Below are 57,671 nucleotides of genomic sequence, written 5' to 3'. Positions count from 1 at the left end.
GAACAGCGCATTTCTCGGAAAGCCGTATCGGGGGCAGGCAGTGATCGCCCAACTTCATTCGCTGGTCGGTGCTGCCGAAATATCAGTTCAGATCTGATCTTCAGGGGCAGCCCTGAGCTATTTTGCTCAGACTTGTCGCGGAGAACGCGTTCTAACAAGCAAGTTGGAATAGGAATGGTATCACTTCCTGTCCACCGGCGCCCGACCGCCTCTGGGCTGCAACCGATTCACATAGACAATGATACCGCGCCATGTCGAAAGCGCAAACGGATCAAGATTTGCGGAGCAATCAACTGCTCGACGCTCTGGCGCCGGACAGCCGCAAACGAATCGACCCTTATTTGGAGCCGATGGAATTCAAGCTCGGCGCGATGGTTTGCGATGCGGGCGGTCTGCTCAAGCACGCCTATTTTCCCCGAGGGTCCGTTCTGTCTCTGCTGACCGTGCTGGAGAATGGTGCGGCCATCGAGACGGCCAATATCGGGCGCGAAGGCGCTTTCGGGCTCTTCGCCGCCATGTACAGCCGGGTTTCCTTCAATCGATGCATCGCGCAACTAGAGGGTCACACAGTCCGCTGTCCGATCGAACTGCTGCAGCATGAATTCCAGATCAGCGAGCATGTACGCAACCTCTTCGTGAGCTATTCGGAGACGCTGTTGTCACAGGTTCAGCAGACGGTCGCCTGCAATTCGATGCATACAACGGAAGAGCGGATGTGCCGCTGGCTCCTTATGATGCATGACCGCGCCGAGGGAGTAGCGCTTCCGTACACGCATGAGTTCCTGTCGCAGATATTGGGCGCCAACCGGAAATCCGTGACGCTGGCGGCTCAGTCGATGCAGGCGGCTGGCCTCATCAGCTACCATCGGGGCGCGATCCAGGTCCTTGATCGCAGGGGCCTCGAGAAGGCGTCATGTGAATGCTATGCCATCGTCAAGGAGCGATTTGATGCGTTCCTGACACCGCCCTCGACCGCAGTGCGAAGTCATAGCAAGGCGTGAAACGAGAACAGCACTGACTCAGACGGGTGATGTCGACTGGCATTTTCAGAAGGGCGCCGCGGAAGCGGATATACGCAATCGGCTTGGCGTGATGGGTGTCAGATACCGCCTGGTCGGCGGCCGGCGTCACTCAAGTCCACGATTTGATGACTGTCGACCGAAGTGACCAAACCGCACGGCGTTTTAACTTCGTGGCCGATGATCATCGATTTGCCGTCGGGCAGCCGTGAAAGCGTCTTTGACAGCGATTTCGGCGTGCTGGAGACGCTCATCGTCCGACGGGGAGTGGCTGACCACGATATTTTCATTCGGTGGCATTGTCAGCAGGATATGGATCTGAAAGCCTGCCCCGTGCCGATGGTGGTCGCCCGGTCCGATCACAGTCACCCTGCCGGAGGTGATGCGATGATCGTGCGCTTCGAGACGCTCGAATTCATGCTGAATGCTCGCGCGCACTGGATCCGATGGCTCGCATCCCTGGAACACCACTTGAAGAGGAGTTTGCATCTGAGCCTTTCAACAGTACCGACAAGCAGACATCGGGAATGACCAATCCACAAGTCCTGAGATAGTTGCAACTCTGATGTCGTCCGGGGCTCGAAAAATGCCCGGTGAGGGCGATATGACAGAGACGCCTGCTGTCGGACCAGCTTTCAGCGCATGACGGTAGCCTCCCCGGACGCAAGGCCAGACTGAGTAGTTTCCGACTCTGACTTGGCGCGTCCGGCACCTGCTATTGTGGTTATTGGATACAGCAGCAGCGGCATCGCGAGTGCACAGGCGACTCGATCTCCATCAATTGAGGAAGCGTCAGTTCGGCCTCAATTCGATCTGTTGCGCGCTGCAAATCAACCTGCTGCCGAAGTAGCAAAGCGCGAACCAGGCGCGACTGTTTCAGAGGCAGGAGACCAGATGAACGAAGAGGTAAAGTCGGCCGCGAAAGCGCCTGAGGGAGCCCAACCTCCGCCGACAGAGAAGCGTGAGCTCGTTCTGGTTCCGCAACAACACGTGATGAAGGTCGCGCCTTCGGCTGAGAAGGCGACGCCGGCTCGCAGGCGCTGGCTTCGGCTTGCGCTGGTTTTGGCTGTCGTGATCGGCGGTGCCGGCGGTGGGCTTTACTGGTGGCTGCATTTGCAGCCTCAATTGCCCCCGGGCATCGCTTTCGGTAACGGTCGAATCGAGGCTCAGGAGATCGACATCGACACTAAATTCCCCGGGCGCATCGCCGAAATCCTCGCTGATGCCGGTGATATGGTCAAGGCTGGTCAGGTCGTGGCGCGGATGGACACCAGGGATCTATCGGCCTCGCTCAAGAAATCCCAGGCGTCAGTTTCCCAAGCGCAGCAAGCCATCAAGGAGGCCAACGCGAACGTCGTTCAGCAGAAAAGCCTGCTGTTATTGGCCCAGCAAGAGTTTGATCGGGCGAGCGTCCTTTTGCAGAGGGGTGCCCAGACCAAGGAAGTTGTAGATCAGCGTCAGCAGGCGCTGGACGCAGCCAACGCAGCCTTGAAGGCTGCGCAGGACAGGGTGGCGGAATCCCAGCACGCAATGGAAGCCAGCACCCATGACGTCGAACTCAACGAGGTCAACATCGCCGACAATACGCTCGTCGCACCTACGGAAGGACGCATTCAGTATCGCATCGCCAATATCGGTGAGGTGCTTCCCTCAGGCGGCAAGGTATTCACTATGCTCGACATCAGCTATGTCTACATGGATGTCTATCTGCCGACGAACGCCGCTGGTAAGGTCAAGATCGGGTCTGACGCGCGCATCGTGCTTGATGCCATTCCGAAGCTCGCCATACCCGCAAAAGTGTCGTTCGTCGCGACCCAGGCGCAGTTCACGCCGAAGACGGTAGAGACGCAAAGCGAGCGCGATACCCTGATGTTCCGCATCAGGGCGAAAATCGATCCCGATCGTCTACGCGTTCACGCCGAGAAGGTGAGAAGCGGTCTTCCCGGCGTTACTTATTTGCTGCTTGATGCCACGACCGCCTGGCCAGCGCGATTGCAAGGAAGCGCCACTCCATGATCGCTCGCGAAAGCTCGGTCGCTCATGTCGAGGACATCACGCAGCGATATGGCAAGGTGGTCGCCCTCGATCATGTCACGATTGATCTGCCCGCGGGCTGCATGGTTGGGTTGATCGGGCCGGACGGCGTCGGCAAATCGTCTTTGCTGAGTATGATCGCAGGGGCGCGCCAAATCCAGTCAGGGCGCGTTATCGTCCTTGACAGCGACATGGCGGATCCCAGATCTCGGGCTGATATCTGCCCGCGTATTGCCTACATGCCGCAGGGATTGGGCAAGAATCTTTATGCGGACCTCAGCGTCCGCGAGAACATCGAGTTCTTCGGGCGCTTGTTTGGACAATCGCGCGCCAAACGTGACGCGATGATCTCCGAGCTTTTGTGGAGCACCGGCCTTGCGCCATTTTCCGAAAGGATGGCGAAGAAATTGTCCGGAGGCATGCGCCAGAAGCTTGGGCTTTGTTGCTGTCTGATCCATGATCCCGATCTGCTGATTCTTGACGAGCCAACCACCGGTGTCGATCCGCTCTCTCGCCGCAGGTTCTGGGAGCTGATCGACCAGATGCGCTCTCGCCGCGAGGGGATGAGCGTGCTGGTCGCGACGGCCTATATGGAAGAGGCGCGGTTCGACTGGCTGGTGGCCATGAATGCCGGCAAGGTGCTGGGAACCGGCACTTCCGCCGATCTGAAAGCCAAAACCAATACCCCCTCTCTGGAGGATGCGTTCATCGCGTTACTCCCGGAACAGGCGCGGCGTGGACACAAGGCATTGCAAATATCGCCGCGTCGCATCATCGATGCCGATCCCGTCATCGTTGCACGCGATCTCACCTGCCGTTTTGGCGATTTTACCGCGGTCGACAAAGTAAATTTTACGATCGAGCAAGGCGAGATCTTCGGTTTTGTCGGATCGAATGGCTGCGGCAAATCCACGACCATGAAAATGTTGACCGGGCTGCTGCCTCCCAGCGAAGGCGCGGCGTTGCTGTTCGGAAAGCCTCTCGATCCATCCGACATGAATTCACGCTACCGCGTCGGCTACATGTCACAATCGTTCTCCCTCTACACCGAACTTACCGTGCAACAAAATCTTGAGCTCCATGCGCACCTGTTCCACATACCGGCGGAGAAGGCGCGAGTCAGGATCGCGGGCTTGGTGGATAGTTTTGGCCTCAAGGATTATTTCGATCAGCGGACGCTTGATCTGCCGCTGGGGATTCGGCAGCGAGTGTCCCTGGCGGTCGCAATCGTTCACGAACCGGAGATCCTTATCCTCGACGAGCCGACATCGGGAGTTGATCCGCTGGCTCGCGACCGGTTTTGGGAAATTCTGATCGATCTGTCGCGCAATCAAGGCGTGACGATCTTCATCTCTACGCATTTCATGAATGAGGCGGAGCGCTGCGATCGAATTTCCTTGATGGATTCCGGGCATGTATTGGCCACGGATACACCGGCAGGATTGGTCAAGGCACGCGGCGCCGCGTCTCTCGAAGACGCTTTCATCGGCTATCTCGAGGAAGCGACCCGTGAGCGCTCCGCCGCTACCGCACCCGCGCCGCCGGTCAGGGCCGCTGAAGTGGCGCTGCCGGCGCCGATGCGCTCGTTGTTCAGCTTGCGGCGTCTGCTCGCCTATACGATCCGCGAATCCCTCGAGCTGTTGCGTGATCCGATCCGGCTCGGTTTCAGCCTGTTCGGAACCACGCTGCTGATGCTGGTGTTCGGCTTCGGCGTTTCCACGGACGTCAATAATCTTTCCTTCGCAGTGCTGGATCAGGATCAGTCTCCCGAGAGCCGCGCTTATCTCGAGGAGCTCAGAGGCTCCGCCTATTTCGTCGAGAAGCCGTCGATCGCCGACGACAAGGAATTGATCAGCCGTCTCAGGAGCGGAGACATCAAGGCGGCGGTTGAAATTCCGCCGAACTTCGGTCTCGATATCAAGCGCGGGCGTCCCGCATGGGTCAGCGCATTGGTCGATGGCGCCATGCCGTTTCGTGCGGAAACCATCCGTGGCTATCTGCAAGGCATGCATCAATTGTATCTTGTGGATCCAACCATCTATACGACGGCGCTTGTCGCGCCGCCTCCCTCCGGTATCGAGATCAGGTTCAAATACAATCAGGATTTCGACAGCATTTATGCGATGGTTCCATCAAACATCGCGCTGCTGCTCGGGTTGTTTCCGGCGATCCTGATGGCTCTTGCCATCGTCCGGGAAAAGGAACTCGGATCGATCACCAACCTTTATGTAACGCCGGTCAGCCGGATTGAATTCCTGTTGGGCAAGCAACTTCCCTACATTGCGGTCGCAATGGCAAATTTTACGCTGATGTTGCTGATGGCCATTTTTGTTTTTGATGTTCCGCTGAAAGGAAGCTTTCCAGTCCTTTTGTTCGGCGTCCTGATCTACGTTACCGCGATGACGGCATACGGCATGCTGATTTCCGTTTTCACAAGTACACAGATCGCGGCTCTCTTTGGAACAGCTATTTTGACGGTTCTGCCGGCCACCCAATTCGCAGGCATGATGACGCCGGTGTCCTCCCTCGCTACCGGAGCGCAAATCATGGGCCGGGCATTCCCGATGACTTACTTCGTGCCGATCAGCGTCGGTGCCTTCACCAAAGGACTCGGAATTGGAGATCTCTGGACGGACCTCGTGGCTTTGGCCGTGTTCGTGCCCGTGCTGGCGCTATTGAGCGTTCTGATGTTGCGGAAACAGGAGCGTTAGATCAGTGGGCAAGGCTGAAAATATATTATGGCTCGGGATAAAGGAGCTGCGGAGCTTTCTCCATGATTTCGTGTTGTTGGGATTCGTAATTTATGCGTTCTCCCTTGCTATCATCATGCAGGCACGGAGCAATTCCCAGGAATTGCACAACGCCTCGATTGCTTTCGTCGATGAGGACAATTCAGAACTCTCGCGCCGCATAGCCCATGCATTTCTTCCGCCTTACTTCCAGTCGCCGCAGCAGATCGTCGAGAAGGATATCGTGTCCTTGATGAACAAGGGAAAATACACCTTCGGTATCGATATCCCTCCCGACTTCGAACAATATGTCCTTGCCGGGAAGCGACCAGAGATCCAGATCGACGTCGATGCGACCGCGATGGTGCAGGCCGGCCTCGGATCCGGTTACGCCCAGCAGATCATCACCACCGAGGTGGCGGACTTTCTCTCCCATTCGGAGGGAGTCCCATTGTCACCGGTCAATCTCGACGTTCGGATCGCGTTCAATCCGAATATCACGACGGCGTGGTTCACGACCGTGATGGGGATCATCAACAACGTGACCATGCTGGCCATCATCCTCGCGGGAGCGGCGATCGTTCGGGAGCGCGAACACGGTACCATGGATCACCTCCTTGTTATGCCCTTGACGCCCTTCGAAATCGCGATGTCCAAGGTCTGGGCCAATGGATTGGTGATTACGGTCGCGGTGGGTCTATCCCTCTACGTCGTCATTCGCGGGATGCTCGCAATACCGATCGCGGGCTCAATTCCGCTGTTCATGATCGGGGTCGTGATCTATCTGTTTTTTGCCACCGCGATCGGCATCTTCCTAGGCACCGTGGCGCGGTCGATGCCGCAGCTTGGGCTGCTGTACATGTTGGTCTACCTGCCAATGAATATGCTGTCTGGAAGCAACACGCCGCTCGAGAGCATGCCGCCATGGCTTGCGACCGTGATGCAAGCGTCGCCCTCGACCCACTTCGTGCTGTTTGCACAGTCGATCCTTTACCGTGGCGCTGGCATCGACGTGGTCTGGCCGCAATTTCTGGCGGTAGCCGTGGTCGGAGGATTGTTTTTTAGCTTTGCCATTTTGCGTTTCCGCTCGGTTGCCGCGCAATCGGCCTGAACCTCACCGAGGATGATCGTGGTTCTCGTGCCCACGTAAATTACTTGTGTCCATCGACGGGCGTCTCGGAGGTGCCAACTTTATCCCAGAATCCGGTTTGGCTTCGCTCCGTCGGTGCGCGATGGAACAGGGGCTGCCGGCTGTCCGGTCGTCGACCGATCGGGCTGGCGATATCCTTGCAGGATCTTGACGTAGTTGGAGCGCTCGAATGCCTGGGGGTCCCGCATGCCTCGCTGACTCATGATTCCGCTGACATGCCTCAGGGAATCGAATTCTCTTGCGTCGAGCCACTTCTCCAGCCCGGAGAGCAAAGTGGCCATATGACCGGGGCCTTGTCGCAACAACGACGAGGTGGTCATCACGACGTCGGCTCCAACCAAAAGATATTTCACAACCTCGTCGGCGCTGGTCACGCCGGTACTGGCCGCGAGAGAAGCCTTCGTTCGTCCTGCGAGGACAGCAAGCCAGAGCAGAGGGAGCCGAATCTCGTTCGGCTCGCTGAGCTTGAGATCGGTCAGCACCTGCAGGCGCGTCAGATCGAGATCGGGCTGATAGAACCGATTGAACAGCACCAAGCCGTCGGCTCCAGCGTCCTCAAGCGCCATAGCCATGTTGCCGACGGCACTGAAATAGGGACTGAGCTTGATCGCGATCGGAATCGAGACCGCCGCCCGCACCGATTGCAGGATGTCGAGGTAACGCTGCTCGACATCGCGGCCGGTCGTCGCAAGATCGGCTGCAATGAAATAGATATTGAGTTCGAGCCCGTTCGCGCCGGCCTGCTCGAGCTGCCTGGCGTAGGAGGTCCAACCTTCGTCGCTGATACCGTTCAGGCTTGCGATCACCGGCACCCCGGCCGCCCGCCGGGCCCGGCGAACGAGTTCGAGATATTCGTGCGGCCCATGCTGCGCGTCGGCCAGTTTCGGAAAATTGCTGAGACCCTCCGGCCAACTGTCGTCGTGTACGCTGGTTAGATGCTCGTAGCGGGCGGTCTCCGCTTCGATCTCTTCCTGGAAAAGCGAAGGCAGGATCAGGGCGGCGGCGCCTGCATCCTCAAGCCGCTTCAGCGAGTCGAGCTCTCCCGTTAGCGGCGACGCGGATGCCACCAGCGGGTTTTTGAGCTGAAGTCCCATATAGCGTGTCGTCAAATCCATTGGGTTCTCCGGGGACGGGCCGTACTGCGCCGTGGTTTGGTTCAGCAACTTTCCTCGAAGCATTCGTAGCCAAGATGAAGGGAGTTTCTGAACCGCTGCGCCAGGGTCTGATTCAACTGGCTTGAATCAGACTCCGGCGTTATCGTTTTGTTTGAGCATGATCTTTTCAGAAAGCCGGTTTCCAGTTTTACGGATCATGCCCTAGGACGCCGGGCTGGCGGGCTCGTCGCTGCCTGGCTGGAAGCGGCTCCCGTCTTGTGCCGCGAGTGCTTCGTATTGCTGGTATTTGTCGATCACTGCGGCCTGCGCATTGGCGAGAAGCAGCGCCGCCTCGTCAGGAAGCGATCGCGCCAGAGAGGAATAGCGGACCTCATTGTAGGCATAATCCTTGAAGGGAATCGTCGGGCGCGGCGAATCCAGTTGGAAAGGGCTCTTGCCGACGCTTCGCATCGTCGGGTTGAAACGAAGCAACGGCCAGTAGCCGCAGGCGACCGCGAGGTCCTGTTGTTTCATGCCAAACCGCATGTCGATACCGTGCGCGATGCACTGACTGTAGGCGAGGATGAGCGAGGGGCCGTCATAGGCCTCCGCTTCCCTAAACGCATCCAGCGTCTGCTGCGAATTGGCTCCCATCGCGACCTGGGCCACATAGACGTTTCCATAGGCGATGGCCTGCAAGGCGAGGTCCTTGCGGGCGACCCGTTTCCCCGCCGCCGCAAACTTTGCCACCGCGCCAAGCGGGGTCGCCTTTGAGGCCTGGCCGCCGGTGTTGGAATAGACTTCGGTGTTGAGGACCAGGATATTGACGTTGCGACCAGTCGCCATGACATGATCGAGCCCGCCAAAGCCGATGTCAAAAGCCCAGCCGTCGCCGCCGACGATCCAGATGCTCCGCCGCACGAGATGGTCCACCACGGAGAGCAGGTTGCGTGCGGGCTCGCTTTCGATTTTGAGCAGCCGGGTCTTGAGTTCGGCGACGCGTATGCGCTGTGCCCGCAATTCGAATTCGTGGATTTGCGGTGCATTGAGGACGCCTGTCGCGAGCTCTTCGCCGACGAGTGGTGTTAGTTGCGTGAGCAGCGCGCGGGCAAGCGCCAGATGCTTGTCGGCCGCCAACCGGAAGCCGAGACCGAACTCGGCGTTGTCCTCAAACAGCGAGTTCGACCACGCCGGCCCGCGGCCCTCACGATCGACGGCCCAGGGCGTCACCGGCAAGCTGCCACCGTAGATCGATGAGCAGCCGGTCGCGTTGGCAATCTGCGCGCGATCGCCGAACAGTTGCGAAAGCAGCTTGAGGTAGGGGGTCTCGCCGCACCCGGCACATGCGCCGGAAAACTGGAACAACGGCTCGAGGAACTGAACGCCGCGCACCTTGTCAAAATCGACGCGAGCCCGGTCATTGACCGGCAACCCCTCGAAGAAGGCAATGTTGGCGCGTTCGGCGGCGACCAGCGGTTCCTTGTCCGCAAGGTTGATCGCTTTGACGTCCGGCTCGCGCGGGCTGATCGCGGGGCAGGCCTCTACGCAAAGACCGCAACCCGTGCAGTCCTCGATATAAAACTGCAGTGTGAAGCGCGCTTCCGGATAGCCGCGGGCGTTAACTGGTACCGATTTGAACGATGCCGGCGCTCCAACCAGCGCATCCTCATTGTAATAGCGGGCTCGAATGACGCTGTGCGGGCATACGAAGCTGCATTGACCGCACTGGATGCAGAGGTCTTCTTCCCAGACCGGAACGGCCTCCGCAATATTGCGCTTCTCAAAAGCAGAGGTTCCGGACGGAAACGTTCCATCTGCCGGGATGAGACTGACGGGAATGTCGTCTCCGCGTCCGACCAGCATCAGCGACGTCACCCGCTTGACGAAATCAGGCGCGCTGGCGACGACGATCGGAGGCAGATCCATCGGATTGGTAGCGGTTGCCGGTACCTTGATTTCGAACAGCCGGGCCAGTGTGGCATCGACCGCGGCGAAATTCTTCGTCACGACGGCTTCGCCCTTTCCGCTATAGGTTTTGCGGATCGATTCCTTGATATGCCGAATGGCATCCTCGCGCGGCAGGACACCGGATATGGCGAAGAAGCAGGTCTGAAGGACGGTGTTGGTGCGTACGCCGAGGCCGACGTCCCGGGCTACGGTGGAAGCGTCGATGACAAAAAAGCGCAGCTTCTTGTCGATGATCTCCTGCTGCACGGACTTTGGCAGTTCGTCCCAAGTCTGGTCCTTCCCATAAGGGCTGTTGAGAAGGAAGACGCCGCCTGGCGCGGCGATCCGCAGCAGGTCCTGCCGTTCAAGAAATCCGAACTGGTGACAGGCAACGAAACCAGCCGAGGCAATCAGATAGGGGGCCTTGATCGGGTCTGGCCCAAACCGCAGATGCGAGATCGTCTGCGCACCGGATTTATGGGAATCATAGACGAAATAGCCCTGCGCATATTGTTTCGCGTCTTCGGCGATGATCTTCACGCTGTTCTTGTTGGCGCCGACCGTGCCATCGGCACCCAGACCGTAGAAAACTGCGCGCGTGGTGTTAGCGGTCTCGATCGTGAACCCTTTTTCGACGGCGAGGTTGCTGAAAGAGACGTCGTCCTCGATGCCGAGGGTGAAACTGTTTCGTCCCGCGAACTGGTTCTGGCCGTCGCGCCTGGCCAACTCGTCGAGCGCGGCCTTCGCCATCGCCGGCGTGAAATCCTTCGAGGATAATCCGTAGCGCCCGCCGATGACGCGCGGCATCGATGATCGCTGGCCGGATCCAAAGCCCTGGGCGAGGGTGGCGACGACGTCGAGGTAAAGCGGCTCTCCGGCGGCGCCTGGTTCCTTGGTCTGCTCAAGGACTGCGATGGCGCCGACCGAAGGCGGGAGCGCGGCAAGAAAATGCGCGGTCGAGAACGGCCGGAACAATCGCACCTGCAGAACACCGACTTTCTCACCGCGGGCTACGAGCGCCTTGACGGTCTCCCGCGCGGTCTCCGCGCCGGAACCCATCAGCACCAGAACGCGCTCCGCGTCGGGTGCGCCTTCATATTCGAACAGCTTGTAGAGCCGCCCGGTGAGCGCGGCAAAGCGGGCCATCGCGGCATCGACGATTCCCGGTACCTTGGCGTAGAACGGGCTGACCGCTTCCCTGGCCTGGAAAAAAGTGTCGGGGTTTTGGGCGGTGCCCCGGATGAAGGGATTTTCGGGATTGAGTGCGCGCGCGCGATGGGCTCGGACAAGGTCGTCCGAGATCATCGTCCGAATGCTGGCATCCGGAATCAGGTCCAGCGTGTTGAGCTCATGCGAGGTGCGAAAGCCGTCGAAGAAATGCAGGAATGGAACCCTGGCCTCGAGGGTCGCTGCCTCGGCAATCAGCGCGGTGTCGTGGGCTTCCTGCACGTTTGCGGATGAAATGAGCGCAAAGCCGGTGGTGCGAACGGTCATGACGTCGGAGTGATCTCCGAAGATCGACAAGGCCGAAGTTGCAAGGGAGCGCGCGGCGACGTGAAACACCGTCGAAGTCAGCTCTCCCGCGATTTTCATCATGTTCGGCAACATCAGCATCAAACCCTGCGATGACGTGAACGTTGTCGTCATCGCGCCCGATTGCAGCGCGCCGTGCACGGTGCCTGAGGCGCCTCCCTCGCTTTGCATTTCCTGGACCAGGGGAATGTTGCCCCAGATATTCTGAAGTCCTTCCGCGGCCCATTGGTCGGCGAGTTCCGCCATCGTGGAGGAGGGGGTGATCGGATAGATGGCGCAGACTTCATTGACCCGATAAGCGACATGAGCGACGGCTGTATTGCCGTCCATGGTAGTCCTGACCGCCTTGTTGGCGGCCAGCTCTGCCGCCGGTTTTGGGGTATCGCCCGAATTCAGCTTGATCACGGCGTTCATGTCCTGACCTCCGTCGGCTCGGAAACCATCTCCATGGCGTGGCAGGGGCATTGCTCAACGCAGACGCCGCAGCCCGTGCAAAGATCGAGTTTGATCTCGTAGCCCTCGTTCGGGCCGAGCTTGATGACCGCGTCTTCCGGACATGCGGCATAACAATTGTCGCATTCGAAGCAATTGCCGCAGGACAGACAGCGCTTGGCTTCGTGGAGCGCTTCTTTCGCGCTCAGCCCGCTGACGACCTCATCGAAACGGCCTTCCCTCTGCGCAACCGGTATTTCATGCTGGGTGGAACGCAGCGCGTCAGCATAGATAGGCAGGTTGAGTTCGGCGAACTCGATTCCAGAATGCTTCGCCGGAGCGGCGTAGATATCGCCCCTCAGCCAGGCGTCGATGTGGTGCGCCGCCTTCTTGCCGTGGCCGGTCGCCACGGTGACCGAGCGTTCAGCAGGCACCATGTCGCCGCCTGCGAAGATGCCGGCCCGGCCGGTCATCATGTTCGGTGCGACCACCACGGAGCCGTCGGCGTCGAATACAATTTCGGGGATCTTCTTGAGAAAGCCGCTGTCGGCATCCTGGCCGAGCGCCAGCACCAGTGTATCGGCCTTCAGCGTCTCGAACTGTCCGGTCGGCTGTGCGTGACCGCTGTCGTCGATCCGCATCACCTCGACTGTGAGATCAGCGCCCTGGATTGCCTTGATCGAGGTCAGCCATTTTATTTTCACACCTTCAGTCAAGGCTTCCCCGGCTTCGAAGTCGTGCGCCGGCATATGCGCGCGATCCCGGCGATAAACGATCATGGCCTCGCTGGCGCCGAGGCGGCGGACGGTACGGGCGACGTCCATGGCCGTATTGCCTCCGCCGTAAATCACCACGCGTCGGCCCAGGCGCGGTGCTGCATCGGCTTCTACGTCGCGAAGCAGCGAAACAGCATCCAATACCTTGATGGCGTCGCGCGCCGGGATGTCGACATGCTTGGAGAGATGGGCGCCGATAGCGATGAAGACCGCGTCGAAGCCGCCGCTCGTCTGTTCGGCCAGGACGTCATCGACCCGATGGTTGGGCACGAACTTGACGCCCATTTGCTCGATCCGCCCGATCTCCTTCATCAGGTCTTCGCGTGGCAGGCGATAGGCAGGAATGCCGAAATGCAGCATGCCGCCAGGCAATGGGCCGGCGTCGTGGATCTCCACCTGATGGCCGAGCCGCGTCAGATGGTAAGCGGCGGACAGTCCGCTCGGCCCGGCGCCGACGATCAGCACGCGCTTGCCGGCAGCGACCTTGGCGATCGGCATCGGCCAGCCTTGCTCCATCGCGAGGTCGCCCAGAAACCGCTCGACGGCATGAATGCTGACCGCGCTGTCGAGCTCCTTGCGATTGCAGCTGGTTTCGCAGGGGTGATAGCAGACACGTCCGTGCACCGCCGGCAACGGGTTGTCACGGATCAGCGTTTCCCACGCGCCCCGGTAGTTTCCCGCTTGCGCCAACCCAAGCCATGCCTGGATATTCTCGCCGGCGGGGCAGGCCACATTGCAGGGAGGAAGCAGGTCGACATAGACCGGACGCTGATGACGCACCGCGCCGGCGCCTCTCTCGCGCGTGAGATTGACGACAGGGGTCATATCGCGGGCGAAGTGGCTCACTTTATGTTCCTCCAATGACCGGAGTAGCTTGAACCAGGGCGCCGTCGCTGGCCTTGCGGCGGATCAAAGCGGTCCCGGTCTCCCGGATGAAACAGGAGAGCACAATGGCCAGTAATATTCCGCCGACGCCAATGATTCCCGCTTTCTGGAACACGGGAAGATCCAATGGCCCGCCATTCGAGACTTTGACCAGAACCCAGCCATAGACCGGCGCCATCAGGGCGCTCAGCGTGAAGACCAGAAAGTTGATCGCACCGGTGGCGCTGCCTTTCACCTCGTCGGCATTGACCTCCTTGATGATCGTGTAAGGAATCATCGCGGCGCCGGAGCCGATGCCGAGCAACAAGCCGGCGAGATAGGGGGGTATGATGTCATGCGGCAGGTATAGGATTGCGAGCGCGACAAGCAGCATGAACGAAGCGCCGCCGATCAGGACCGGCTTGCGGCGGCCGAAGTGGTCGGCGACATATCCGAGCAAGGGACAGCCGATTACCCAGCCGAGCGGCACCATGGCGGCCCGATTGACGGCTTCGGCATAACCAATGTGCCAACCTTCGCGCAGGAAGGAGACGCCCCAGATCATGTCGCCGACGGTCGTCGGCAGGAACAGGAGCCCGGCGGCAAAGCCGCAGAGATACGACTGCGGATTGCTGAGCACCGATTTGTAGGGCGTGAACATCGACCAGGCCGAGCCCTGCGCCGCAGAGCGTACCGCATGCCCGCCTGGAGTGACGGTGAGGACGATTAGCGTCAGAAGCGCTGCCGCTATTCCACCAAAAATCCAGAATTGCTGCCAGGGAAGCGGGCCGTGGATGAGTGGTGCGACAATAAACTGGCCCGCGGCGCCGCCGAGCATGCCGAAGCATTGGGTGAACCCAATAGCCGTCGCAAGGTAGCGAGCCGGAAACCCATGCGTCGCCAGATAGACGGCGCCGGTAAAGGCAAACGCGGACCCTGCACCCTGGAATAGCCGGCCAGCATCTGCCGCCGCTGCGTTACCCAAGCCGAACAGGACGGCACCCATTGCGAGAAGTCCAATTCCGACGGGAACGACGAATTTGGCGCCGTACCGGTCGAGGCTCGCCCCGGACAGGATCGAGAAGGTTGAATACGTATAGTAATAAAGACCGATCAGCGAACTCACCCCGAGAGCCGATAGCCCGAATGCCGTTGTCAGCTCGGGTACCATGACCCCCGGAGCCGAGCGCAGAGCATATTGCAGGAAGTAAAACACCACGCAGAAAGCCCAAGCCGCGATGAACGGCCAATGGAAGTCCGAACCGTCTCGCACCGATTTTTCCGGCATAGTTTCTGGCCTCTCACCTGTCTCCGCGAGCGTCTACACGGCTCGACGAAGCGTTGGCGTGTCCAATGTAGGCGGCCGAAAGTCCGGTGAGCTAGGTTCGGAAACTACTCAGTGTCGCTGCAATATTTCAGCTATGAAGGGCACCACATCACGGAGAGGGTGTTCGAGAGCCGACCAGGCCGTTGCCGTTGTCGTTCAGGAATTGGTCGAGCGCATTTCCGATGCTCTCCTTGAAGCGATCCTGGCCGCAATCACTCATCTCGACATTGGGGGGTATTGGTCCGAACGATCGTGATTCCGGCCTCTTCGGACGGCATTTCACCGGGAACGACTCCTGGATCCGGTTTGCAATCGTTCGAGCGAAACAGGAGAATTTGGCTCCTCCGAATATCAGGTAAGGCACCCGCAGACTGTCCAGAGTGACGATCATCATCATGAGTTCCGTAGCACTGCTCACTCCCTACAGTTCAAGGACCTGCCAATGGACGGCTCTAAAATAGCGATCGGGAAGTATGCCGATTGCGCTCTCGCCCGAGCCAAGTCAATCGGCTAACAGGCGGCCGTGTCATTGCCCCGGGTGTGAGATGCTTCAGCCCGCGCCTGACAGCGTTACGGTACTTTCTCGAGCCGTCGAGTTGTCAGGGTTAGTCCAGTCAGCGGCGAGCGCCAGACGAGCTAACTCCGGGATCGACTTCGAACCGGTTCTCCTCATGATCGAGGCGCGATGATTTTCGACGGTGCGTTGGCTGATCCCGAGATCGGCAGCGATGTTCTTGCTTGGATGGCCGACGAGGACCAACTTCATGATCTGGTGCTCGCGAGGGGTCAAGCTCGCGAGACGGTTCTCGGCCGCGTGGTGCAAGCCGAACATCATGGAGACCAACTCCTCCTTTTCGCGGAGAACCTGGCATTCTGCGCATTTCGTCGCATAGCCGATCTGTAAGATAGTTGCGCCTTCGAACGTCGTTTTCGAACGTAGAGGCAGATCCGTCCAACGTTCGTTTCGGACGTCGTCTTGATCTTGCAGTTTACAGGGATGCATCGATTTTACTCCACGGCACTAATGCAACTCGGCGACAAGCCCGTTCGTCGAGGTCGACCGTCACTGACAAGTCTCTTCGTCGGGGTTGGTTTCAGCGAAGAAACGCAATGCAGCAATGCACTGAAAAGCAAGTTTTTCTGAGCGATCTTGGTCAATTTTGATCACAACGCTGGACGAAGAATGGGATAGCATACATTGCTATCCAATGCGTTGCCGTTCGTGCGCTTCCGATTGGAGATTGTCACGATGGCGATGCAGGGCACATATCGGTGCGTCCGATTCGGCTGCGAACACCGCGCTTAGCGGCGAGAGGATTCATCACCGACGCAGAGAAGTTAGCCTTCGAACTCAAGACCTTCTTTAGAAAGCCGGGGAAGGCAGATCCATTTTAAAATTTAAGAAGAATGATATTGTTTTTCGGGGGTAATGGAGGCCGTCAGTTTTTTGACGAGGGCTGTTCAAATGGACATTCGATACGGGGCACAACGACGGTCACGTTAGAGGACTGCACCATCTCCTCGATAATAAAGGCCGCGATGCGCGCGGTGCGCAAAAATGAGCCGCGTTTCTCCGAATTGTTCTTGAATTATGTTCTAGTTCGCAACAGCGGTGTGGAAGAGGATCTGATCGATCAATTGTTCAATTCTAGTGAGCGGCGACTGGCTCGCCCTTTGCTGATCTGGCGCATTTCGGCAAGGAGGCAGGCCGGAGCCCATTGATGTGGGGATCGGTCAGGAAACTCTTGCGGAAATGATCGGAACGACCCGGTCTCGCATCAGTTTCTTCATGAACGAGTTCCGAAGATTGGGATTCATCAGCTACAACGGAAATGTGCACGGTTCGCCGTTGAACGCTTTCTTGCACGCTCAGAAGTGACGACGAGACGAAGAAGGCTCCCAACTGCAAGGCGGCTCAGTCAATTATCCAGGGGCTGAACGAGTTAGCCGGGATAGCTGGCCTCATTCGCAAAGCTGAGCGACGCCTCGATGGCTTCTTCCCAGAGATCATCGGTGGCAACGCCCTTGTCTTCCAGTCTCTGCACAAGCGCGCCCACCGCTGCAGCAGAGGCGTCTGCAAGTCTGTCATTTTCAGAAGCTCGTCTGTGCATTGTATTCACAAATGGTCGCAGCGCCTGGATGGCCTCGGCCGGCGGCAGACTACGAGCCCCGTGAAGGATATGAAGGACATCGCGAACCAGTTTCGACAACTGCGCTTCATGGTCAGGACTTGCATTGGTGCGCAAACCCTCTCCAATCGCTTCATGAGCCTTCATAATAGCCGCCGCTCGGCTTGTGGCTTGCCCGCTGGTTCTCATCTTGTCTGTGTCCAGGATCGAAAGTTGCCATTTCCATGAACCTCCAGCAGACTCAACAGCGGTGAACTCGACGCCGCAATAATCCATAACCATCATCTCCTCTGGCCGATGCAGATTTTGCATTCGTTGGGCGATGCACCGTTCTTGTCTAACGGACGACGCTGACGCAATTCTGGCGTCGCTCCCTTTATTGAGGTCCGACTCCAAGAGAATGCCGCCAAAAGAAACGGCCTCAGCGCGGGGGTATGGGACATCATCCTTTGCCGGGTAGGACATCCTTACGGGGTAAGTTGTCCAGCCGACATTCGTTCCATTTAATAAGCGTCGCGCTCGCGGTCACCGCCGAATAAACATTCGGCAAAGCGGTTCTTCTGCTGTTCACTGAGGCTGGCATACAGTGGTTGGGCGGCGTCGGCGAGTTTCTTTCGGTCGTTGGACCGCTCGATTTGGGAATCGGCGTTCTTTCGCATTTCATCGAGCGCATCGAAGGAGCCGTGCTGTTGAATACGCGCCTCTCGCACGGCAATCCGGCGATCTGCTTGCTTTTTACTCATGTCTTGCATGGCACTTGCAAATGCTGACCAGTTCTTTTCCTGGTCCGTGGTGAGATTCAGATCGACTTTCATTTTGGCGGTTCGCGCCTCCGCTCTATCGGTCATTTAACCCGCGGTTAGCTCGGCACGGTCCGAGCGACCGCGCGCGACCGCAGAGCTGGTTAGCGTGGAGCCGGTTAACAGCGCAGCGCTCATGAAAAAGATCAAAGTTTTTCGCATGGCGTTATCCTTTCGCGGATATCCAGGTGTGGGGATTGGATCGTTGAAGGATTTGAACTCTCTCCAAGAACGAAGTCGCTGGGGTTTGGAATGTTCCGGAGATGTCGTCACGCAGTCGACGCTAACGTCGGTGAACAGACTTGCGGCAAATTTCGCGGCGGAGCGAGCTGACCTCGGATATTTCAAGATCCGAGTGTGGCGATACTTGATACCGGCGATCTAGAGCCGCGCTGTGAGGCGACAGGGCGATCTCACGGTACCGGTTACGTCTAGCACCGGGCGGGAGCGACCGCATATAGCGCGGAATATTGCGCCGATGCTCGATAAGCTCGGCCTTGCTGCAGCCCCGGAAGTCCAGACGTCATCATTCGAGCAAGAGGCAACATGGCAGCCGCCTCTGTCGACGAGTCGCCGGGTGATGCTGGTGATCGAACCAGGCTGCCAAGCTCAGTATCTGAATCGGTGGTCAATTTTGTTCACGTTCGAAATCGGAATTTGACGGAGTAAACGGGACCGTTCGGCGCCGCGCCAATATTGGGAGGTGCTGTTCGACGCGAGTTGATTGTTGCTTCAGATGCTCTAGTCATCTCGGGTATTTGAGTAGTTTCCGAGTCTGTGCGCCGGCCGCGACCGGCCCTCTAATGCGTGCTATGGCCCAGCCATTCAGTGTTCAGAGGAATTGAAATCGCCAAGGCAATAGTCATTGTGCGTCATGTCAGGCACGATGGTCCAATCGCGCAGTCAACTAAACGCAGGCATCTGGATATGACAAAGGCAGTACACGCGGCGCAACATGTAACGATCGAGCCCAAAAATGCCGATCGCAAGGCCTATCTGGTTGGCGGCGGGATCGGATCGCTGGCCGTTGCAGCCTTCATGATCAGGGACGGCGGCGTTCCCGGCCGTAACATCACGATCTATGAGGCGATGCCGGTTTTGGGCGGTAGCCTCGACGGCGGCGGCGGTGCTGCAGAGGGCTATACCCTTCGCGGCGGACGCATGTTGACGACCGATAATTACGAATGCACCTGGGGGCTCTTTAAATCGATCGCATCTCTTGCGTCGCCCGGCAAGACGGTATTCGAAGAGACGATCGAGTTCAACGAGCGCAACGTGTCGCATGCCAAGGCGCGGCTTGTCGACCGCAATGGTGCCAAGGTCGACGTGACGTCGATGGGCTTCTCGATGCAGGATCGCATCGAGCTTGTTCGTTTGTCCGAGGCAGGCGAAGATGCGCTAGGCGCGAGCCGGATCACCGATTGGCTTTCGCCGCCGTTCTTTGAGACAAAATTTTGGTATATGTGGTCGACGACGTTCGCCTTCCAGCCATGGCACAGTGCGGTCGAATTCAAGCGCTACCTGCATCGTTTCATGCTGGAATTTTCAAGAATCGAAACCTTGGCCGGCGTCAAACGAACTGTCTACAATCAATTCGATTCACTGGTGCGACCTCTGGCAAGCTGGCTTGTCGAACAGGGCGTCAATGTCCTCACCGGATGCACCGTGACCGATTTCGGCCTCAAGACTGAGAAAGGTTTGACCGCCATCAATGTTATTCACTACGCGATGGGCGGCGAAAGCGAAACCATAGCGGTATGTGACGATGATCTGGTGTTCTTTCAAAACGGTTCGATGACCGATGCGTCCAGCTTTGGGTCGATGACGAGCGCTCCCAAACGCCTGACAAAGAATGATAGCCAGGGCTGGGCACTTTGGGAAAAGTTGGCCGACGGCCGTCCCGAGTTCGGTAACCCTGCGGCATTTAACACCAGCATCGCGGAATCCTACTGGGAGTCATTCACCGTTACGCTTAACAGCTCGGTGTTTTTCGACAAGATGGAGGTGTTCACCGGCAACAAAGCCGGGACCGGCGGCCTTGTTACGTTCAAAGATTCTGCGTGGCTGATGTCGGTCGTTCTCGCGCATCAACCGCACTTCGCCAACCAGCCTGCGGGCGTACAGGTGTTTTGGGGGTACGCATTGCATCCCGATCGCATCGGCGATTTCGTTCCCAAATCGATGTCTGACTGTACGGGAAAGGACATTTTGCAGGAATTGTGCGGTCACCTGAATTTCGATTTGGATGCTGTCGCCTCCGCCATCTGCATTCCCTGCAGAATGCCCTACATCACGAGCATGTTCATGCCGCGTGCGCTCGGCGACAGGCCGCCGCCCGTTCCCAAGAGCTCGAAGAACTTCGCCTTTGTCAGCCAGTTTGTCGAAATTCCGGAAGACGTGGTGTTCACGGTCGAGTATTCCGTGCGCGCCGCGCAAATGGCGGTTTACCAATTGCTCAACATCGAGCGTGAGGTGCCGCCCATCCTTCATCATGACAGGTCGATCAAGGTCAAACTGGATGCATTGATCAAAGCCTTCAAATGAAAACGACTCGCCTCTTGAATTACAGGCCTCTCCGCGCGATCTGCCCCCGTCATGCACACGAAAGGTCCCGATCCGTCTTGCGATGCCGCCACAGATGAGAACTTTGCCCTGGAGCAAACTATCTGCCGGTGCGGGACCCCCGGGGAAACGGAGGAGCGATTTGACTGATCTGTCCGGTGGTTTGACCACCAGCGAGGCTCGTGCACGGCTCAAAACAGGTGGTCCGAACGCCGTTGTCGATGTCGCCCAGCATCCCGTACGGCGTGCGGTGAACAAGCTGTGGGCACCGGTGCCCTGGATGCTCGAAGCCGCAATTTTGCTACAGATCGGCCTTGGGGATTATGTGGCGGCCGCGGTCGTCGCGCTGCTGCTTTTGTTCAATGCGGCCCTGGGATTCTTTCAGGAAGGCCGGGCGCAGGCGACGTTGGATGCCCTGAAGTCGAGATTGGCGCTGATCGCAGCGGTGAGGCGAGATGGGCAATGGACAACCGTGCCGGCGGCCGAATTGGTTCCCGGCGACGTTGTAAAGCTGTCGCTGGGCGCAGTCGTGGCGGCGGATATACGTCTGATCGAGGGATCGATCCTGATAGATCAATCGATGTTGACCGGGGAATCCCTTCCAGCTGAAGCCGTATGCGGAACTGAAGCCTATGCCGGCGCACTGGTTCGCCGCGGTGAAGCGACGGCGGAGGTCACCGCCACCGGCGCCCGCACCAAGTTCGGACGTACGGCGGAACTCGTCCGTACCGCAATGGCGGAAAGTTCACAGCAGAAGACCGTCCTGGATGTTGTCCGCAACCTGGTGCTCTTCAACGGTGCGGTGACCATTACGTTGGCGACGTACGCTTTCTGGATCGCAATGCCGCTCTCCGAGATCGCACCGCTTGTCCTCGTCGCCGTTCTTTCGTCCATCCCCGTGGCGCTGCCGTCGATGTTCACGCTGGCCGCGGCGGTCGGCGCACGCGCGTTGTCGCGGCGGGGCGTCTTACCAACGAGCCTGTCGGCGGTGGATGAAGCCGCCGGTATCGATATCCTATGCGCGGACAAAACCGGGACCTTGACGCGCAATGAACTCGCCGTGATGTCGGTTTGTCCGATGCCGACGTATGATGAGGCTCACGTGCTTGCTTTGGCGGCCCTGGCGAGCTCCGATGGCGGTCAGGATCCGGTCGATGTCGCCGTTCGGAATGCCGCATCGCGGACGTCCGCTCCCAACAAACTGGAGTTGGTTGCCTTCGTGCCGTTCGATCCAGCGGTGAAAAGATCCGAAGCGACAGTGCGGCAGGCAGACGGAGCGGTAATAAAGGTGCTTAAGGGCGCCTTTGCCGTGATTGCGGGTATGTCGCAATCGTCAACGGAGGCAACGACGAGGGTCGACGAACTGCAGGCCAAGGGCTTCAGGGTCCTTGCGGTGGCGGCGGGGTCTGCGAGCTCTCTTAAGTTGATAGGTTTGATCGCCCTGAGTGATCCGCCCCGGGCAGATTCAGCGGCTCTCGTCGCGGAGCTAAAAGGCCTTGGGGTGCGTACCATCATGGTCACTGGTGATGCGCAGGCTACGGCGGAAGTCGTGGCAGGTTTGGTCGGCATCAAGGGCAAGGTTTGGGCAAAGTCGCCGCTGCCGGAAGAAATTAGCGCAGGCGAGTTTTCGATTTTCACGGGGGTATTACCGGAGGACAAGTATCGTCTTGTCAAGGCGCTTCAGAAAGAGGGACATGCGGTGGGCATGTGCGGTGACGGCGCAAACGATGCGCCGGCGTTGCGGCAGGCGCAAATGGGGATCGCCGTATTTACGGCGACCGACGTCGCTAAATCTGCCGCCGGGATTGTTTTGACGGAGCCGGGTCTTGGAGGCATCGTCACGTCGATCAAGGAGGGCCGAAGAACCTTTCAGCGAATACTGACGTACACACTGAGATCAATCGTTCACAAAGTGGTACAGGTGCTCTTTCTGAGTGCCGGGCTCGTGATTACCGGTCATGCCATCCTGACACCGACGCTTATGGTGTTGATGATGGTGACAGGCGACTTTCTCTCCATGTCCTCTTCCACCGATAACGTAAGGCCGTCCCCCAAGCCGAATAAGTGGCGAATCCGCAACCTGACAATTGCCGGAGTCATCATGGGTGTGGTCGACCTGGTTTTTTGCGTGGCTTGCCTTGCGACCGGAAAGTTTGTGGTAGGCCTCGACACCGAAACATTACGTACTCTGACTGTGGTCACATTGGTGTTCAGTGGCCAGGCTCTTTTCTACGTGGCACGCGAAAGGGAGCATCTGTGGAGTTCACTTCCGGGACGATGGCTTGTGGTATCTTCGATAACAGATCTCTCGATTATCAGTGTCCTGGCCATAAATGGCTTCCTCATGGTCGCAATCCCGATCGGGATCATCGTCGGGGTATTCGCGGCGGCGATCGTCTTTGCTTTTGTGCTGGATGCGGTGAAGTCGGTTTTATTCCGTCGCCTTGCGGTCGTATGAGGTTTCGCGTTGACCCGCTGACATGAACAATCCAGCCACGGCGTCAGCGCAAAGAGGAAGCAGAAGATGGTTCGTCCCGCAAGACATGCCGAAGGTAATGCTGGTGGTCGCCTTGGTTGGCTCAGGGCAGCTGTTTTGGGAGCGAATGACGGCATTCTTTCGACGTCCAGTCTGATCATCGGTGTAGCAAGCGCGCATGGCACGCATCGAAGCATACTCGTTGCAGGGTGTCTCGGGACTCGTCGCCGGCGCGATGTCGATGGCTTCGGGCGAATACGTGTCGGTCAGTTCTCAATCAGATTCTGAGCTGGCAGATATCGCCCGGGAGGGCATGGAACTGCGCGAAAATCGCGTCGGAGAAACAAAGGAATTGGCTGACATCTACGTAAAGCGAGGTCTGGACACAACGCTGGCAATGACGGTGGCCGAGCAATTGATGGTTCACGATGCACTCGGCGCTCATGCCCGGGATGAACTTGGAATTTCTGAAATGACCGCGGCACGGCCGGCGCAGGCGGCATTGACATCCGCAGCGGCATTTTCGGTCGGTGCAATGCCGCCTTTATTGATCGTGCTCGCGACGCCGACAGGTTCCGAGACCGCAACGGTATCTGTCGCGTCTTTGGCATTTCTGGTCGTGCTGGGCGCCGTAGGAGCCAAAACTGGTGGGGGCAATACGATAAAGGCGGCAATCCGTGTTGCGTTTTGGGGGGCGCTTGCAATGGCGGTTACCGCTGGGATCGGCGCGATTTTCGGTACGCAAATCTGATGTCCAGCGCGTGCCGAGCGACGTGCCGCGGTTTCTTCGAATCCTTTTCCGTGCATCGCGGCTTGACGAAGGCCGCAACAATTTCTGAATTTGATAAACGAACGTCATGATTGGAGCCAAAGGCAGAATTGATCTCAACGGGCAGGCCGATCCCAGCCAAGACCGATGCTGCCCTCAAAGCGGAGGCAATGCTGAGGCAGCATATAGGTATTTTCCGATCCTTTCTCGCCAGTGTTGCGTTCGCTACCGATGGCGACAACGCACGATGCGGGCGTTTTTTTGGACAAAAGGATCGTCGGATGACTCTGTTGAAAGTTGCAGCAATCGTCGGGACCGGTTTGATTCTCACCGCGGCGCCGGCCTTGGCAGGACTGGTCTCACCAGCCGCTCCACAGGTGATGAAGCCTGACTCGCAAATAGAGCAAATTCGTTATCGTCGCAGCGTGCTTCCCGAAGCGCTTATTGGCGGGGTGATCTCCGGCGTGTTGGGTGGAGTGGTTGGCGGCAACTGCTATTTCAACGACTGCGGGTATGACAACGGCCCGTACTATGGCGGCGGGTATTACGGTGGAGGTTATGGCGGCGGTGGACGGCGCGGCGGATTCAGCCGTGGCGGTGGACGTGGGGGCGGGGGTGTCCGCATGAGTCATGCCGCTGTCGGTGGAGGACACATCGGTGGAGGACACGCCGGTGGAGGACATGCCGGCGGCGGCGGTCATGGCGGCGGCAGAAAATAACACTCTGAGGCCGCCGGTTAGAGCCTGCAAATGGCACGGCCAACGGCTTTCAGTTGAGAAGACATCAAATCGAATAAATCGCCAACAGTCCAATCCACTATAGGAGCAAGAAATGCGGAAGCTGAATGTTACGGTCCTGATCCTGGCGTCTGCGGCCTTTGCTGCTACTTTGAGCCCGGCGGGGGCCGCGCAAGATGGATCAGGCCGCGCGCCGTTTGAACGTCTTTGCGCCGAGAGGGGCGGACCGTCGCATCATCCTGAACTTGCAGGTCGGTTGGCAGAATATCTGGATCTGAACGATGCGCAAAAGGCTGCTTTCAAGGAATTCCACGATACCCGCAAAAAATCAATCGAAGATGCGAAGACCACTCTCTGCGCCAACAAGCCGGACCTGTCATCTTTCGAAGCGCGTCTCGTTTTTGGCCAGGCTTTCCTCGAAGCTCGACTCAACGCCTTGAAGGCGGAAAATCCGAAGCTGATTGCCTTTTACAACAGCCTCGACGTCCGGCAGAAGGAAAAGTTCGACCGGTTTCGCGAGCGTTCGGGCCGTGAATGAGATCGACGCCTTCGATCGCCGCATGCGGCACTGGAGACGCTTCATCCTGACCCGTCATCAACAAGACCAGACCGACTGACGTTATTGGTCGGCCTGATCTCGTCGTTACATACGATCTCGCTCGCGCGATGGCGGTACAGTACCCAGGCGGTCCTGTTCCGGTCAACTTGCGACAGTATCTTGCGCATCGCGAACAACGGGGCCGTCTCGATTTTGCGGTCCACTCGTTTGCCCACGCGCGGAACGAAGACCTGTACAGCCGTCTGATGGGTCCGGCGAAAGCTACTCTTAACGGCAACATCGAATACGTCAATGCCGACTATGACATCGTTGGCCGACGTGAGTTCGGAGGCGGAATGCAGCGCATCGAAAACAAGACGTTCGACGAGATCAAGCCAGGAGACACCGCGAGCCTGGTCCGAACGCTCACCCATAGGGACATCGAGCTGTTTGCGATCATGTCAGGGGACGTCAATCCGACCCATCTATACGATGCGTTTGCCAGGAGCGACATGTTTCACAAGGTGGTGGCGCACGGCATGTGGAGCGGAGCGCTGATCTCTACCGTGCTCGGAACGCAGCTCCCCGGTCCGGGCACCGTCTATGTCGACCAGTCTCTGCATTTTCGCGGAGCCATTGGCCTCGGTGACGTCATCACGGTCACGGTGAAGGCGAAGACCAAGGTCGAACAGACGCACCGGATTATTTTCGATTGTCTGGCCGTCAATCAAAATGGCGAGGAGGTCATCACCGGTACGGCCGACGTCATCGCGCCGACCGAAAAGATTTCCCGGCCCGGTATAGTTCTTCCCGAGGTCGAATTACGGCAGGCGGGACGGCGCTATGAACTCCTGATCCAGATGACACACGGCCTTGATCCAATCCGCACGGCGGTTGTTCACCCGGTCGACGCGCCGTCGCTGCTCGGTGCCGTGGAAGCTGCCCGCATTAAACTTATCACACCCGTGCTGGTCGGGCCGGAGCTCAAGATCCGCGCCGCCGCGGCGCTGGCCGAGCTCGATTTGGCGCCTTACGAGATCGTTCCGACGGAGCACAGCGAGGCTGCGGCCGCGCAAGCCGTCGCCATGGCCCGCGCCGGCGAGGTCGAAGCGCTGATGAAAGGTGCGCTCCACACGGATGAACTCATGCATGCCGTTGTCGACGGCGAATGCGGCCTGCGGACCGCCCGGCGCATCAGCCATGTCTTTGCGATCGATGCGCCAGACTACCCCAGGCCGATCTTCATCACCGACGCCGCGATCAACGTTTACCCCACACTGGCGGACAAGCGAGACATTATCCAAAACGCGATCGATTTGGCGCACGCCTTGGGCATTCCGGAACCGCGCGTCGCGATCCTGTCTGCGACTGAGGTAGTTACTGAAAAAATCAAGTCCACCCTCGATGCGGCGGCACTTTGCAAGATGGCTGATCGAGGCCAGATCACTGGCGGTATTCTCGATGGTCCGCTCGCCTTCGACAATGCGGTCTCGGCGGAATCGGCCAAGACAAAAGGGATCAGTTCGCCAGTTGCCGGCCGTGCCGACGTCTTCGTAGTGCCAGACCTCGAATCCGGCAACATGCTGGCGAAGCAACTGGAGTATCTCGCGGAAGCGCAGATGGCCGGGATTGTGCTCGGAGCACGCGTGCCGATCATTCTGACAAGCCGCTCCGACGGGACGCTCGCAAGATTGGGATCCTGCGCGATCGCGCTTCTGCTGGCGCGTCACAAGGGCGCTAAACCGTGAGTGACGGTATGTTTGTCCTGAATGCCGGTTCGTCGAGCATCAAGTTCTCGGTTTTCCCGGGTCATGACCAGCCAAACCGGCAGGACATCATTTGCGACGGCGAGTGCGAGGGCATCGGGCATCGCGTTCAGCAACGACAATCCATCTGCGAAGGAAGCGGTTGCCCTGTTCGTGTACCGTATCGGGCGCGAACTGGGCTCGATGGTTGCCGCCCTCGGCGGAATCGACGCGCTGGTCTTCACCGCAGGTATCGGAGAGCACGCAGCCGGGATTCGTCGTCCGTCGTGCTGCCGAGGGGGGCGTATTGAATGCCCTTGATTCCGAGATTGACGCGTTACTTTCACAAGGGGGCCGTTAATGACGACGGGGTTTAATTTTATTGAAGCTTATCGGGCGGCCGACCCTTCGGCATTGCCCGCGATCGTCTCAGCACGCGATCAGGCGTTTAAGCTGATCCGGCCAGCCGTGGAAGACATAGATCGTGTGCACGATCTTTGCCGGCTCGCCTTTCATGGCAGATTTACCTTGAGAGGCCCATTCGAGACATTCGGCCTCGCGGGGTGATAGCGCCGCGCCGATTGCACCTACAACTGCCGAGAGGGGATCCATTGCTCGTCCTCGTTATTTGCAGCCGCTAGAGCTTCTCATGCCTCACTTGCTCGCGAAAGCTGTGTTCCGTCGCATTTCGTTCACGAGTGGAACGCGATGATTTCTCATATGTGAGTGCTCTGATCGCGTAAGTCACGGCTCAGCGAGGTATCGATGATCGTACGTGAGAGATTTTGATGAAGGAGGCGGGAGGTGCAGCACAAACCACTCACTAGCCGAGACCACATCGGAGCACTAGCCGAACAGACCTGTCGACCATTCCGACAACGGGAAATTCCCTAGTGGCCTCAATTCCCCGGAAGGCTGCAAAAGGTCGGAATGGCCCTTGCAGGGATTGCGAAATTTTGTGACTTTCAAGCTGAATACGAGGGTTCGATTCCCTTCACCCGCTCCAGATGAGCGCTTCACCTCTCCAAGTTTTCGGTGCCTGTTAGGCCACCCGCGCTGAACTGATTGAGTGGAGTGTTTCCGGCTTCAGGTGAGTGTAGCGGCGCAGCATTTTCCAATCCTTGTGCCCGGTGACAAGTGCGACCTGTTCAATGGAAAACCCAGCCTCGAAAAGACGGCTCGTTCCTTCGTGTCTGAGATCGTGGAAATGGAGATCTTTGATTTTCAGTTTGCCGCATTCACGCCGAAATGCCGTGCCGACCGAACGTCCGTTGTAAGGAAAAATCCGGCCTTCGCGAATATTTGAGAACCGTCCTTGCTCCTCAATGATCTTGCATGCGTCATAGTAGCCAAACGTCGCGTCTCAGATCCTGCGCCGTTGCTCGGCCCTCGATTTGCGTCGCAAAATAGGAGCGATATGGCAGCGCTGACAAAGACCTCCAAGCGATCGACGTTGAGCGCGGGCATTCTGGCCTACCGGAAAGGCGCTCGCGGGCTCGAGGTTCTGCTCGTTCACCCCGGCGGTCCGTTCTGGCGGAGGAAGGACGATGGCGGCTGGTCCATCCCGAAGGGTGAAATCGATGCCGAGGAAGATCCAGAGCAGGCCGCGCGACGTGAGTTTGCCGAGGAACTCGGCACCAGCGCCTCGATTGGTCGGCTGCAGGCCTTAGGGGAGGTTCGCCAGCGAGGAGGGAAACGCGTCATCGCATTCGCCGGAGAGGGCCATTTTGACCCGGCGGCACTGGCGAGCAATACGTTCGATATCGAATGGCCGCCCCGAAGCGGTCGGCGGCAGAACTTTCCCGAAGTCGACCGCGCGGAATGGTTCGATATCGAATTCGCACGAACGAAGATGCTGTCCGGACAAATGGAGCTTCTCGATCGTCTTTTGGCGATCGCGGGTGAGAGCGCCGGGAAATGACGTTCAAGATTGGAATCATTTCGGACACGCACGGCCTGTTGAGGCCCGAGGCGGAACGACGCCTGACGGGCGTCGATCACATCGTTCACGCTGGCGACATCGGGCGCCCCGAGATCGTCGACGCGCTTCGCCGGATCGCGCCCGTCACCGCCATCCGTGGAAACGTGGACAGCGGCGAGTGGGCCCGCGAATACCCCGACACGAAACTCGTGCGCCTGGCGGGAAAGTCGATCTACGTTCTGCACGACCTGAAGACGCTGCAGGTCGATCCCGGCGCCGGCATCGACGTGATCGTCTCAGGGCATTCCCACGTACCGAAGATCGACACGGTCGGCGGCGTTCTCTACCTGAATCCCGGCAGCGCGGGACGGCGGCGCTTCAAACTGCCGATCACGCTTGCGACGATCGAAGTCACGCCCGAGGGCATACGACCGGAAATCCACGACCTTGGAGGCGACTGAACCACCGCCGCGGTGGGATCGCTATTTACGTGAACGTTCTCGTTCGCGCACGACATCCTTCGCCCGCTTGTCGGACCTGAGTCCGAGGTAGACGGGCTGGCGCAGTTCGCCCTTGCCCGTCCATTCCGCGAATTTGACCTCGGCAACCAGCGAGGGCCTGACCCAGGTCGTGGCGGCCTCGTCCTTCACTTTGGCAGGAAAGGGTGATTTAGAGACTGTCAGCTTCACGAGTTTGGTATGGAGCTCTTCCAGGACCTTGTGGCTGAAGCCAGCGCCGACATGTCCGATGTAGCGCCATGCGCCGTCTTCCCGCACGGCGAGGACGAGGGCGCCGAAGAACGGCCTGGTGCGCCTGGGTGCCGTGAAGCCCGCGATCACCACTTCCTGTCGCTTTGCCGTCTTGATCTTCAGCCAATCCGGGGTTCGGCTTCCGGACGTATACGCGCTGTCGGCGCGCTTCGCCATGACGCCTTCCAGACCCTTCCGCTCGGCCTCGACGAAGAATTTCGTACCGTCTCCTTTGCGGTGAGGGCTGAAGGTGATCAGCCTGTCGCGCGGCAGGATCGCCTTCAGCCGCTTCTTGCGCTCGAGGAGAGGCTGTTTGCGCAAGTCCACTGCGTTCTCGAACATGAGGTCGAAGGCGCAATATAGGAGCTTGGCTTCATGGCGCAGCGCGTTTTGAAGCAGCGGGAAATGCGAAACGCCGTCCTTTCCGATCGCGACGAGTTCGCCATCGATCACGGCGTCGCCCTTCACGCCCTCCAGTGCTTTGGCGACCTCCATATAGCTGCGGCTGATGATCTTGCCGTTGCGGCTGTAGAGCGCAACCTTGCCCCGCCGGATTTCCGCGATCATCCGGAAGCCGTCGTACTTGTCCTCGAAAACCCAGCCGGGATCGTCGAACGGTGCGTCGGTGAGCGTAGCGAGCATCGGCTGCAGGCGCTTGGGCAGGGGCGACGTCCGGCTCATTCGAGGCCAATCCTTAAGAGCGCGTTGCGAAATGCATGGACGTCCTTCAAGGATTAGGGAACGCTTCGAGGTCGCGTCGTGTTCCGCAGGCCCCCGCGGCGTGGGCGACGTTGACGATCGATCGGGGGGGCGGATCAGGCCGATGGCCAGAAAACTGAAAACCTATCAGACTTCGCTGGGCTTCTTCGATCTGGCGATCGCCGCTCCGTCGATGAAAGCGGCTCTGGAAGCGTGGGGGGCGGACAGCAATCTCTTCCACCAGGGCGCGGCGAAGGAAAGTGTCGATCCGGACATCGTCGCTGCGACCATGGCGAAGCCGGGCGTGGTGCTCAGGCGCCCGGTCGGATCCGCCGGATCCTTCGGTGAGCATGCTGAGCTGCCCACCGATCTTGGCGACCCCGGGCCAACGAAGGCCACCTGCAAGTCGAAAGCCAGAACAGCAAAGCAGCCTTCCTCTCGCCCCATCGACAAGGCGGCGGAGCGAAAGGCCGCGCTCGCCTTCGAAAAGGGGCAAAAGCGGCGAGAGCGCGAACGGGCGAGCGAAGAGGCCGCGAGGCAGAAGGACCGTGAACGCCGTCAACAGGCGGTCGACAAGGCGCAGGCTGCATTGAACAAGGCCGAGCAGGAGCACGCGAAGCGGGCCGCGACCATCCAGACCGAGGTTGAGGCTCTCGAGAAGAGATCGCAAGCCGAACAAGCCCGCTGGGATAAAGAGAAGGGGCGATTGGAAGCCGCGTTACGGCGCGCGCGGGGTTAGCTAACGGCTTTTAATTGCCCTTCAAATCAGGAGGGCATTCTGGGCAGGTATCACCGATCGAGTTCAACACGTCGCGAACCTCGGCCGCCGCTGCGTCAGGGGAGACGCCTGCCGGCGGGTCTGCGCGGGCGATATCGACGGCCCGCTCCCAGGCGTGCGGATCGGCGCGGTCCTGCATCCAGCCGTGCGCCTCGCACGGGCGGATGGCACCAGCTTCCTGGAGCACGTCAATCGCCCATCCGCGCATCGTCCGTATCTGCGGTCTTCGTTCACGTGTCATCAGCATGGAAATACTCCTGATAACGGCGAATCGTTTTGGCTGCGATTCGTTCCGGCTGCTAACACATGGCTGGGATTCGCAATGGCGGGAACTCAAGATTTGGCGTTTTATCGCACGCGAACTCTCCGCTACAGGTTACGGGCTAGGGGGATGGCTGACGGATCGCGGAATTTGCCAGCGGGACCTTGCCTCGCGCGGCGGTGATGAGTGGAAGAAGCGATTTTCCGATGCTTCCGATCATAGTTTAGGTCGCGCAGACAAACGCTCCCGAGGAAATCTCCAAGGCCTCCAACCCTAGGTCTTCTCTTCCGTTTGTGCGTCCGGCACGGGCCGGACCGGGCTCTCGTGAACCGAGCCGCGGTGCGTCTCGGCCGTGCGGCTTCGATCCCTCGCGCAACCAGCAGAGAATGCCCATCGGGCAGAAACGAAAAACCGGACCTTTGTGCAGCAGCCACCTGCACAAAGGTCCGGCCTTATCTTACCTTGCCGCGATACCGAACGGCTGCAAAGGACGTTTCAGATCCTTTGGAAGGTTTCGCTTTGCGTCCGGGGTGCGACCCGGAGGCGGCAATCTCTCAGCCGCGGATACGACTACTTCTTTTTCTTTGAAGTCTTCTTTGCCACCTTCTTGGTGGCTGCCTTCGCGCTCTTCTTTGCCTTCTTCGCTTTCTTGGCCATGTCGTCCTCTGTAAAAAAATCGCTCAGTGAACATGCGCACGCCGTGAATCGACATACACAACATTGAGACGATATCACAAACGCAAAATTGATACCAACGCATCGTGAAGTCGTTCTTGAATCGCTCGCCGGAGGCACTCGCTCGCGGGCCCCGCCGTCATTGCATGCCGGCGTCGCTATCACTGTCCCACGTTCGGGTGCCTTGTTAACCGGTCTCGCGACTGCAGTCGGTCCCGCGTCCCGCCGCGTTCCGCGTCGGCGCTATGCTGACGCTCCTGCGGCTGCCTTTTTCTCCCGGGTATGGCTTGCACCAATCAACAGGTCCCTTCCTTTCGCAGGAAAGCTAATGGGCTCCGCCCCTCGCGCGCGCCAGGGTGAAGCGCCGGCAAACGCCGGCGCCGACCCGAGTGGTATCCCCGGTCTTCCGCGCTTCCTCACATCCTGAATCGCCGCGGCCAGTCATGCGCTTGTGCAGACCCGCTCTTCGAGCGGCCCTTAAGGGCGGGCGATCCCCCTCCACTCGGGTCGCCCTGGCCCTTGCTACCCCCGGTCTCGCCGACGGGCAGGGGCGCAGGCGCAGGTGCGCTCTGCGCCCTTAACCCAAAGGAGATCAATCATGTCGGCCAAGCACGCAGAAACCATCGTGGAGAGCGGGACGGAGGTTTTCATCCCGCTCAACAAGCTCAAGAAGTCCCCGAAGAACGCCCGCAAGACGCCGCACAGCGAGGCGGCGATTGAAGCCTACGCGGCAAGCATCGCCGCGAAGGGCATTTTGCAAAACCTCGTTGTCGAACCGGAATTGGACGGCGACGGTGCGGCCACCGGCTTCTATTCCGTCACCATCGGCGAGGGCAGGCGGCTTGCCCAGCTTCTGCGGGTGAAGCGCAAGGAGATCAAGAAGACCGAGCCGATCCGCTGTATAGTCGATACGACGAACGACCCGCACGAGATCAGCCTTGACGAAAATGTCACTCGGGAAAACATGCATCCGGCCGACCAGTTCGAGGCGTTCAAGAAGCTCGCCGATGAACGCGGCTTCGGCGCGGAGGAGATTGCGGCCCGGTTCGGCGTGACGCCTCACGTGGTTCGTCAGCGCCTGCGCTTAGGCGCGGTCTCGCCCAAGCTGATCGAAATCTATCGCAATGGCGATCTGGCGCTCGACCAGCTGATGGCATTTGCCATCACCGAGGACCATGCCCGGCAGGAAGCAGCCTTCGAGCGGCTGTCCTTTAACCGGGACGCCAGCACGATCCGCCGCCTGCTCACCGAAACCCATGTCGCCGCCACGGATCGCCGCGCGGTCTTTGTCGGCGCAGAAAAGTATACGGAGGTTGGTGGTACGATCCTGCGCGACCTCTTCACCGAGGATCGCGGCGGCTATTTCGAGGACGTGGCGCTTCTCGATATGCTGGTCTTGGCGAAACTCGGGCGGGAGGCTAACGCCCTGATGGAGGCGGAGGGGTGGAAATGGGCGCAAGTCTTCCTGGACTACCCCCACAGCCATGGGCTGCGCCGGACCTATCCGCAGCCGGTTGAACTGTCGGCGGAAGATCAAGCAGCCTTGGATGCCGCGCAGTCCGAATTCAACGGCCTGACGACGCAATATGAGAGCGCCGAAGAACTGCCTGATGACGTCGATGCGCGTTTCGGCGAGCTTGAGGCCGAGATCGAGCGGCTTGAGGCGAAGCGCGTGGCCTACGACCCCGCCGACGTCGCCCGATGCGGGGCCTTCGTCATCCTCGGCCATGATGGGGCGTTGCGGGTTGAACGCGGTTTTATACTGGCCGAGGACGAGAAACTGGAGCCGGAAACGCAGAACGGGAGCGAGGAAGGGGAGGCCGGTGATACTGCCAGTGACGACGGAGGAACCGGCCCGAACCACGAGCTGGGTGGTGAGACCTTGGACGCGAAGGATGAGAACGACGACCACAAGCCGCTATCGGATATCCTGATCCGCGATCTCACGGAGCATCGCACCCTCGGGCTTCGTCTCGCCTTGGGTGAACAGCCGGACGTCGCCATCGTGGCCGTCACCCACGCACTCGCCGCGCAAATCTTCTATCGCGGTGCGGACGCCCACGTTCTCGACATCCGTCCCGTCAGCGCGGTGCTGGCCTCGCATGCGGATGGTATCGAGGACACGAAGGCGGGGAAGGCGTGGGCGGATCACCACGCTCGTTGGGCGACGCAGATGCCGCGCGACGTGGCCGACCTGTGGGCTTTTGTCGTGGAGCTTGACCATGACAGCCGCATGGCCCTGTTTGCGCATTGCGCTGCGCTCACGATCAACGCCGTGAGACTGCCGTCGGAGCGTAGGCCCCGTGCGGTGGCAACGGCGGACAGGTTGGCGGAGGCCGTGTCGCTCGACATGACCGCGCATTGGACGCCGACCGTGCGGACCTATCTCGGTCGTGTCACCAAGCCGCACATTCTTGCCGCCGTGCGGGAAGCGGTCAGCGATGAGGCCGCTGACCGGATGGCGGACATGAAGAAGCAGGACATGGCGGAAGCCGCCGAGCAGTTGCTTGTCGGAGCCGGCTGGCTGCCCACGCTGATGCGGACACCGCGAGCCGCCCAAGAGCCTGCCGAACACCCTCAGGCGGATGCCGTCACGGAAGCTAACCCTGACGCGTACTCTGTCGCCGCCGAGTAAGCGGTATCGCCGGGGCCGCGTGAGCGGTCCCGGCTGTCATCGTACGACTGTCGAAATTTCTGGCCGCGCGCCATCGGGCGCGCGGCCAACCTCATGATACTCATGCCGTCGACCGGGTGCATTCTTCAAGGAAGGCTAGACGCTTTTTGGCTCGAAGCCAGTGGGGAAGGGCGTGTTGTGGTCAGCGCCCGTTAACCCCGCTTCCGAAGAGGTGGGGGCGCCGATCCCCTTGGATCAGTCGCCATTACGGCGGGACCAGATCAGCGTGAAGCTGTCGTCACCCTCGCCCTTCACCAGCGAGGCGTAGATCGGGGCGGACCTATCGGCCATCTGAGACATCGAGATCGCAAATTGGATTCCGCGGGTCTTGAGTCGAGGGCGGCGCGACCGGTCGCGCCGCGATGCGAAATCATGCGCCATCGTTCGCCAGGTCGCGCCTTCGCCTTCGTTGATGCGCGGGCGCAGGTCTCTGTACGACCGGTGATTCCTGTCCTTGTGCGGCGACGATGATGGCAGTCATGGTGGTCTCCATCAGTCTGTTTGAAGGGCGCGTCCCACGCAACCTCGAATGGACGGATCAGGCCCGAGGGCCGGCTTCGCCTCGATCGCCTTCCCGCAACGGCTTCGCCGGCTTTTTTCCCTGCCGCGAAGTGGCGGCATTCCTCGCGAGGCAAAAAAGCCGTCTACCGCCGTCCTCCGCTACGCTGCGGGCCTGACGGCTGCGGGCCGATCGCTCCCCGGGCCAAGGACCGCCATCGAGGCTGCGATGGTCGCGGCCCGACAACAGAACGGAGACCACCATGGCTACCATCGGCACCTTCACTGCGTCGAACAACGGCTTCACCGGCTCGGTCAAGACCCTCACGCTCAACGTCAAGGCGACGTTCGTCGCGACCGAGAAGGAGAACGACAAGGCGCCTGACTATCGCATCCTGGCCGGGGCCACCGAGTTCGGCGCCGCCTGGAAGAAGACCGCGCGGGAAACCGACCGCGAATATCTCTCGGTCAAGCTCGACGATCCGAGCTTCCCGGCGCCGATCTACGCTTCGCTGGTGAAGGGTGAGGGCGACGACAGCTTCACGCTGATCTGGTCCCGCCGCAACGGCGACTGATCCAAGGGGATCGACGCACCCCGCCTCTTCGGAGGCGGGGGTTTTTTTGTGCTCATGACCATAACGGCGCAGAAAGAGGGGGAGAAGGCCTTCGGCCTCCTTGTTGTTTGACGATGCTAAGGGCTCCGCCCTCGCGCGCGCAAGGGTAAAGCGCCGAAGCCGACGCCGGCCGGAGTGGTCTCCCCGGTCTTCCGCGCTGTCGCAGAATTCTCATGAAGACATGAGCGCCAGGCGCGTGCAGACGCGCGCGTCGCGCGCCCCCATGGGCGGGTGATCCCCCTCCACTCCGGCCGCCCTTGCTCTTGCTACCCCGGTCTCGCCGACGGGCAGGGTTGCAGCGCAGCGCTGCGCTTTAACCCAGCCCCAAAGGAGAATGAGCGATGACCATGATAACCCTGACCCAGAACGAGCAGCCTGTTTCCAGCGGCTTCCGCGTGGACGTATCGCGCGGCGAGCGTATTGGCCGCGTGTCGTCGGAATGGTTTTCCCGGCCCGATGACGAGCGCTATCTCAGCCTGACCGATCTATATGACGCGGTACGCCGCCCTGCCGAGCGTGCGCAGACCCGTACCGTGGAGAGCCGTGCCGTCAAGGTGGAGGCAAGCCGTAACAGCGCCGAGCGGCTGGCCCTGATCGTACCGGGACGTGATGAACCGGTCGCGCCGACGCATTGGAGCTTTGGGCAATTATGCACCCTTGTCGGCGCGCCATCATCCTATATGCGGCAGCTTCCCGCGCCGTTGGCCGGGATCAATCTGCAACACGGTCTCTTGTCGCACCGCGCCGAACTGGTGAAAACACTGGAGGCCGATGACGGTCGCGTCGAGCTTCGCGCCGTGACCGGGCCCGATTATGGCCGGATCTGGGATCACGAACTTGTCGCGGCCGTGAGGAAAATCGCGGGCAACGGCACTGGTGACACACGGTGGAAGGTACCGGGCGTGCTCGACTGGAGCACCATGACGCACAACCCATTCGTGGATATCACAAAGGACACCACGACGCTTTACGCTAGCGACCGCGACGTGTTCCTGTTTTTGGTGGATGACACCCACCCCATCGAGGCGGGCCGTCTGCCGGATGGATCGCCGGATTTGTATTTTCGGGGGTTCTATTGCTGGAACAGCGAAGTCGGATCGAAAACGTTGGGAATAGCTTCTTTTTATCTCCGCGCGGTCTGCATGAACCGCAATCTTTGGGGCGTCGAGAATTTCGAGGAAATTACCATCCGGCATTCAAAATTTGCCGCGCAGCGTTTTGCTCACGAGGCGGCACCCGCGTTAACGCGCTTCGCCGATTCGTCGCCCGCGCCGTTCATCGCCGGTATCAAGGCCGCGCGCGAGCGGATCGTTGCCCGCAGCGACGAGGACCGCGAGAGCTTCCTGCGTAAGCGCGGGTTCTCCAAGTCCGAGACGGTGAAAATCATCGAGACAGTGCTGCACGAGGAAGGTCGCCCGCCGGAAAGTGTGTTTGACTTCGTGCAGGGGATCACGGCGTTTGCCCGCGGCAAATCGCATCAGGACGCGCGTCTTGAGCTTGAGGGCAGGGCGAAACGATTGTTGGAACGGGCCAACTGAATGGCGGAAGCAGCACAACCGGAAGTCCGGCTGCGCTGCTTCCTTTCGAAATGGTAGCTTTGCGATTTTCCGCCGATCCGGCTGCCGGATCGGCGGCGGACACGTATCCGCGTCCGCGGCTCGCCGGGCCGGTGGCCCGGCTCGCGGAAGGTCACATGCCCGACATTCGTCATTTGTTGGATTTCCAACCTCGCCCGCGCTTAGCTGTCGGTGGCACCCCGAACTTTTCTCTTGGGCGCCGTTGGACGGGTTAGAAGATCGGCCGCTTCAACACCTAAGGCCCGTGCCAAGCGATCGACGACGTCGATACCGGCCGCATAAACGCTTCGCTCAAGAGCGCTGATATAGGTCCGGTCAATTTCCGCGGCATGGGCCAATTCTTCCTGGGACAAGCCACGGGCTTGCCTGAGCTTTCTCAAATTCACTGCCAGTATCCCGCGTATGTCCATACGCGAGAGGCCACGTTCTTGAAGAGTATTTCACCACGGAGTATTCTCGACAAAATACGGGGCGACCGTTGTTGCGCACTAAAGTTTAACCTTTCCACCCCTTCCAGCGGCTGTGGCGCTGTTCTAGAAATTGGCAGAACTAAGGCGTGGAGATTTATGAAAAAGCCGCCGCTCGATCCTGACGTTGCCGATGTGGCGCCGACAAATTCGGCCCTGACCACATACGACGAGGAGCACATCATCACCTATCTACGGCTGCTTGATGCCGACGCGGAGGGTGCAGATTGGCGCGAGGTGACCCGGCTTGTGCTCCATATCGATCCGGAACTTGAATCCGTACGTGCAAGAATTGCGTTCGATAGCCACCTGACCCGCGCGAAATGGATGACAGAGCAGGGATATCGCGATTTGCTACGGGGTGGCGCCTCTAATTCAGAATAATCATCTCGCTTTCCAAGTCCCATTAGAAAAAGCTCCCTCCAGTATCGGAGATCGTTCTAATTGCATCATGTGATGCATGATCGGGTACTTCCACAACCTCTACTGATCAGAAATATCGCGCTGCAATTTCTCGCAGTAAGAAGTGGGGACGCGAATGTCTGGGTTTGATTGGAGGTCGGCGAATGGTTACGACCGCGCTCAAGATGCGGAGATTACCGGATTTGCCTGGGAGTGCCTGCGTCGCAATCCAAACTATCAACAGGACTATCACGGCATTTCGCGGATCTCCGCTGTGAGTGCGGAGTTCCGCCAAAAATGGGGCCTGTGTTTTCGAAGCTAACCCCGGCCAATCTTTCTCTGAGCAGATAGTGTTTTGGGCGCCGGAGGTCTTGCCGACGGTGATCCCAGTTCGTCCCGCGCTGCCGTTCAGCGCGGACACCCGCGTCAGCCTTAAGCTGGGCGAATTGACCGCGGGAGAACTGCGGCAAGCGCCCGATGGCTGGTACGCCGTGCTGTATCTGCGCGGCGTCGAACACCGTGTGTGGTTGAAGGAAACACCAGTCATCGCCGAAGCCTATGCGGTCGAGCTTCAGCTTGACCGCGACTTCGAATTTCGTGCGCACGCAGCACGTCGGCTGTGGCGAGCCCTGAACGACCGTCCAGCGGGACCGCCGTTGCATGTGTTTTCCGCGCAGCGCCGCCGTCGCCTGGCGCTGGCGCTTCGCGCCCTCGATGCGCGGATGGACGGCGGTACGTACCGCGAAATCGCGGAAGTCCTGTTTGGCGCCAGACAGATTCCCGAACGCGCCTGGAAAACCCACGACCTGCGTAATCGAACCATTCGCCTGGTTCAAACCGGCCTCGCCCTGATGCGTGGCGGCTATCGCGCACTGCTGCGGCCACCACCTCGCAAAGAATAGAAGCTCGACGGGGGTATCGAAAACCGATCCCCCTTTCTTCGGCATCCCTCTCTGCCCGTCCTCTCCGCGATCGTAGCCGCCAACGCGCCGTCATCCGCGACGGCGCTCCAGACGATCACGGAGCTTCTCCAATGTCCGATCCGAACGCCGGCTTGCCGCCGCGTTACCTGCGCACGCCCGAAGCTGCTCGGTTCCTCAGTCTCTCGGGCCGCACGCTGGAAAAACATCGGACCTATGGCACTGGTCCTGCCTACCGAAAGATCGGCGGTCGTGTCGTCTACGCACTCGACGATCTCAAGGCGTGGGCCGACCGCGGGACCAAGACATCAACCTCCGATCCCGGCAACGGAACGGTACTGCCGGCCAAACGGCAGGCCGCGCCCATTCCTTACGCCGGCAAGTCGCGGCGCTGACGCAAGCGGAGTGCAATGTGTCAGCATCCCGAAGGCATCGATCGGAGCGCGACCAACTCGACCTGTTTCGCGCGTTGCCGGGCGATCTGGCGCCGCGCGATGCGCAGGATTTGATGGCCTATCCATTCTTTTCATTGGCGAAGTCCAAGCGCGTCACACCGATCGATTTCCGCGCCGGAGCCATCACCATTCGGGTTGAAGCCGTGCCGGAACACGGCATGGCGACGATCTGGGACGCGGACGTTCTGATCTGGGCCGCCTCACAAATCGTGGAGGCCCGCGATGCCGGCCTTAAGACGTCCCGTCTGATGGCGGCAACGCCATACGAAATCCTGACCTTTGTCGGTCGTGGCACTGGCGTGCGCGACTACGACCGCCTCAAGGCTGCACTCGACCGGCTGCAGTCGACCACCGTGATGACCTCGATCCGCCAGCCGACGGAACGCCGACGGCATCGCTTCTCCTGGATCAATGAGTGGAAGGAGACGGCCGATGTGCACGGCAACGCCAGAGGACTCGAGCTGATCCTTCCCGATTGGTTCTATTCAGGCGTACTGAATGAAGCGCTCGTCCTTACGATCGACCGCGCGTACTTCGACCTAACGGGGGGATTGGAGCGCTGGCTCTATCGCCTGGTGCGCAAGCATGGCGGTCGCCAGCAGGGCGGCTGGAGTTTTGATCTTGTACATCTCCACGCCAAGTCCGGGAGCCTCTCACCACTCAAGCACTTCGCCTACGACCTGCGCGAGATCGTCCACCGCCAGACATTGCCCGGCTACCGGCTGGTCATCACGCATGATCATCGCGGTGCAGAGCGACTGAACTTCGCGCCCATTCTGATCGATGCCCTTGCGGAGCGGTTACGCAAGCGCGGGCTCGTTCCTCCGTCAGGAGGCAGCCTGTGAATCATCTCGTGCTATCGGGGACCGCGACTGTCGTGCCATCGGGGACCCGATCCTCGTGCTATCAGGGACCGGAATCGGAGCTAACTCGTTGGCGCTCAATACCTTGTCGGCTCCGTAACTTTCCTAACCTTGAACCCTTCGGATTCCTTCTAACGGATAGCGCCTCCCGTCACGCTGTGGATAGCGCGCTGGCCGCAAAGCCACATGCACCTGCCGGGCGTTCGCTTGGCCGAAGCTGCCGCCAACAAGCGGTCGTAACGGGCGCAGAGCCTGATCTTCCCCAATCTTCCCTCTACAAACTCCGGAGGACGACGTGACTGACCTCACGACGGTCGAACTATTGTGGCTCGAAAAGCGTATCGAGAATCGAATTCGGTTCGGCCGCGCGGTGGCGGAAAGGATCATTGACCGGCGCCGGCGCATCCTGTCATTCGCGCCCGGCACAATCTTTGCGTTCGTTCGATGGGCGTCCAACGATTTCGGCACGGTCATGTCGCGTGTCGACATTCTGCGCGCCGCGACGCCCGGACAGCGCTATTCGACGGTGCCTTGGGTCACCCCCGGTGGTGACATTTTGTTACGGCTAACCGGCTGGCCGAAAGTCGAGCGTGTGCTGCAATTGATTGATGCAGTGGAGGCGCTCGACATCCATCCGGCCGACGTCGCGTTCGACTATTGGCATCACGTCCACAACCGCTTGTCGGTGAATGAGACGCCGCGGCCGTACACCCGAGGGCGCCATCAGGCATGGCTGCGTCGGCGGAGAATCGCGCCATGAGAAGCCGGACAGCGATAATTCTGATGACGTTCACAGCCGTGGCTCTTGTCCTGTCGACGATCGGAGAGGCAACGCCGGCCTATATTTGGAACGCGTCGAAGAGTGTTCCGGTCGGTCTCTACCAACTGGAGCCTGTTGGCAGGCTTGCCGTCACCGAACTCGTGGCCGTCCGACCGCCGGAGCCGCTTGCGACCTTTCTCGATCTGAACGGCTACCTGCCGATCGGCGTTCCCATGCTCAAGCGCGTGTTGGCGCTTCCGGGACAGACGGTCTGCAGGAAAGGGCTGACGATCTCCGTCGACGGGATCGACGTGGGAGATGCGCTGTCATGTGACAGACGCGGCCGTCCCTTGCCTGTCTGGCAGGGATGTCACGCTGTCGGGGCGGACGAGCTCTTTCTCATGAACTGGCAATCGGAAGATTCTCTGGACGGTCGCTACTTTGGCTTTGTTCCGAACTCTTCCGTCATCGGCAAGGCACTGCCTGTGTGGACCAGGGAGGAGTAATCGTGATCGTCCGTTCCGAAAAATCTGTCATTCCTCTGTTCGATCGAACGCAGCACCATTCCTCCGTCCCGACCATGCCTGTGACGGCCATCGCGCGCAGCGGCGGTCAAGGGCGGCCGCCAGGCCGGCGCGATAGCGCTTCACCCTTGACGGCGGCGAGCACGATGGCAGCCTTGCGATCTCTCGGGGCGATAGCGTGCACAGTCGCGATTTTCGTATCACCAATGCTGTTCGGCGTTGTGGCGCATGCAGAGCGAGCGATGTCTGGCACGCATCGAGCGAACAGCCGACCTGTCGATCCCTTTGCGGCCTTCATCACCGAGGCGTCCAAACGCTTCGCCGTGCCGGAGCATTGGATATGGTCAGTGATGCGCGTCGAGAGCGCCGGCGACCTGCGGGCGCGATCGCGAAAAGGTGCGATGGGGCTGATGCAGATCATGCCGCAGACGTGGTCAGATTTGCGCGCTCGATATGATCTTGGTGCTGATCCCTACGATCCGCGCGACAACATCCTGGCTGGCGCCGCCTACATCCGCGAACTCTACCAACGATACGGCACGCCGGGTTTCCTCGCTGCGTACAATTCAGGGCCAGCACGCTACGAGAGCCATCTGGCGACCGGTCGATCGTTGCCGGAGGAGACCCAGGATTATGTCGCGATACTCGCGCCAATGATCGGAGGCAAACGAGTTAACGGAAAGATTGTTGCTGTCGCGGAATCACTCACGTTGGCTCGTTCACCGCTATTCATTGTGCGTTCTGCGAGCAGTTCCTCCGACAATCGCCCATCGCCTGGTGCGCGACCAGACCGTCCGTCAAACGTTCGTCCTGTTGTCGATCTATCCGCTCTCGTACCGCAGTCGGGCAACTTGTTTGTGCACCATGCCAGCGAGGCCCGATCGCAATGATCCAGATCGTGCTTCATCGCAATTTGTCGTTGGTCATTGCGTGTTCTGATGGGATGCGGTGGGTGCGGGGAGATACCAGCCACGGATGGCAGGATAAAAGCCGCAAGGTGCGGCGGGTCGGTCGGTTGGGAATTGCTAGCAAATTCAACCATACTGGAAACATTGCGAAGACCCGGCACAACTTGCCATTTTTACTAGCGCGTTGTTCTTCCTCGGTTTTCGACACATTGGGGCGGATACGATGACTCGCAAGGACGATCTGCGTATCCGTCCAGGGCGAATCCGTTCGACGCGCGCGCCCAAGACAAAGCCGTTTCTCGCGCAGGCCCTCAAAGCCGCACAGAAGGCAGGCGGTCTCTCACGCGGCGGGATTAGGAAGGGCGGATCTTTCGGGCGCGGCCGTGCGGCGAGCATTGCCGCGGCACGGCTACTCGGTAATCGCGCCCGCGGCGCCGTGGTCAAGGCGCGTGTCGTTCGTCGGATGAGGTCGCCGGGGGCACTGAGAGCCCATATCGGTTATCTCAAGCGGGACGGGGTCACTCGTGATGGATCACCCGGCAAAGTCTTCGATGCCGCCGGGGACGATGCAGACGGCCGGGCTTTCGCCGAACGCTGTGACGGCGATCGGCATCATTTCCGGTTTATTGTCTCGCCGGATGAGGCGAGCGAGTTGGAAAGCCTGCGGAGCTTTACCCGCGAACTCCTGCATCAAGCCTCGCGTGATCTTGGTACGCGGCTCGATTGGGTCGCGGTCGACCACTGGAATACCGAGCATCCCCATATCCACATCCTCGTGCGCGGCCGCGCGGATGATGGCTCTGACCTCGTCATAAGCCGCGATTATATCGGAAAGGGCTTGCGCGCCCGCGCCGGCGACCTCGTCACGCGCGAGCTAGGTCCGCGATCGGAGCTGGAGATCCAACGGGGTCTTGAGGCGGAGGTGACTGCGGAACGCTGGACGAAACTCGATCAGGTGATTGCCCGGGAAGCGAGAGGGGCTGAGGGGGTGGTGGATCTTCGGCCGAAGAGCGACGCCGCGCGCGACTCGTTGCGGGAGATCCGGATTGGCCGGATGCGGACGCTCGAGCGATTGGGGCTTGCTGAGCCAGCCGGCTCCTCGTGTTGGGTCCTTGCCGACGATGCGGAACCACGCTTGCGTGCGCTTGGGGAACGCGGCGATATCATCAAGCGGTTGCACAAGACAATCGCAAAAGACGGCGCACCCCGCGCGCCATCTTCCTGGGCGCTCGAAGGCGAAAGCCATGGCGAACCCGTGATCGGTCGTCTCATAGCACGCGGGCTCGACGACGAGCTCCGCGGTACGGCGTTCGCCGTCATCGATGGAATTGATGGACGGGTGCATCACCTCAAACTCCCGGACATCGATGCGAGCGGCGACGGTCCGACCGGCGGGATTGTGGAGTTGCGTCGCTTCGAGGATACCAGGGGCCGGCAGCGAATTGCGCTCGCCGTCCGCTCGGACCTCAATCTCGACCAGCAGGTGGCGGCGGAAGGGGCCACCTGGCTTGACCGGCGCCTGGTCGCCCGTGAACCTGCCGATCTCTCACGCGGCGGTTTCGGTGCCGAGGTCCGCGCCGCGCTCGACCGGAGGATCGACGCGCTGGCGGAGCAGGGGCTTGCCCGCCGCGATGGAGACAAGGTCACGCTCGGCCGCAACCTCGTCCAAACTCTCCGCAACCGCGAGCTCGACACCGTGGGTCGGCGCCTTGCCGAGGAAACTGGATCGGCGCATCTACCCGCTGAGGCAGGAGAGTCCGTTTCGGGGGTATATCGGCGAAGACTGTCGCTTGCCACCGGCCGGTTCGCCATGATCGACAACGGTCTCGGCTTTCAGCTCGTACCCTGGACACCCTCCCTTGAGCGCGAGCTGGGCAGACAGGTGAACGGCATCGCCGGTCCAAGCCGCGTTGATTGGAGTTTTGGACGAAGGCGGGACCTGTCCCTCTGACCCGCCGATCTCTGCGCTGCGGTGCGAGCGCTTGCGATACCGGGGATATTGTCGTTGCACCGGTGCGTGAGGCGACGCATCTCGGCTCCATGTCCGCAACCAAAATCCTCTGGGGGCAGCTGTTCTTCGTCTCAATCGTGGTGCTCGCGTTCCTTTGGGGCGCGACGGAGTGGACGGCTTGGCGTCTCGCCTTCCAACCGCAGCTCGGGCCCGCCTGGTTCATGGTTGGACTCTGGCCGGTGTATCAACCACTTGCTTTCTTCATCTGGTGGTTTCAGTTCGACGCCTACGCGCCGAAGATATTTGTCGAGGGCGCCTGCATCGCGGCGAGCGGCGGGTTTGCCGCTATCGGCATTGCTATCATGCTGTCGGTGTGGCGGGCGAAGGAAGCCCAGCAGGTGACAACGTACGGCTCGGCGCGCTGGGCCGATACACGGGAGGTCCGGCGCGCCGGGCTTCTCGGCGCCGAGGGAGTGGTCCTCGGCCGCTTTGATGGCCGCTATATCAGGCACGACGGTCCCGAGCATGTCCTTTGCTTTGCCCCGACCCGTTCGGGCAAGGGCGTCGGTCTTGTCATTCCGACCCTACTCACCTGGCCGAGTTCCACGATCGTCCATGACATCAAGGGCGAGAACTTCAAGTTGACCTCCGGTTGGCGCGCCCGATTTGGACCTGTACTCCTGTTCGACCCGACCAATCAGGCGAGCGCGGCCTACAATCCGCTCCTCGAAATCCGCAAGGGTGACTGCGAGGTACGCGACGCCCAAAATATCGCCGACATCCTCGTCGATCCCGAAGGCGCGCTCGAACGCCGAAATCATTGGGAGAAGACCAGTCACTCCTTGCTTGTTGGCACGATTCTGCATGTCCTCTACGCGGAAGCCGACAAGACGCTCGCCGGCGTCGCGAACTTCCTGTCCGATCCTTCTCATCCGATCGAGGCAACGCTGAATGCGATGTTGGCGACCCCGCATCTCGGTGAGCGCGTTCATCCCGTCGTGGCATCAGCGGCACGCGAGCTCCTCAACAAGAGCGAAAATGAGCGCTCAGGTGTTTTATCGACCACGATGAGTTTCTTGGGACTCTACCGCGATCCTGTCGTCGCTAAGGTCACTGGCCGAAGTGATTGGCGCATCCGCGATCTCGTAGACGGACCGCGGCCCATTTCGCTCTACCTTGTGGTGCCACCTTCCGACATCGCCCGCACAAAACCCTTGATGCGGCTCGTGCTCAACCAGATTGGACGGCGGTTGACCGAGAGTCTGGATACCGACCGACGACGGCAAAAACTCCTTCTGATGCTCGATGAGTTTGCAGCGTTCGGCCGTCTCGACTTCTTCGAAAGCCAGCTCGCCTTCATGGCCGGCTATGGCATCCGTGGCTTTCTGATCACCCAAAGCCTGAACCAGCTCGATCGCGCTTATGGGCCGAACCACGCTATTCTCGATAATTGCCATATCCGGATCGCTTTCTCCACCAATGACGAGCGCACGGCCAAGCGCGTATCGGACGCGCTGGGCACCGCGACCGAAATGCGCGCGATGAAGAACTATGCTGGACACCGCCTGAGTCCCTGGCTCGGACACCTGATGGTCAGCCGTCAGGAGACATCGCGCCCGCTGCTCACGCCCGGAGAAGTCATGCAGCTCTCGCCCAACGAGGCGATTGTGATGGTTTCGGGGGTCCACCCGGTCCGCGCCCGCAAGGTTCGGTACTACGAGGATCCGCAATTCCAGCACCGGATCAAGCCTCCGCACGCGGGTCCGGTCAGCCTGGTCGCCGAGCCCGACGATTGGTCGGGCCGTACGCCGATTGCACCCTTAGCGGACGCGGCACTGAAGCGCAGGGACCGTGACCCGAATGGCGGCATTCGCCGCGAGCCGGAGTTGCCGCAACATGAGGAAGTCGTGATCAAGGCGCCGCTTATCGACAACGAGTTTGATCCTGGTCTTGATGAGGGCGACACCGATGCCCTGCAGGCGAGCAGCCTGAGCCGCTCGATGCCGGGCCTTGCTCGTTCTGTCACCCTCGATCCGGACGATAAAATGGGTCTTTGACCGGAGCGATATGAAAAAGGCTCAGCTCAGCATCTACCTTGATCCTGAGACTTTCCGGAGCCTTGAGGCGTTCGCAAAGCGTCAGGGCAAGCCCAAGTCGCTGGTCGCCGAGGCTGCGATCGCCTCGTTCCTGTCTCCCGATGATTCCGATCGGCGGGAGGCCGCGATCGCCAAGCGGCTGGACCGGATAGTGCGTGTGCTCGAACGGCTCGAACGTAATGACGGCGTCACGCTAGAGACGATCGCGCTGTTCATCCGCTTCTGGTTGACGTCAACACCGGCATTGCCAGAGCATTCGAGCCCCGCGGCGCGCGCCAAGGGCGCTGAACGCTACGATCGTTTTGTCGAAGCTTTGGGGCGGCGGCTGTCCAGCGGGTCTACGATCCTGAAAGAAGTCAGCATCGAATCGAATGACGCTGGCAACACCGCGCGGTTCAAAGATGAATCCGGCTCTGCTTGAGCAATGTGCCATTTCTTTCTTTTCCTACGCCATGACACGCTCGCCATCTTCGGTCCGTTGAAGCAATCCCGATGCTGCCCTTTCTGTCACTCCTATCAGATTCAATCACCTAATCGATCGTACTGCGAACGTTGTGGCGGCGATTGGCGTGTCCTTGGAGAGCGGGGAATACCAGAACATGCAGCTCAACGCCGAAATCGCTGTGGAGCCCAGCCAAACCGAAACTGTTGTATCTCCGCGAAAGCGCAAGTCGCGGGCGGTCCGCAAAGTGACTGTCCGGCTTACCGAGGAGGTCTGCGAGCGGCTTCAGGTCGCGGCCGAACGTCCGGGCGTCGGCAAGAGCATGATCGTGGATGCCGCGCTTGAACGTTTCCTGAGTCCACGTGCGCCTGTCGAAGACCTTGTAGAGCAGCATTTTGATGATCTCCATGCGAGATTTGACGTTCTTGAACGCGATATGCGGATGATCGCCGAGACCGTCGCGCTACACGCCCGATACCACCTCGCGGTCATGCCAGCCCTTCCGCAATCACGGCAGCAAGAGGCATGCCTCCTCGGCGACGAGCGCTTCAAGGTCTTGGCAGAACAGGTTGATCAGCGCGTTCGGCAGCGCCGCTCCCTTATGCAGGAGACAATCGAGCGGCTCAATTCAGCAGATGGACCGAGGCCGGCAACATGCGAGGACACACCACGTGATCCGAAGCGAGGGCAAAACGATCAGAAATCTACCTTCGAAGGCGTCGATTTCCAGGACGTATCGTCTGCTGCCGCCGGGGAGGGCGGCAGCGAGTCGCACTTTCGACAACGCTCGAATGCCTTCAGCCGGCTTGACGTCGCCGGAAGTAAAGATCCGAATCCGCGGCTAGCCCGGCCTTATTCCGATCCAAAATTGACACAAGAGCCAGCTGCATCGCAGAACCAACTGCCTTCAAAATGGCGCCTCTGCTTCTCCATTTTCCTGCCCTTTGCTGCCGGCTACTTTCTTTCGTTCCTCTTTCGCACGATCAATGCCTCGATTTCCCCGTCGCTGGTATCCGATTTTGGGCTCAATGCCGCTGAAACCGGGCTGCTCGCCTCGGTCTATTTCCTTGTCTTTGCGGGCGCCCAGCTTCCGATAGGCGTGCTGCTGGATCGGTATGGCCCGCGTCGAGTCCATAGCGTGTTGCTGGTTATCGCGGTCGGCGGCGCAACGCTATTTGGCAACGCGGAGAGTTTCGCCGAGCTTCTTCTCGGTCGAGCCATGATAGGACTTGGTGTTGCGGCCGCATTGATGGCCGGGTTGAAGGCGATCGTCATCTGGTTTCCGAAGGAGCGTATCGCACTCGTCAACGGCTGCATGATCATGCTGGGATCACTCGGCGCCGTCACCGCTACCGCGCCAACAGATTGGGTGCTGGATCTTATCGGCTGGCGGAATCTGTTCGAAGTTCTGACCGTCGCGACGCTTGCAACGGCCGGACTGATTTATCTTGTCGTGCCCGAACGCGACACGAGTCCCAACAGCTCCGCAATATCCGGAAAACAGCTAACCTTGCGTTCTATCTTTTCGGATCCGCGTTTCCTGAGAATTGCACCGCTTTCAGCGACCTGCATCGGATCGTCTTGGGCGTTGCAGTCATTATGGGCGGCATCCTGGCTGGCAGATGTAGAAGGATTTGATCGGCAGAGCCTGATCGACCAACTCTTCATCATGGCCGTTGGAATCAGCCTTGGAGCATTGCTGCTGGGGACCACGGCTGATCGGCTACGCAAACGAGGCATAGCGACCGAGGTCCTATTAGCAGCAGTAGGCGGGTTATTCATCTTGGCCGAACTTACCCTGGTTTTGCGCGTGCCGCTGCCATCCATCATGCCCTGGTCTGTCGTATCGGTCGTGGGCGCGGCTACCGTGCTGAGTTACGCCATCATAGCGGATTACTTTCCTCTGGAAATTGCCGCAAGTGCCAACGGTGCACTGAACCTCGTGCACTTTGGTTGGGCATTCGTTGTTCAATACGGGATTGGGCTGGTCGTCGGACAGTGGGCGCCTCAGGACGGTCATTATCCGGTCGCCGCCTATCAGGCCGCATTCGGTCTCAGCCTCGCGCTTCAGGTGGCCGCGCTCGTGTGGTTTGCGATCCCTTGGTTTCGGACCTTCGGTGAATACCTCTTCGGTTCGTTCGCGCGGCGACCTGCAGAACGTTACAGCCAAGCTGGGTTTGTCAGCGTGCCGGTCGAAGTACCTATTTTGGAGGCGTACGAGCGAATGGAATGGTAATCCAAGACCCGTAGATTCATTGGCGCCTATAAATACCAAGCAGCGGGGAGGTTTCAGAGTTCCTTCTGGAGTTAAACGGCTTTCGTCTGGCGGCTCGACGTAAAACGGCAAGTTCACGTCAAAAGCGACTGGCGCGTCCGAAACTTTATCTACGACGGGGGATGTCGGCGATTGGCAAGAAGCTGACACGCTGAGCGCACTATCGAATGTCTACTGTTAGGACCGAAGCAGAAGCGGCCGATTTGCCTTTGGACCCATTGTAGTCCAAACAACTACCGTGGACCTGCCGAGATCGCAAAATACTCGATCTCGTCGGTTATTAAATGATCAATGTCGCGACGCGTTTCTCGATCAGCCGCACCAGGCTGAGCGCCGTCAGTTACGACGATTTTGGATTGGTCGCCAGGGGCCGGTTCTGAAGTGCGATTTCCATCTGTCCGAACGCTCCGTGTGCCGTGATCCTGTGGCCGTTCATGTCAGCGGCAGGATCTGCGACCATTTCGACGCGGGTGCGATCGAGGCCAATACCGGCCAAGGAGGTGACGACGGTTGCGTTGGCATTTTGTGGGTAACACGCGGCCGCTTCACGCGCGCTTCCGGAAAAGGAGACCGTGGCATTTGCGAGGCCGTCGAGGTCGAGCACCTGTTCGGCCAGTGTCGCTTTCCAGGCTCGCGGCGGCTTGACGATCTGGTGAAGCACGTCGTCGAGTCCGAGGACCGCCGTGCTGGCGAGCGCATCGATGCCACCAATTGCGCCGGAAGGCACTTCGATCTTGCTCTGATGGCGCTCGACGAGTTCCGTGAGCCAGACCAGCATTCCGTCATCGGCGAACGCGCTGGTGGATGCGAAGATCGCCGCGGGGGCTGCGGCGAGCGCTGCCGGCGCCCACTGCGCAATGGCAGCGCGGCCGGCGGCCTCGATCACGAGATCAGGCTTGAGCGCAATGAGTTCCTCGGGCGACGAGAGAAACGAAGCACCGAAAGGCGGCATGGCGCGCGCTTCAGGCGTTCTGATCGCGATGCCGACGATCTTGACTGGCGTCTGGCGCCCCGTCAGAATCTCGCCGACCCGCGCGTTGATGGCTCCCCAGCCAATGAAAGCCAGCCGCAAGGGCGAGCGCAAGACGATCGCGCCTTCCACTAGAGGCCCGGCCGCACGGAGGTCACGTCGGTGAGCGTAAAGCCAGCCACGCGCTTGTAATTCTCGGACAGGGTTCGCAGCTCATCCTGTGTGATGTAGTCGTCGAGGTTCTGGAAAGGACGGTCGCCGACCAGTTCCTCGACCTTGGTGTTGATGAAATCAGGCGGAAATTGCCGGTTGGTACGCACCACATTGGCAGCTGCGGTGACGCGCGCCGCTTCATAAGCTTTTAGAGCCGACCGCGCGTCAGAATGACGCTGCAGGGCGTCGGCAAGTGTGCGCGCGTCGATCAGCGACTGCGCCGCGCCGTTTGAGCCGCGCGGGTACATCGGATGCGCGGCATCGCCAGCGAGCGTGATACGGTCGAACGTCCATGTCTCGATGGGGTCCTTGTCGACCATCGGATATTCCAAGATCTGCTCGGACTCACGGATCATCTGTGCGACGTCGAGCCAGTCGAAATTCCAATTCTTATAGACCGGCAGGAAATCGGCCAGATTGCCCGGCTTGTTCCAATCGTTCAGCGTGAAAGTGTCGCGATGGATATCGGCCATCCAATTGATGAGCTGATTGCCCTCGCCGTCGATATTGTCGATAATCGGGTAGATCACGATCTTGCCCGTGCGAATCGAGCCGATCCGCATATAGGTGTGGCCGCCGAGGATCGGCTTGCGTCGGGTTACGCCGCGCCAGCTGTTGATGCCAGCAAACGCGAGCTTCTCATCCGGATAATACCGTTTACGGATTGCCGAATTGATGCCATCACATGCGATCACCACTTCCGCGCGCACGTCCTCGAGCTGACGGCCGGTCGACGTTTCCTTAAAGGAGACCGTGACGCCCTGCTCGTCCTGCACGACACCGGCGCATTCGTGGTTCGTGCGGACCGCATCATGCCCGAGCCGGTCGCGCACGGCGTTGGCGAGGATTAGGTGCAGCCGACCCCGATGGATGCCCACTTCGGGAACATCGTAGCCCGCGAATTTGCCCCGCGGCTCCTTGTAGATAAGTTGTCCGAACCGATTGAAGAAGCAACTCTCCCGGTTTTCGATGCCGGCGGCCAGCAACTCGTCGCCCAAGCCCAATGCGGTCAATTCCCGCATCGCGTGTGGTAGCAATGTAATGCCAACGCCGAGCGGCTTGATCTCCGGCACCCGTTCGAAGACGCGGCATCGGATGCCACGGCGATGGAGATTGAGAGCAAGCGCAAGACCGCAGATTCCCCCGCCGACGATTGCAACCTTTGAGTTTTGATTCATGTCATTCAGCCCCTTAGAGAATTCTCAAAACCAGCAACCGCGTCGTGCGCAGTTCGTTACGAACGGCGCTCTTTTCTCGATGCCGCCTGTCCCCCGAGAGGCGGCGCGTAGCGGTTGATCGACCCAGATGGCTCGGGAGCGCGCCAATCCTCGCGGTATCGCGGCCGCTGACCGGGTTACGCACGGCTCGCTTCCGTCCTGCGATCGTATATGAGACAGTGACGCACGGCGCTGCGACGCAGGCCGGCTAGTCACTGGAGAGGACGACGAAAGGTCGGGTTGCGGATGGCGTCGGAACTCGAGGTTTTCATCCTGGTGGCCGAGAGCGGAGGTTTCGCCGGCGCGGCTCGCCGCCTGCGGCTGACGCCGTCTGCGATCAGTCGGCGGGTCGCCTTGCTTGAAGACCGACTTGGCGTGCAGTTGCTCTCCAGAACCACGCGGAAGGTCGAACTGACAGCCGCTGGCGAAGCCTATTTTCAGCGGATCAAGCCGCTGTTGTCCGCGATCGCGGTCGCGGCCGACGATCTGGGGCAGTTCTCGCCGATCCCGGTTGGCCAGCTTGTAATAAGCGCTCCCGCGGCGCTGTTGGAGAGAAAGCTGGTCGGCTTCGTGGCAGAATACCTGCAGGCCAATCCGCAGATGCGCATCGAGCTGATTCCGTCCGAGCTTGGCTCGAACGTCGATTACGATTTCACGGTGCAGTCGCTCGCATCCTCGGACAAGAACAAGGCTTCGATCAAACTCGCGCCCAATCCCTGGACCGTCTGCGCGGCTCCTAGCTATATCGAACGACATGGAAACCCCGATCATCCGCGAGACCTGCAATCGCATAATTGTCTGATCATCGGGACCCATCCTCATTGGCAGTTCATTGTTGACGATAAAGAGCTCAACGTCGTTCCGCCGGCCCGATTCATCAGCTTCGGCAGCGCGGTCTATCGAGCCGCGATCGACGGCTTCGGGATCGCGCGGCTCGCCGCATTCCTGGTCAACGACGACCTCAAGTCCGGGCGTCTGGTGAAGCTGCTCGGCCAGTATTCCGATACGCGAGAGCGCGACCTGTATCTGATCGCGGATGCGGATAAGATTGCCTTGGCCAAGTATGTGGGCTTCGCCGAGTTTATAAAGACGAAGTTTGCCGGCGGATTTTGATAGAGACTTGTCGGTCGGCACCTCATTCAGTTCGAGTTTTCTCGAAAGCGGATGGCTTCCGCAATCATATTGCGGATTGGTGTTTCTTGTTCGCGCTGTGGCGCGGCAACCCAAGACTGCTGAGAAACTCAGCGAGCAAACCGTTGTAGTCGCTGCTGCGCGTTTCCGGCAGGAAGTGGCCGCCTTGATCCAGGACAATGTATTTGGAATGGGCGATCCGCTGCGCCACTTCTTCCGACATGTATTGCGGAACTAGGGTGTCGTCGCGTGCGGCGACCACCAACGTCGGAACCTTGATCCGGTCAATGACCGGGTTCAAGTCTGCATGCAGGACGGCGTTAATGCGCGAGATGTTGATGTCGACGTCGACGTCACCGCCATTTTCGAAAGCAGCATCGTGAGTCTCTGCGTAATGGGGAGGGTAGCGAAAAAATATACCGGCCTTGTGGAACAGGTCCGTGGCACCGAGCTCCAGCAGAGATCGCCTGAACTCGAACACGCGACGGAAATAATTGCCTGGCGTGCACCAGGTCGAGGAGAGCAGCATCCCGGAGATCCGTTCAGGGGTGCGGACAGCCAATGTCTGCGCGATCGCGCCCCCTGTAGAGTGGCCGACGAGGACGGCCGCGTCGATCTTCGCGGCATCCATGACGATTTGCACGTCGTCGGTCATTTGATCGAGTGAGTATTCCTGCTGGCTGCGTGCACTGGCGCCCGCGCCGCGTTGGTCGATCACGATGACCCTGAAGCGCGACTTGAAGAACTCGATCTGACCGCGCCAGAATGAGCCGACGCCACCGAAGCCGGGGATGAAGAAGATCGGATGACCTTCTCCAAGATCTTCGTAGAACAGTTCGTTGCTCGAACCCGCATAAGGCATTCTGCTTCCCATCTTGTCGCATGCGTCGATCTGGAGGCGAGGGGTAATACAAGTTCGGCTGTGCGATAAGCGTCAAAAAAGTCATCAATTTTCGTGACCGGACTGATCGTAACCGGCAATAAAACTGAATTGAGCATGCCGTAAGCGAAATGCATCCCGATTGAGCGATAAAAGCCTACGAACGTGGCAGTTTGGTTAGTCCGACAATGAATTTTTTGCATTCATCTTCGTGAGTTTTTTCTAGGTTGCGCGCGTTGGTTCGGTTCTCAATAGTTTTCTCGCAGCGCTGATGATTCAGGTGAAGCGCGGAAGTAGGCCTTAGGAGTTCTGCCGATGCGTTTTCGTTTGTCTGCACTGATGAGTGCTGCGGCGTATATCGCTGTTGTGTCGTTCGGGGCTCCCAAGGATGCTGCCGCGGAAGATGTGGTGAAGGTCGGTTTGATCGCACCGCTGTCTGGTCCGTTTGCGGCGCTTGGTGACAGCATTGATCGTGGCGCGCGACTTTATGAAAAGATCCATGGCAAGGAAGTGCCCGCGGTTCAGGTGATCCGCCGTGACGACGCCGGTGTACCGGACAATACGCGCCGAATTGCACAAGAGCTAATCGTGCGCGATGGCGTCAAGGTGCTCACCGGTATCGCGCTGTCCCCGCAAGGCTTTGCGCTGGCTAAGATCGCCACCGAAGCCAAGGTCCCGGTTGCGTTGATGAACGCAACTACGTCGAGCCTGACAAGGTCGTCACCGTATTTCGTGCGCTTTTCCTATACGCAATGGCAGACGGCATATCCGATGGGAGTATGGGCCGCCAAGCACGGCATCAAGGTCTCGGCCAGTCTGGTCGCCGATTATGCGGCCGGCACTGATTCTGAGGCAGCCTTCAAGAAAGGGTTCGAAGAAAATGGCGGCAAGGTCGTGAGCGCGGTCCGCGCTCCGATGGTCACAACGGACTACCTCCCCTTCATGGAACGCCTCAAGTCGGAGAAGCCCGAAGCAGTGTTCATCTTCGTCAATAACGGGCGCATGCCGGCCGTTGCGAAGGCGTTCAACGATGCCGGGTTGCGAGAGGCGGGCGTCAAGCTCATCGGTCCTGGTGACAACGCGCTGGACGACGAACTCCCGAACATGCCCCCGGACGTAGTTGGTTTCATTAGCGCCGCGACCTATGCGGCCGCCAGCAAGAACGACGGCAACGTCGATTTCGTGAAGGCATGGAAGGCCGAGTACGGCGAGGATGCGCTGCCGAACGTCACGGCGGTATCCGGATGGGACACGATGTCGGCGATCTACGCAGCAGTCAAGGAAGTCGGTCCGCACGCGGATGGCCCTGCCATGCTCAAGTCGCTCTCCAATTGGAAGGGCACGAGCAGTCCGCGTGGCGACGTGTCGATCGATCCGCAGAGCCGGGATATCGTGCAGCCAATCAAGATGAACAAGGTCGAGATCGTGAACGGAAGGCCGGGCAATGTGACCTTTGAGGAGGATCCGCCCCAGAAGGATCCCTGGAAAACGTTTAACCCGGAGTGACAAGCAACCGATGCGAGAACTGATCATCTTGGCTGAAAGCGAACGCAAACGTGTCTGACATCGTGCTCAGCATTCTCTTTACGGGAACGGCCTATGCGATGGTCCTCTATATCATCTCGGTCGGCCTCTCGATCACCATGGGCTTGCTGGGAATCGCCAATCTCGCGCATGGCGCCTTCGCGATGGCCGGAGGCTACCTGCTGATCACGCTTCTCCACCGGTCCGCGATTCCATTCGGACCGGCCGTCATCTTGTCGGCGGCACTGGTCGCGGCAGTCAGCGTCGTGCTCGAGCGGCTGCTCTATGCGAGGGTCTACAAGTCCGGCGAGTTCGACCAGGTGCTGTTGAGCATGGGCCTCATCTTCGTGTCTTCCGCTGTCGCGCAATATCTCTACGGCCCGATTCCCCAGACCGTGGCAATTCCGGCGGCTCTTAGCGGCCAGATCGATTTGGGACTGCGAACCTTCCCCATGTACCGGATCGTCCTAATCGTGACAGGCGTTGCGATTTTCGTCGCATTACTGGTCGTGATCGAACGGACCAATACCGGTATGCGTATTCGTGCGACAGTCGACAACCGCGCGATGGCTGAAGCCGTCGGTATCGATACGAGAACGTTGTTCTCGGTCGTCTTCGCCGTGGGGAGCGCGTTGGCTGCGGTCGGCGGCGGCCTCGGAGGTGACATGATCGCGATCTCGCCGGGCTACCCTCTCGAGAATCTCGCCTATTTCCTGATCGTTGTATCGATCGGTGGGCTCGGTACCGTGACTGGTCCGTTCGTCGCTGCGCTGCTGCTCGGCATCGGTGACAGTGCGTGCAAGATCCTCGCGCCCGAGTTCGGCGCCTTCTTTATCTATCTCGCCTTGTTTGGCTTCCTGCTTTGGCGTCCCGGTGGTTTGCTTAACCGCGTTGAGGTCTACTGATATGGACCCCCGCCAAGAGCAGGCCGCAACTTTTCTGGTACGATCACATGCGTTTAAAATCTGGGAGCTGCTCCCTTGGCTGGCCTGTGCCGCTGTATGGCTGATATTTCCAACCTATCTGCCGTTTGCATCTCAGATCATCGTGATGATCCTGTTCACCCTGTCCTATGACATCGTCGTGGGATATGCCGGCATCGTCATTCTGGGCCATACCGCGTTTTTCGGCGCGGGCGCCTACGCAGCAGGCCTGCTTGCTGCGGGTGGATGGTCGGAGCCGATCACGGGCTTGCTCTGCGCCGGACTCGCCGCCGGCGCGATTGGCCTGGTGTCAGGAGCCGTTATTCTGCGTACACGCGGCCTGACGCTCTTGATGCTCGGTCTTGCCCTGACCTTGCTGTTCGGCGAATTGGCCAATCGGTTTGCGGGCATCACCGGCGGACATGACGGCCTGCAAGGCATCGAGATTTCGCCGATCTTCGGCCATTTCGAATTCGACCTGTTTGGGCGCGTTGCCTTTCTCTATTGCGTCGTCGTGCTGTTCGTCTCATGGATATTCGTCCGAACGCTGGTCAACTCGCCGTTCGGCCGGTCGTTGGTCGGCATCCGTTTGAACCCCGTCCGCATGCAGGCGATCGGCGTGCCCGTGATGAAGCGCAAGCTGATCGCGTTCACAATCAGCGCCGCGTTGGCTGGCGTTGCGGGCGGTCTTTCCGCCCAGATTGCTCAATTCGTCTCGCTGTCAGTGTTTGGATTGGAGATGGCGGGCGCAGTCTTGATCATGCTTGTCGTCGGCGGGCGCGGCCGTCTGTACGGGGCATTCGTAGGGGCCGCGTCCTATATGATTCTCCAGGATGAGTTGGCAAAGGATGATCCTGTCTCCTGGCTTTTCTGGATCGGCCTGATCCTGATCGCGATCGTGCTGTTTGCGCCCGGCGGCCTGATCGGTCTGATCGAAAGGGTCGCTAGATTTGGTCGTGTAAGGCCGGATCTGGGCCGTCAGAAGCAGTCATCGGGCAGATTCGAATGCGGGACAGGACAATGATCCGAGCATCCGCGCTGCGCACCCGACAGCTCACCAAAATCTTCAACGGCACCACGGTCGTTTCCGATGTCGACTTCGAAATGAAGGTCGGTTCGCGCCAGGCCCTGATCGGCCCTAACGGAGCGGGCAAGACGACATTCATCAATCTTCTGACCGGGAATCTGCCGCCAACAAAGGGAGCTGTTTGGGTCAACGAGCGTGACGTGACACAGTTGCCGGCCCACCGCAGGGTGAAAGCGGGGCTCGCAAGAACTTTCCAGATCAATTCATTACTTCGCGAGCTGAGCGTCATCGAGCATGTTCAACTTGCTGTCGCCGAGCGTGTGGGCGGCGGTAGCAGGATGATCGGCGGTAGGGCGCTCAAGCGTCAGACCGCGGAGGCGGCCTACGACATCCTGGAAAGCCTCAAGCTCGAGAGCACTGCGATATCGTCCATTGCGGAGCTGTCCTACGGTCGGCAGCGGCTCGTCGAGATAGCCATCGCGCTGGCGCTGCGGCCGTCCGTCCTGTTGCTGGACGAGCCGGCAGCGGGCGTTCACCCGGCGGATTCGCACGCGGTGTTCGAACTGATCGAGCGGTTGCCGTCTGACGTGTCTGTCCTGTTCATCGAGCATGACA

52 protein-coding genes and 3 pseudogenes (2 of these 55 cut by a window edge) are annotated in these 57,671 nt (G+C 59.7%); 38 read left to right on the top strand and 17 right to left on the bottom strand.

Annotation, left to right across the window (positions count from 1 at the left end; genetic code table 11):
• The 6 genes from BLV09_RS16290 to BLV09_RS16265 all read left to right on the top strand — a co-directional run.
• Positions 1-97: the final stretch of a response regulator gene (locus BLV09_RS16290; protein ID WP_244549121.1), read on the top strand. The gene continues 308 nt to the left of window position 1, outside the view; only the last 97 of its 405 coding nucleotides appear in the window; its start codon lies beyond the left edge, outside the window; its stop codon occupies positions 95-97.
• 154 nt (positions 98-251) lie between these two features.
• Complete coding sequence (locus tag BLV09_RS16285) at positions 252-1,001, top strand: Crp/Fnr family transcriptional regulator (protein WP_146688060.1); 750 nt, start codon at positions 252-254, stop codon at positions 999-1,001.
• A 162-nt stretch (positions 1,002-1,163) separates the two neighbouring features.
• Positions 1,164-1,550, top strand: coding sequence for a hypothetical protein (locus BLV09_RS38120; RefSeq protein ID WP_244549120.1), 387 nt, complete (start codon positions 1,164-1,166; stop codon positions 1,548-1,550).
• A gap of 165 nt (positions 1,551-1,715) precedes the next feature.
• Positions 1,716-3,035, top strand: coding sequence for an HlyD family secretion protein (locus tag BLV09_RS16275; RefSeq protein ID WP_349536845.1), 1,320 nt, complete (start codon positions 1,716-1,718; stop codon positions 3,033-3,035).
• Entirely contained in the window at positions 3,032-5,764 is a 2,733-nt protein-coding gene (gene rbbA, locus BLV09_RS16270; RefSeq protein WP_146688058.1) for a ribosome-associated ATPase/putative transporter RbbA, read from the top strand. The genes BLV09_RS16275 and rbbA overlap by 4 nt, the downstream gene beginning before the upstream one ends.
• Positions 5,765-5,768: 4 nt before the next feature.
• Positions 5,769-6,893 carry an ABC transporter permease gene (locus tag BLV09_RS16265; RefSeq protein WP_146688057.1) on the top strand — a complete coding sequence of 375 codons (1,125 nt, stop codon included), beginning with the start codon at positions 5,769-5,771 and terminating at the stop codon, positions 6,891-6,893.
• Between the two features lie 80 nt (positions 6,894-6,973).
• Here the strand turns inward: BLV09_RS16265 and BLV09_RS16260 are convergent, their stop codons facing one another.
• The 6 genes from BLV09_RS16260 to BLV09_RS37750 form a co-directional block, all read right to left on the bottom strand.
• Positions 6,974-8,047: a dihydroorotate dehydrogenase-like protein gene (locus tag BLV09_RS16260; RefSeq protein WP_146688056.1), complete on the bottom strand. Its 1,074-nt coding sequence runs from the start codon at positions 8,045-8,047 to the stop codon at positions 6,974-6,976.
• A gap of 201 nt (positions 8,048-8,248) precedes the next feature.
• Positions 8,249-11,920 carry a pyruvate:ferredoxin (flavodoxin) oxidoreductase gene (nifJ, locus tag BLV09_RS16255; protein WP_244549119.1) on the bottom strand — a complete coding sequence of 1,224 codons (3,672 nt, stop codon included), beginning with the start codon at positions 11,918-11,920 and terminating at the stop codon, positions 8,249-8,251.
• The gene (locus BLV09_RS16250; RefSeq protein ID WP_146688055.1) at positions 11,917-13,560 is read right to left on the bottom strand and encodes an NAD(P)-binding protein; all 1,644 of its coding nucleotides are present in this window, start codon (positions 13,558-13,560) and stop codon (positions 11,917-11,919) included. The genes nifJ and BLV09_RS16250 overlap by 4 nt, the downstream gene beginning before the upstream one ends.
• A gap of 1 nt (position 13,561) precedes the next feature.
• A complete protein-coding gene (locus BLV09_RS16245; RefSeq protein WP_146688054.1) occupies positions 13,562-14,866 on the bottom strand; it encodes an MFS transporter in 1,305 nt (434 codons plus the stop codon).
• A 148-nt stretch (positions 14,867-15,014) separates the two neighbouring features.
• The gene (locus BLV09_RS16240; protein WP_146688053.1) at positions 15,015-15,302 is read right to left on the bottom strand and encodes a hypothetical protein; all 288 of its coding nucleotides are present in this window, start codon (positions 15,300-15,302) and stop codon (positions 15,015-15,017) included.
• A 153-nt stretch (positions 15,303-15,455) separates the two neighbouring features.
• Positions 15,456-15,908, bottom strand: coding sequence for a response regulator transcription factor (locus BLV09_RS37750; RefSeq protein WP_197685052.1), 453 nt, complete (start codon positions 15,906-15,908; stop codon positions 15,456-15,458).
• 404 nt (positions 15,909-16,312) lie between these two features.
• On the opposite strand from BLV09_RS37750, the gene BLV09_RS38825 reads away from it, so the two are divergent.
• A complete protein-coding gene (locus BLV09_RS38825) occupies positions 16,313-16,627 on the top strand; it encodes a hypothetical protein (RefSeq protein WP_433994402.1) in 315 nt (104 codons plus the stop codon).
• A 31-nt stretch (positions 16,628-16,658) separates the two neighbouring features.
• Complete coding sequence (locus BLV09_RS38820) at positions 16,659-16,784, top strand: hypothetical protein (protein WP_433994425.1); 126 nt, start codon at positions 16,659-16,661, stop codon at positions 16,782-16,784.
• A 64-nt stretch (positions 16,785-16,848) separates the two neighbouring features.
• Here the strand turns inward: BLV09_RS38820 and BLV09_RS16225 are convergent, their stop codons facing one another.
• A complete protein-coding gene (locus BLV09_RS16225) occupies positions 16,849-17,346 on the bottom strand; it encodes a hypothetical protein (protein WP_146688052.1) in 498 nt (165 codons plus the stop codon).
• Positions 17,347-17,537: 191 nt separating this feature from the next.
• Positions 17,538-17,882 carry a Spy/CpxP family protein refolding chaperone gene (locus BLV09_RS16220; protein ID WP_283806852.1) on the bottom strand — a complete coding sequence of 115 codons (345 nt, stop codon included), beginning with the start codon at positions 17,880-17,882 and terminating at the stop codon, positions 17,538-17,540.
• Positions 17,883-18,761: 879 nt separating this feature from the next.
• Between BLV09_RS16220 and BLV09_RS16215 the strand changes: the two genes are divergently transcribed.
• The 7 genes and pseudogenes from BLV09_RS16215 to BLV09_RS16185 all read left to right on the top strand — a co-directional run.
• On the top strand, positions 18,762-20,378 hold the full coding sequence (locus tag BLV09_RS16215) for an oleate hydratase (RefSeq protein ID WP_146688051.1): 1,617 nt from the start codon (positions 18,762-18,764) through the stop codon (positions 20,376-20,378).
• Between the two features lie 160 nt (positions 20,379-20,538).
• Entirely contained in the window at positions 20,539-22,854 is a 2,316-nt protein-coding gene (locus BLV09_RS16210; protein ID WP_244549117.1) for an HAD-IC family P-type ATPase, read from the top strand.
• Positions 22,855-22,920: 66 nt separating this feature from the next.
• Positions 22,921-23,623: pseudogene (locus tag BLV09_RS16205) on the top strand (VIT1/CCC1 transporter family protein).
• A gap of 128 nt (positions 23,624-23,751) precedes the next feature.
• A complete protein-coding gene (locus BLV09_RS37700) occupies positions 23,752-24,360 on the top strand; it encodes a hypothetical protein (RefSeq protein ID WP_174556547.1) in 609 nt (202 codons plus the stop codon).
• 112 nt (positions 24,361-24,472) lie between these two features.
• On the top strand, positions 24,473-24,916 hold the full coding sequence (locus BLV09_RS16195) for a Spy/CpxP family protein refolding chaperone (protein WP_146688049.1): 444 nt from the start codon (positions 24,473-24,475) through the stop codon (positions 24,914-24,916).
• 356 nt (positions 24,917-25,272) lie between these two features.
• A complete protein-coding gene (locus BLV09_RS16190) occupies positions 25,273-26,664 on the top strand; it encodes a bifunctional enoyl-CoA hydratase/phosphate acetyltransferase (RefSeq protein ID WP_146688048.1) in 1,392 nt (463 codons plus the stop codon).
• 129 nt (positions 26,665-26,793) lie between these two features.
• Positions 26,794-26,952: pseudogene (locus BLV09_RS16185) on the top strand (acetate/propionate family kinase); the annotation flags it as partial.
• A gap of 138 nt (positions 26,953-27,090) precedes the next feature.
• Here the strand turns inward: BLV09_RS16185 and BLV09_RS16180 are convergent.
• Together BLV09_RS16180 and BLV09_RS38815 are read right to left on the bottom strand one after the other, a co-directional pair.
• The gene (locus BLV09_RS16180; protein WP_146688047.1) at positions 27,091-27,273 is read right to left on the bottom strand and encodes a hypothetical protein; all 183 of its coding nucleotides are present in this window, start codon (positions 27,271-27,273) and stop codon (positions 27,091-27,093) included.
• 430 nt (positions 27,274-27,703) lie between these two features.
• Positions 27,704-28,006: pseudogene (locus BLV09_RS38815) on the bottom strand (tyrosine-type recombinase/integrase); the annotation flags it as partial.
• Between the two features lie 72 nt (positions 28,007-28,078).
• On the opposite strand from BLV09_RS38815, the gene BLV09_RS16170 reads away from it, so the two are divergent.
• Both BLV09_RS16170 and BLV09_RS16165 read left to right on the top strand, forming a co-directional pair.
• Positions 28,079-28,582, top strand: a complete 504-nt coding sequence (locus BLV09_RS16170; RefSeq protein ID WP_146688046.1) for an NUDIX domain-containing protein — start codon at positions 28,079-28,081, stop codon at positions 28,580-28,582.
• The gene (locus BLV09_RS16165) at positions 28,579-29,043 is read left to right on the top strand and encodes a metallophosphoesterase family protein (RefSeq protein ID WP_146688045.1); all 465 of its coding nucleotides are present in this window, start codon (positions 28,579-28,581) and stop codon (positions 29,041-29,043) included. The genes BLV09_RS16170 and BLV09_RS16165 overlap by 4 nt, the downstream gene beginning before the upstream one ends.
• Before the next feature lie 21 nt (positions 29,044-29,064).
• On the opposite strand, the gene ligD is transcribed toward BLV09_RS16165, so the two are convergent.
• Complete coding sequence (gene ligD, locus BLV09_RS16160; RefSeq protein ID WP_146688044.1) at positions 29,065-30,012, bottom strand: non-homologous end-joining DNA ligase; 948 nt, start codon at positions 30,010-30,012, stop codon at positions 29,065-29,067.
• Positions 30,013-30,154: 142 nt separating this feature from the next.
• On the opposite strand from ligD, the gene BLV09_RS16155 reads away from it, so the two are divergent.
• The gene (locus tag BLV09_RS16155) at positions 30,155-30,769 is read left to right on the top strand and encodes a cell envelope biogenesis protein TolA (protein ID WP_146688043.1); all 615 of its coding nucleotides are present in this window, start codon (positions 30,155-30,157) and stop codon (positions 30,767-30,769) included.
• Between the two features lie 10 nt (positions 30,770-30,779).
• On the opposite strand, the gene BLV09_RS16150 is transcribed toward BLV09_RS16155, so the two are convergent.
• Entirely contained in the window at positions 30,780-31,055 is a 276-nt protein-coding gene (locus BLV09_RS16150) for a hypothetical protein (RefSeq protein WP_146688042.1), read from the bottom strand.
• Positions 31,056-31,527: 472 nt separating this feature from the next.
• The gene (locus BLV09_RS37295; protein WP_167558559.1) at positions 31,528-31,830 is read right to left on the bottom strand and encodes a hypothetical protein; all 303 of its coding nucleotides are present in this window, start codon (positions 31,828-31,830) and stop codon (positions 31,528-31,530) included.
• Between the two features lie 513 nt (positions 31,831-32,343).
• Here BLV09_RS37295 and BLV09_RS16140 point away from each other — a divergent pair.
• The 3 genes from BLV09_RS16140 (at position 32,344) to BLV09_RS16125 (ending at position 37,069) form a co-directional block, all read left to right on the top strand.
• Positions 32,344-34,380: a ParB/RepB/Spo0J family partition protein gene (locus BLV09_RS16140; protein WP_146688040.1), complete on the top strand. Its 2,037-nt coding sequence runs from the start codon at positions 32,344-32,346 to the stop codon at positions 34,378-34,380.
• An 800-nt stretch (positions 34,381-35,180) separates the two neighbouring features.
• Positions 35,181-35,492 (top strand): DUF736 domain-containing protein, encoded by a 312-nt coding sequence (locus tag BLV09_RS16130; RefSeq protein ID WP_100383462.1) that lies wholly within the window; start codon positions 35,181-35,183, stop codon positions 35,490-35,492.
• 386 nt (positions 35,493-35,878) lie between these two features.
• Positions 35,879-37,069 (top strand): DUF932 domain-containing protein, encoded by a 1,191-nt coding sequence (locus BLV09_RS16125; RefSeq protein WP_174556599.1) that lies wholly within the window; start codon positions 35,879-35,881, stop codon positions 37,067-37,069.
• 200 nt (positions 37,070-37,269) lie between these two features.
• Here the strand turns inward: BLV09_RS16125 and BLV09_RS16120 are convergent, their stop codons facing one another.
• Positions 37,270-37,518, bottom strand: a complete 249-nt coding sequence (locus tag BLV09_RS16120; RefSeq protein WP_146688038.1) for a helix-turn-helix domain-containing protein — start codon at positions 37,516-37,518, stop codon at positions 37,270-37,272.
• 156 nt (positions 37,519-37,674) lie between these two features.
• On the opposite strand from BLV09_RS16120, the gene BLV09_RS16115 reads away from it, so the two are divergent.
• The 12 genes from BLV09_RS16115 to BLV09_RS38810 all read left to right on the top strand — a co-directional run bounded on the left by BLV09_RS16115 (position 37,675) and on the right by BLV09_RS38810 (position 49,132).
• Positions 37,675-37,959, top strand: coding sequence for a DNA -binding domain-containing protein (locus tag BLV09_RS16115; protein WP_146688037.1), 285 nt, complete (start codon positions 37,675-37,677; stop codon positions 37,957-37,959).
• 154 nt (positions 37,960-38,113) lie between these two features.
• Positions 38,114-38,299: a transcriptional regulator domain-containing protein gene (locus BLV09_RS38115; RefSeq protein WP_146688036.1), complete on the top strand. Its 186-nt coding sequence runs from the start codon at positions 38,114-38,116 to the stop codon at positions 38,297-38,299.
• Between the two features lie 58 nt (positions 38,300-38,357).
• Complete coding sequence (locus tag BLV09_RS16105; RefSeq protein WP_433994401.1) at positions 38,358-38,879, top strand: DUF2285 domain-containing protein; 522 nt, start codon at positions 38,358-38,360, stop codon at positions 38,877-38,879.
• A 131-nt stretch (positions 38,880-39,010) separates the two neighbouring features.
• A complete protein-coding gene (locus BLV09_RS16100) occupies positions 39,011-39,292 on the top strand; it encodes a helix-turn-helix transcriptional regulator (protein WP_045014610.1) in 282 nt (93 codons plus the stop codon).
• A gap of 17 nt (positions 39,293-39,309) precedes the next feature.
• Complete coding sequence (locus BLV09_RS16095) at positions 39,310-40,197, top strand: replication initiator protein A (protein WP_146688034.1); 888 nt, start codon at positions 39,310-39,312, stop codon at positions 40,195-40,197.
• Positions 40,198-40,510: 313 nt separating this feature from the next.
• Entirely contained in the window at positions 40,511-40,975 is a 465-nt protein-coding gene (locus BLV09_RS16090; RefSeq protein WP_100383456.1) for a DUF2840 domain-containing protein, read from the top strand.
• A 23-nt stretch (positions 40,976-40,998) separates the two neighbouring features.
• On the top strand, positions 40,999-41,481 hold the full coding sequence (locus tag BLV09_RS16085) for a S26 family signal peptidase (RefSeq protein WP_244549115.1): 483 nt from the start codon (positions 40,999-41,001) through the stop codon (positions 41,479-41,481).
• A 224-nt stretch (positions 41,482-41,705) separates the two neighbouring features.
• Positions 41,706-42,389: a lytic transglycosylase domain-containing protein gene (locus tag BLV09_RS16080; protein WP_244549114.1), complete on the top strand. Its 684-nt coding sequence runs from the start codon at positions 41,706-41,708 to the stop codon at positions 42,387-42,389.
• Between the two features lie 241 nt (positions 42,390-42,630).
• Positions 42,631-44,358, top strand: a complete 1,728-nt coding sequence (locus BLV09_RS16075) for a relaxase/mobilization nuclease domain-containing protein (protein WP_146688032.1) — start codon at positions 42,631-42,633, stop codon at positions 44,356-44,358.
• 89 nt (positions 44,359-44,447) lie between these two features.
• Positions 44,448-46,415, top strand: a complete 1,968-nt coding sequence (locus BLV09_RS16070) for a conjugal transfer protein TraG (protein WP_146688031.1) — start codon at positions 44,448-44,450, stop codon at positions 46,413-46,415.
• Positions 46,416-46,425: 10 nt separating this feature from the next.
• Positions 46,426-46,875 carry a CopG family transcriptional regulator gene (locus tag BLV09_RS16065; RefSeq protein ID WP_100383453.1) on the top strand — a complete coding sequence of 150 codons (450 nt, stop codon included), beginning with the start codon at positions 46,426-46,428 and terminating at the stop codon, positions 46,873-46,875.
• A 178-nt stretch (positions 46,876-47,053) separates the two neighbouring features.
• Positions 47,054-49,132, top strand: a complete 2,079-nt coding sequence (locus BLV09_RS38810; protein ID WP_433994400.1) for an MFS transporter — start codon at positions 47,054-47,056, stop codon at positions 49,130-49,132.
• 379 nt (positions 49,133-49,511) lie between these two features.
• Here BLV09_RS38810 and BLV09_RS16055 read toward each other — a convergent pair whose 3' ends face one another.
• Both BLV09_RS16055 and BLV09_RS16050 read right to left on the bottom strand, forming a co-directional pair.
• Positions 49,512-50,255 (bottom strand): aspartate dehydrogenase, encoded by a 744-nt coding sequence (locus BLV09_RS16055; RefSeq protein WP_244549113.1) that lies wholly within the window; start codon positions 50,253-50,255, stop codon positions 49,512-49,514.
• A 17-nt stretch (positions 50,256-50,272) separates the two neighbouring features.
• Positions 50,273-51,532 (bottom strand): flavin-dependent oxidoreductase, encoded by a 1,260-nt coding sequence (locus tag BLV09_RS16050; RefSeq protein WP_146688030.1) that lies wholly within the window; start codon positions 51,530-51,532, stop codon positions 50,273-50,275.
• A 285-nt stretch (positions 51,533-51,817) separates the two neighbouring features.
• Here BLV09_RS16050 and BLV09_RS16045 point away from each other — a divergent pair, with 285 nt between their 5' ends.
• A complete protein-coding gene (locus tag BLV09_RS16045; protein ID WP_146688029.1) occupies positions 51,818-52,684 on the top strand; it encodes a LysR family transcriptional regulator in 867 nt (288 codons plus the stop codon).
• Between the two features lie 64 nt (positions 52,685-52,748).
• On the opposite strand, the gene BLV09_RS16040 is transcribed toward BLV09_RS16045, so the two are convergent.
• On the bottom strand, positions 52,749-53,564 hold the full coding sequence (locus BLV09_RS16040) for an alpha/beta fold hydrolase (protein WP_167558754.1): 816 nt from the start codon (positions 53,562-53,564) through the stop codon (positions 52,749-52,751).
• A 333-nt stretch (positions 53,565-53,897) separates the two neighbouring features.
• Between BLV09_RS16040 and BLV09_RS16035 the strand changes: the two genes are divergently transcribed.
• The 4 genes in view from BLV09_RS16035 to BLV09_RS16020 are tightly spaced (at most 50 nt apart) and all read left to right on the top strand, a layout consistent with a single transcriptional unit that may run on beyond the window.
• Positions 53,898-55,088, top strand: a complete 1,191-nt coding sequence (locus BLV09_RS16035; RefSeq protein WP_146688027.1) for an ABC transporter substrate-binding protein — start codon at positions 53,898-53,900, stop codon at positions 55,086-55,088.
• Between the two features lie 50 nt (positions 55,089-55,138).
• The gene (locus BLV09_RS16030) at positions 55,139-56,011 is read left to right on the top strand and encodes a branched-chain amino acid ABC transporter permease (protein WP_197685051.1); all 873 of its coding nucleotides are present in this window, start codon (positions 55,139-55,141) and stop codon (positions 56,009-56,011) included.
• A 1-nt stretch (position 56,012) separates the two neighbouring features.
• A complete protein-coding gene (locus BLV09_RS16025) occupies positions 56,013-57,053 on the top strand; it encodes a branched-chain amino acid ABC transporter permease (protein WP_146688026.1) in 1,041 nt (346 codons plus the stop codon).
• On the top strand, positions 57,050-57,671 hold the 5' portion of the coding sequence (locus tag BLV09_RS16020) for an ABC transporter ATP-binding protein (protein WP_146688025.1). It continues 137 nt past the right edge of the window; 622 of the gene's 759 nt are visible here — the first part of the coding sequence; its start codon is at positions 57,050-57,052; its stop codon lies beyond the right edge, outside the window. Before BLV09_RS16025 ends, BLV09_RS16020 begins: the two co-directional genes overlap by 4 nt.

The sequence above is a fragment of the Bradyrhizobium canariense genome, assembly GCF_900105125.1.
Taxonomy (GTDB): domain Bacteria; phylum Pseudomonadota; class Alphaproteobacteria; order Rhizobiales; family Xanthobacteraceae; genus Bradyrhizobium; species Bradyrhizobium canariense_A.
This window is presented reverse-complemented; position numbering and strand designations above follow the sequence as displayed.

What these genes read in the sequence shown, in the direction of transcription:
- BLV09_RS16080 (WP_244549114.1), top strand. Translation starts at nt 41,706, where the DNA reads ATGCTGTTCGGCGTTGTGGCGCATGCAGAGCGAGCGATGTCTGGCACG.
- BLV09_RS16085 (WP_244549115.1), top strand. Translation starts at nt 40,999, where the DNA reads ATGACGTTCACAGCCGTGGCTCTTGTCCTGTCGACGATCGGAGAGGCA.
- BLV09_RS38810 (WP_433994400.1), top strand. Translation starts at nt 47,054, where the DNA reads ATGCAGCTCAACGCCGAAATCGCTGTGGAGCCCAGCCAAACCGAAACT.
- BLV09_RS16240 (WP_146688053.1), bottom strand. Translation starts at nt 15,302, where the DNA reads ATGATGATGATCGTCACTCTGGACAGTCTGCGGGTGCCTTACCTGATA.
- BLV09_RS16195 (WP_146688049.1), top strand. Translation starts at nt 24,473, where the DNA reads ATGCGGAAGCTGAATGTTACGGTCCTGATCCTGGCGTCTGCGGCCTTT.
- ligD (WP_146688044.1), bottom strand. Translation starts at nt 30,012, where the DNA reads ATGAGCCGGACGTCGCCCCTGCCCAAGCGCCTGCAGCCGATGCTCGCT.
- BLV09_RS16140 (WP_146688040.1), top strand. Translation starts at nt 32,344, where the DNA reads ATGTCGGCCAAGCACGCAGAAACCATCGTGGAGAGCGGGACGGAGGTT.
- BLV09_RS16070 (WP_146688031.1), top strand. Translation starts at nt 44,448, where the DNA reads ATGTCCGCAACCAAAATCCTCTGGGGGCAGCTGTTCTTCGTCTCAATC.
- BLV09_RS38820 (WP_433994425.1), top strand. Translation starts at nt 16,659, where the DNA reads ATGATCGGAACGACCCGGTCTCGCATCAGTTTCTTCATGAACGAGTTC.
- BLV09_RS16155 (WP_146688043.1), top strand. Translation starts at nt 30,155, where the DNA reads ATGGCCAGAAAACTGAAAACCTATCAGACTTCGCTGGGCTTCTTCGAT.
- BLV09_RS16215 (WP_146688051.1), top strand. Translation starts at nt 18,762, where the DNA reads ATGACAAAGGCAGTACACGCGGCGCAACATGTAACGATCGAGCCCAAA.
- BLV09_RS37295 (WP_167558559.1), bottom strand. Translation starts at nt 31,830, where the DNA reads ATGCGTTGGTATCAATTTTGCGTTTGTGATATCGTCTCAATGTTGTGT.
- BLV09_RS16065 (WP_100383453.1), top strand. Translation starts at nt 46,426, where the DNA reads ATGAAAAAGGCTCAGCTCAGCATCTACCTTGATCCTGAGACTTTCCGG.
- BLV09_RS16220 (WP_283806852.1), bottom strand. Translation starts at nt 17,882, where the DNA reads ATGACCGATAGAGCGGAGGCGCGAACCGCCAAAATGAAAGTCGATCTG.
- BLV09_RS38115 (WP_146688036.1), top strand. Translation starts at nt 38,114, where the DNA reads ATGTCTGGGTTTGATTGGAGGTCGGCGAATGGTTACGACCGCGCTCAA.
- BLV09_RS16180 (WP_146688047.1), bottom strand. Translation starts at nt 27,273, where the DNA reads ATGGATCCCCTCTCGGCAGTTGTAGGTGCAATCGGCGCGGCGCTATCA.
- BLV09_RS16260 (WP_146688056.1), bottom strand. Translation starts at nt 8,047, where the DNA reads ATGGATTTGACGACACGCTATATGGGACTTCAGCTCAAAAACCCGCTG.
- BLV09_RS16050 (WP_146688030.1), bottom strand. Translation starts at nt 51,532, where the DNA reads ATGAATCAAAACTCAAAGGTTGCAATCGTCGGCGGGGGAATCTGCGGT.
- BLV09_RS16245 (WP_146688054.1), bottom strand. Translation starts at nt 14,866, where the DNA reads ATGCCGGAAAAATCGGTGCGAGACGGTTCGGACTTCCATTGGCCGTTC.
- BLV09_RS16025 (WP_146688026.1), top strand. Translation starts at nt 56,013, where the DNA reads ATGGACCCCCGCCAAGAGCAGGCCGCAACTTTTCTGGTACGATCACAT.
- BLV09_RS16285 (WP_146688060.1), top strand. Translation starts at nt 252, where the DNA reads ATGTCGAAAGCGCAAACGGATCAAGATTTGCGGAGCAATCAACTGCTC.
- BLV09_RS16130 (WP_100383462.1), top strand. Translation starts at nt 35,181, where the DNA reads ATGGCTACCATCGGCACCTTCACTGCGTCGAACAACGGCTTCACCGGC.
- BLV09_RS16190 (WP_146688048.1), top strand. Translation starts at nt 25,273, where the DNA reads ATGCAGCGCATCGAAAACAAGACGTTCGACGAGATCAAGCCAGGAGAC.
- BLV09_RS38825 (WP_433994402.1), top strand. Translation starts at nt 16,313, where the DNA reads ATGATATTGTTTTTCGGGGGTAATGGAGGCCGTCAGTTTTTTGACGAG.
- BLV09_RS16100 (WP_045014610.1), top strand. Translation starts at nt 39,011, where the DNA reads ATGTCCGATCCGAACGCCGGCTTGCCGCCGCGTTACCTGCGCACGCCC.
- BLV09_RS16150 (WP_146688042.1), bottom strand. Translation starts at nt 31,055, where the DNA reads ATGCTGATGACACGTGAACGAAGACCGCAGATACGGACGATGCGCGGA.
- BLV09_RS16045 (WP_146688029.1), top strand. Translation starts at nt 51,818, where the DNA reads ATGGCGTCGGAACTCGAGGTTTTCATCCTGGTGGCCGAGAGCGGAGGT.
- BLV09_RS16165 (WP_146688045.1), top strand. Translation starts at nt 28,579, where the DNA reads ATGACGTTCAAGATTGGAATCATTTCGGACACGCACGGCCTGTTGAGG.
- BLV09_RS16115 (WP_146688037.1), top strand. Translation starts at nt 37,675, where the DNA reads ATGAAAAAGCCGCCGCTCGATCCTGACGTTGCCGATGTGGCGCCGACA.
- BLV09_RS16170 (WP_146688046.1), top strand. Translation starts at nt 28,079, where the DNA reads ATGGCAGCGCTGACAAAGACCTCCAAGCGATCGACGTTGAGCGCGGGC.
- BLV09_RS16035 (WP_146688027.1), top strand. Translation starts at nt 53,898, where the DNA reads ATGCGTTTTCGTTTGTCTGCACTGATGAGTGCTGCGGCGTATATCGCT.
- BLV09_RS16225 (WP_146688052.1), bottom strand. Translation starts at nt 17,346, where the DNA reads ATGCAAAATCTGCATCGGCCAGAGGAGATGATGGTTATGGATTATTGC.
- BLV09_RS16040 (WP_167558754.1), bottom strand. Translation starts at nt 53,564, where the DNA reads ATGCCTTATGCGGGTTCGAGCAACGAACTGTTCTACGAAGATCTTGGA.
- BLV09_RS37750 (WP_197685052.1), bottom strand. Translation starts at nt 15,908, where the DNA reads ATGCATCCCTGTAAACTGCAAGATCAAGACGACGTCCGAAACGAACGT.
- BLV09_RS16075 (WP_146688032.1), top strand. Translation starts at nt 42,631, where the DNA reads ATGACTCGCAAGGACGATCTGCGTATCCGTCCAGGGCGAATCCGTTCG.
- BLV09_RS16125 (WP_174556599.1), top strand. Translation starts at nt 35,879, where the DNA reads ATGATAACCCTGACCCAGAACGAGCAGCCTGTTTCCAGCGGCTTCCGC.
- rbbA (WP_146688058.1), top strand. Translation starts at nt 3,032, where the DNA reads ATGATCGCTCGCGAAAGCTCGGTCGCTCATGTCGAGGACATCACGCAG.
- nifJ (WP_244549119.1), bottom strand. Translation starts at nt 11,920, where the DNA reads ATGAACGCCGTGATCAAGCTGAATTCGGGCGATACCCCAAAACCGGCG.
- BLV09_RS16120 (WP_146688038.1), bottom strand. Translation starts at nt 37,518, where the DNA reads ATGGACATACGCGGGATACTGGCAGTGAATTTGAGAAAGCTCAGGCAA.